We start from the raw sequence: 55,754 nt of genomic DNA on the forward strand, positions 1-55,754 counted from the left end.
AGCTTGCCGCCTTGCTCGCCCGTGCCTTCCCGGCCCCGGGTGCCGTCACCGACCGGACGCTGCCGGCGCTCGGCGAGCCGCCGGCCTTCCTGGTGCGGGTCGGCCGCGCCGTTTCGGAGCTGGCGCGCCTGCGCAGCGGCAAGGTCGAGCTCGACGGCGCCAGCTATCGGATCAGCGGCCAGGGCCCCCAGGATTTCGCCGCCTGTGAAGCCTTGCGGCTCAACGTCGCCCAGGCGGACGGCCCCGATTCGGTCGCGCTGGCGGCGATCGCCTGCCCCCCGCCGCCGCCACCGCCCCCGGCGATGCCGCCCTTGCCGGAGGCTCCGCCACTCAATCTGACGATGGCGCCGCCCCAGGCGCCCACGCCCCCGCCGGCGCCCGCAGCGCCGCCCCAGGTGGCCACGCCCATGCCTGCAACGCCGGTCACGCCGGTCACCCCAGCGGTCGTGATCGTGCCGCCGAGCCTGCCGCAGCCGCTTCCGCCGCCGCGCCCGCTGCAATGGCGCGCCGAGAAGTCCGCCGCCGGCATCGTCCTGTCCGGCTTCGCGCCGGATGCCGCTGCCAGGGAGACGGCGGCGCAGTTGGCCCGAAAGGCGCTTGGCGGCGGCGAACTGACCGACAAGGTCGGCATCGAGGGCAATCTGCGCGGCGTGCCCGATTATGCCGCCGCGACAGAGTTCGCGCTCGGGCTGCTGGCCCGGCTCGAGCGGGGCAGCGTCAGCCTCGCCGGCAGCAATCTCGCGATTGCCGGCAGCGCCGCCGATCTGGCGGGCTGGACGGCACTTGAAGAGGCCCTGAAGGCGCGGCCCCTGCCGGCCGGGCTCGCCTTGGCCGGCATGCCGACGATCACGCTGAGCCGCTATGGCTTCTCGGCCGCGGTCGACAAGACCGGCGGCACGCTTTCGGGCTACCTGCCCGATGCCGGCTCGAAGCAGGCGATCGCCGCGCTGATCGAAGCCTCGCCGCTGCGTGGCAAGATCCGCGACGAGACGACGATCGTGCCGGCCGCTCCGACCGGGTTCGGCGTCGCCGCCCGCAGCGCCATCCAGGACCTGCTGCGGCTCGATCTCGGCTCGGTCGACCTCGTCGACCACAGCGTCAGCGTCCAGGGCCTGACCTGCCGCGAGCTGATCCGCAGCGAGATCGAGACCAATGCCGCGAGCGGGTTGCCGGAAGGCTTCACCGGCAAGGCCGAGGTCGGGATGCGCCAGACCGGCTGCGTCATCGACCCGCCCAGCACCTGCCAGAACGATCTCGATGCGCTGACGCAGCGCTATTATGTCATGTTCGGGCAAGGCACGGCGGTGGTGACGCTCGACCCCGTCACCGAGCGGGCCATGACCGAGGCCGCGGCCATCCTGAAGCATTGCCCGGCCTCGCGCGTCACCGTCGAGGGCCACGCCAATCTCGATGGCGAGCGCGCCGGCTTCAATAATCTCGACCTGTCGCGGCGGCGCGCCTTGCGCGTCCGCGAAGAACTCGTCGGGCGCGGGCTCGACCCCGACCAGCTCGAGATCAAGGGCTATGGCGTCGACCGGCCGCTCGTCGCCCATGGCGACCCGGACGCGAAGGTCAAGAACCGCCGCGTCCAGTTCACCGTCGCGAAATAGGGGCGCAAGCCATGCTGTATCTCGCGTTCCATTTCGTCTGGTTCCTGGTCGCCGCCTTCGCCATCGGCCTGGTTTTCGGCTGGCTGACCTGTCGTGGCGGCCTGCGCGGCCTTCTGTCGGGGCCCTCGCTCGTGGCGCTCCTGCTCTGGGCCGGCGCTGCGGCGCTGGTCTGGTTCCGCCTGCTCAACGACCAGCCCGCCTTGTGGGTCGAGACCGGCCTGCTCCATGTCGCGGCTTACGCCGCCGGCTGCCTGGTCGCCTGCCTGCTGAAGGGCTCCGCCGTGGCGGGGGCGGAGCCGGCGCTCGCCTTGCCGGCGCCGCGTCTGGCGCTGCCCGGCCCGGTTCCGGCCTCCGCGGCTTCCCCGGCGGGAGCGGCCACGGCCCTGGCGGACGACCCAGCGCCCATGCCCAGGCTCGACGGCGAGGATGAGATCCAGGGCAGGCGCCCGGCCGGTTTCGTCGCCGCCCATGGCGGGGTCGCCGACGACCTCAAGCTGGTCAAGGGTATCGGCAAGCAGAACGAGGGCCGGCTGCACGGGCTCGGCATCTGGCATTTTGCCCAGATCGCGGCTTGGACGCCCGAGAACGTCGAATGGGTCGGCGGCTATCTCGCCTTTCCGGGCCGGATCGAGCGCGAGGACTGGGTCGGCCAGGCGAAGTTGCTGGCGAGCGGCGCCGAGACCGAGTTTGCCAGGCGTGCCTGGGCCGGGCTGGTCGAATCCTCGCAGGATGACGGCTCGAAGGGCCAGGGCAACCTTGCCGCCGTCACGGAGGCGGCAGTCGAAGGCACCGCTCCGGTCGAAAGGGCCGGCAAGGCCGGGCGCGTGCCGAAGCCGGCTTGAGGCTGGAGCCCGTTCCCATCAGCCTGCACCGCAAGCTGATGGGTAAATCCGTCTCTAGGCCGCGCGCTTCTCCGCCCGGGCGATCAGCTTGCCGATGCGCCTCGTCATGTCGCGGCTGCCGAGCAGCGGGGCGTGGCCCTGGCCCGGCGCCGTGAAGATTTCGCAATGCGGGTGGCGCTGGCCCATCTCGGTCAGCGTCTGTTCGGCCAGCAGGTCGGAGTTTTCGCCGCGGATCGCCAGCACCGGGACGTTGTTGAGCGCGGCGAAATAGGGCCAGAGCACCGGCAGCGGCGCCTCGAGATCGAGCTCCTCCAGCGTCTTGAGCAGCCTCGGATCGTAATCGGGGGCGAGGGCGCCATTGCGCTGCGTCCAGGTGCGGCGCGCCATGATCTCCCATTCGGCGTCGCCGAAGAGCGGGAATTGCTGGTCCGAAAGCCGCTTCAGGATCTCGGCGCCCTCGGCGAAGCTGCGCGGCGTCGGCAGCTTGCCGACATAGCCGCGGATGCGCAGCAGGCCGCGTGCGTCGATCACCGGGCCGACATCGTTGAACACGACGCCCCGGATGACGCTGGGCCGCGCCACCGCCAGCGCCATGGTCAGGAGCCCGCCGCGCGAGGTCCCGACGAAAGCCGCCTCTTCGATGCCGGTGGCTGCGAGGACCTGCATGACATCGTCGAGCTCGACGCGGATGTCGTAATTGCGCCAGTCGCGGTCGTATTCCGAGCGGCCGCGGCCGCGATAATCGAGCGCCAGTACGCGCCGGGGCTGGGCCGGGTCGCCGGCCAGCGCCATTGCCAGCTCGTGGAAATCGGCGGCGGTGCGGGCGAGGCCGGGCAGGCAGACGACAGGCAAGGCGCGCGCCGCGAGCGGGCCATAGTCGCGCACATGCAGCTTCAGTCCGTCGCGGGCGCTGAGGAAGAGCGGGCGGAATCCGGTGTCGGCGTCCATGCTTGGTCCTGTGGCTTGGTCGACAAGGCTTTTCGCATGCCGTTGCCGCCCGAGCCAAGGCGCTTGCGTCATTGCGAGGAGCGAAGCGACGAAGCAATCCAGAACCGTCGCGCGAGCCCTCCTGGATTGCTTCGCTTCGCTCGCAAAGACGGCGGGAGGCCGCGCGCCGTCACTCCCGCCTGCCGCCGCGCTTCAGGTCGTAGTCGATCAGATAGGCGGTGCGCTGGTTCAGCCGCTGGCGGTAGACCTGCAGGTTCTCCATCACGCGCTGGACGTAGTTGCGCGTCTCGGTGAACGGGATGCGCTCGACCCAGTCGACGGCGTCGATCTCGGGCTGGCGCGGATCGCCATAGGCGGCGATCCATTTCTTCACATTGCCCGAGCCGGCATTATAGGCGGCGAAGGTCAGGACATAGGCGCCGCGCCAGTCGCCGAGCAGGTCGTTGAGATGGGCCGCTCCCATCTGTGCCGAATAGAGCGCGTCCGTGGTCAGCCGCTCGAGCTCGAAGGGCATGTTCGCCCGCTTTGCCGTCTCGCGCGCCGTCGCCGGCATCATCTGCATCAGGCCGCGCGCGCCGGCATGCGAGACGGCGGCCGGGTCGAAGGCGCTTTCCTGCCGGGCGATGGCGTGGACGATGGCGCGCTCCATCGGATCGCCCAGCACCGGGAATTCAGGGACGCCGAAGGTCGGGAAGGCGGCCTCGTCGAGCGGGAAGCCGCGCTGCAGCGCGGTCTTGCCGATGGCGAGCAGGGTCTTCACGTCGCGCCGTTCCCGGGCGATGTCGGCGATCGCCTCGAGCGAGCCGGCATCGTGCATGCGCTGCGCCAGATCGACCAGCATCGTCCCGGCAAGGTCGGACGCGTCGATGGCATAGAGCAGCCGCGCCGCCTTGAAGCCCGGCAGATGCGCGATCGGCGCCGCCATGGTGCGCCTGACCGGCAGCTCGGTCAGGCCGAGCTTCGCCCTGGCGAGCTGGCCGTAATAGGCGACCGAATGCTCGGCGGCACGGGTGTAATGCGCCTTGGCCTCGTCGGCCTTGCCTTGCTCCTCGCTGGCCCGGCCCTGCCAGTAGGCGGCGCGTGCCACCGAGATCGGCGTCTCGGCCAGCTTGGCGGCCTCGGCGAAATGGCGGCCTGCCCGCGCGGCGTCCTTCTCGAAGCGTAGCGCGATCCAGCCGGCATGCCATTCGGCGTCGATGCGCTCGGCCGCGTCCTCGGCGCCATGGCCGGCAACGATCGCATAGGCGCCCTTGGCGTCGCCCTCGTCGAGCAGCTTGCGCGCGATCAGCCGGCGCTCGGTCCACCAGCCATCGCCGTCGCCGAGCAGGGCCGGATCGCGCGGCACCTCGGCCAGGGCCTTCACCGCATCCGCGGTCTTGCCGGAGCGGCGGGCCTGTTGCGCCTGCAGGAAGGCGAAGGAGATGTCCTTCTTCATCGCCGCCGGCACGGCGTCGATCTGCTTTTGGGGAATCGGCCCCTTGGCCTTGGCGCTGGCGAGCCGGACCTTGGCCAGCGCGACATAGTCGGGCGAGACGCGCGCCGCATTGCGCAGCGCCGCCTCGCCATTGCCGGCGAAGAGGTAGCGCTCGGTGCGCAGGCGATGATCGGCGGTGGTGAGCTTCTCGCCGAAGCCGTCGAGCACGATCTTCTCGAGCCCGGCGCCGAGATGGTCCTTGAGCCAGGTCCGGCGGGCGAGCGCCAGCGCCTCTTCCTGGCGGCCCTCCGCGGCGAGCGCCCGGGCCAGCGCGACGCGCCCGGCCGGGCTGACCGGCTCGCGGCCATGGAAGAAGGCGCGCACGGTCTCGGTATTGCGCCGATCCGTGATCAGCGCCGCTTCGGCCCGCCGCCGGAAGGGCAGGGTGCCGGGATAGTTCGGGAAGGCGTCGAGGAAATCGGCGATGCGCTCGAAGCTGACGGCGCCGGCCCGGGTGCGGATCGCCACCCATTCCAGCAGGCCGCGCGCCGCCTGGTCGTCGATGCCGCGGGCGATGGCATCGCCTTCCGCCAACTGGTCCTTGCGGTAGGCCGCGACCGCTTTCCTGAGCGCGTCGAGATCGATGCGCTCCTGCGGCCGGGCGATCTCGGCCGGCGGCACGGGCGGAGCGGCCGGCTCGGCCGGCGGAGCGAGCGAAGCGGTCGTGCCGACATCGACGCTCGCCAGGCGTTCGCCCTGCATCGGGTGCGAGCCGTCAGGGCCGGCCGAGCAGGGCCCGGCAGTCACCAGAATGAGCGTCAGGCCAGCTCCGAAGAACCGTCGGCCCGGCGATAACACCATCAGGGATCCCCCCTAGCGCGCTTTCCGTTCGACCGGGACGGTAAAACGGAACGCGCGCAGCGCTATTTCAGGTGGAGCATGTTCCGATCGCAAAAGCGGTGTCCACTTTTGCCGACCATGCTCCGGCAAGCCGGATCGTAGCAGTGGTCCATGCTCCGAGATGGAGCTTTATGAAGTCCTAACCATGCCGCCACGATTTTTGATGGGTTGCCGGCTTTGCGGACTGCGGCTGAAAGGCTATGTCTGTCGCCCCTTTTCCGCGTAACTATGTCGTTTTCAGGACCGCCATGACCAAGCATGCGCCTTTCACCGGTTCGCTCACCGCGCTGGTGACGCCGTTCAAGGACGGCAAGATCGACGAGACGGGCCTGCGGGCGCTGGTCGAATGGCAGATCGAGAGCGGCAGCCATGGGCTCGTCCCGGTCGGCACCACCGGCGAGAGCCCGACGCTGAGCCATGCCGAGCATGGCCACGTCACCGAGATCGTCATCGCCCAGGCCAAGGGCCGGGTGCCGGTGATCGCCGGCGCCGGCTCGAACAACACCACCGAGGCGATCTCGCTGGCGAAGCACGCCGAGGAGGCCGGCGCCCAGGGCGTGCTGGTGGTGACGCCCTATTACAACAAGCCGACCCAGGAGGGCATGTACCAGCACTTCAAGGCGGTGAATGACGCGGTCGGCATCCCGATCATCATCTACAACATTCCGCCGCGCTCGGTGGTCGACATGTCGGTCGAGACGATGGCCCGGCTCTACGAGCTGAAGAACATCGCCGGCGTCAAGGACGCGACCGCCAACCTCGCCCGGGTCTCGCAGCAGCGCCATACGCTTGGGCCGGACTTCATCCAGCTCTCCGGCGAGGACATGACCGCGCTGGCCTATATGGCCGCTGGCGGCCATGGCTGCATCTCGGTCGTCGCCAATGTCGCGCCCAAGCTCTGTGCCGAGCTGATGGTCTGCGCCCTGAAGGGCGACTATGCCGGAGCGCTGAAGCTCCAGGACCGGCTCGTGCCCCTGCATGACGCGATCTTCAAGGAGCCGGGCCTCGCCGGTGCCAAGCACGGGCTGACGCTGCTCGGCCGCATCGCGGAGGAGGTGCGCCTGCCTTTGCTGCCGGTGACGGCGCCGACCGGGAAGGTCATTCGCGGCGCCATGGTTCACGCCGGCCTGCTGAATGCTTAAGTGAGGCAGTCGGCGCCCGCCACCTCGCGGCCGCCGGATGCCGGAGTTTCCTGAATGAGCAAGCCCGATCCTGAGCGCTACAAGCTTGCGGCCGACAACCGCAAGGCGCGCTACAGCTACGCCATCACCGAGACGCTGGAAGCCGGCATCGCCCTGCAGGGCACCGAGATCAAGTCCCTGCGCGGCGGCAGGGCGACGATCGGCGAGAGCTATGCCGGGCCGATGGGCAACGAGCTCTTCCTGTTCAACGCCCATATCCCGGAATATCTCGAGGCGAACCGCTTCAACCACGATGTCCGCCGGCCGCGGAAGCTGCTGCTGCACCGCCGCCAGATCAACAAGCTGATGGGCGCGATCCAGCGCGAGGGCTACACCGTCATCCCGCTCAAGGTCTATTTCAACGACAAGGGCCGGGCCAAGGTCGAGCTCGGCCTCGGCAAGGGCAAGAAGCTGCACGACAAGCGCGAGACCGAGAAGACCCGCGACTGGAACCGCGACAAGGCGCGGATCCTGAAGACCGGCGGGTGAGGCGTCTCATCTGCATGGAGCCTGCTGGCTTTTCTCGGAACCACGCCGTCATCCCGGGCATGTCCCGGGATCCATCGTAGGCCTCGGCGCTCTACGATGGATCCCGGAGCGGCGCGGCTTCGCCGCTTGTCCGGGATGACGGCGTGGTTCCGAGCAAAATCGGCACGCTCAGCTCTCACGTCTCCGTCGGCTCGTCGCCCTGGCGGATGCCGTAGCGCCGCTCCAGCCCGGGATGGGCGGGGGTGCCGTGGCCGCCGGGGGCTCGGACGCCGCGCTCGGCCGGGTCGCGCCCGACCTTCTGCATCAGGTTGCCGAGCTCGACGAACTCGTCGCATTGCCGGCGCAGATCGTCGGCGACCATCGCCGGGTTGGTGTTGATGGTCGAGACCACCGAGACCTTGACGCCCTTGCGCTGCACGGCCTCGACCAGCGGCCGGAAATCGCCATCGCCGGAGAACAGGTAGATATGGTCGAGATGCGGGGCGAGCTCGAGCATCTCGATCGCCAGCTCGATATCCATATTGCCCTTGACGCGCCGGCGCCCGGTCGCGTCGGTGAATTCCTTCGCCGCCTTGGTGATCACCCGGTAGCCGTTATAGTCGAGCCAGTCGACCAGCGGCCTGATCGAGGTGTACTCCTCGCTTTCGATCAGCGTCGTGAAGTAGAAGGCCCGGATCAGGTTGCCGCGGCCCTGGAATTCCTTGAGCAAACGGCGATAGTCCATGTCGAAGCCGAGCTGCTTTGACGTTGCATAGAGATTGGCGCCGTCGATGAAGAGCGCGATGCGTGGCTCGGCTGCCATGGCAATTAACTCCTGCTGAAATGCCGTTTAATAAAGAGAATCTGAAACAAAGACGGTCTAACAATGTCTATTGCCGGTCGAAAACCCGGCGCCGGCGCGAAAGTCTGTGGCGTCTCGCCGCAGCGCGGCAGGGGCGAAAGGTGCCGGCGTCGCCATGTCCTTGTGAAGACAGACCGTCATTCCGGCCGCAGTCCTCGGGTCCGACCTTCGGTCGGCCCAAGGATAAACTCCGCGAAGGGCCGGAATCCATCCTGGAGCTCCAGCGCCCTTCGATGGATCCCGGATCGGCGCCGCTGACGCGGCTTGTCCGGGATGACGGCGTGGCGCTACCGGAGCCTCAGCCCTTCGGGAAGTCCAGGCCCATCTCGCGATAGCGCTCGGGGTCGTCGCTCCAGTTCTCGCGCACCTTGACGAACAGGAAGAGGTGCACCTTCGCCTCGGCCGCTTCGGCGATCTCGACGCGCGCCTTCTGGCCGATCGCCTTGATCGTCTGGCCGCCTTCGCCGAGCACGATCTTGCGCTGGCTTTCGCGCTCGACATAGATCGTCTGCTCGATCCTGACCGAGCCGTCCGGCCGCTGCTGCCAGCTTTCCGTCTCGACGGTCGAGCGATAGGGCAATTCGTCGTGCAGGCGCTCGAAGATCTTCTCGCGCGTGATCTCGGCGGCGAGGAAGCGCAGCGGCGCATCCGAGATCTGGTCCTCCGGATAGAGCCAGGGACCGGGCTTCAGCCGCGTCTCCAGCCAGCCCAGGATGTCCTTGACGCCGTAGCCGGTCAGCGCCGCGATCATGAAGGTGGTCTCGAACTGTCCAAGTTCGTTGACCTGCGCGGTGATGGCGAGCAGCTTTTCCTTCGGGATCGTGTCGATCTTGTTGAGGATCAGGAATTTCGGCTGCTTCAGCTCGGCGAGCTTCTCGAGCAGGCGCGTATTCTCCTCATGGCCGAAACGCTCGACATCGATCAGCACGCCGATCAGGTCGGCGTCGCTGGCGCCGCCCCAGGCGCTCGTCACCATGGCGCGGTCGAGCCGGCGCTTCGGCGCGAAGATGCCGGGCGTGTCGACGAAGATGATCTGCGTCGGCCCGGAAAGCGCGATGCCGCGCACCTGGGTCCGCGTCGTCTGCACCTTGCGCGAGACGATCGAGACCTTGGCGCCGACGAACTGGTTCAGCAGCGTCGACTTGCCGGCATTGGGGGCGCCGATCAGCGCCACGAAGCCGCAGCGGGTCGGCAGTTGGGGCTCAGCCATGTTCGCCATCCGCATTCTCGTTCCACAGGCCCTGCCGGCGCAGGAGAACTTCGGCCGCCGCCTGCTCGGCGAGGCGCTTGGAGCGCCCTTCGGCCTCCGCTTCGACCAGGTTGCCGATGCGGACGACGATACGGAAGAGCGGCGCATGGTCCGGTCCGGAACGGGCTCGCTCGGCATAGGTCGGGGTCGGGTGGCCCTGGCCCTGCGCCCATTCCTGCAGCGCCGTCTTGGCGTCGCGCAAGGGGGTGACCGGCTTCAGCAGGCGCTGGCCGAAGCCGGCCTCGACCAGCTTGCGGGCCGCATCATAGCCGCCGTCGATGAAGACGGCGCCGATGATCGCCTCGCAGGCATCGGCCAGGATCGCCTTGTTCTTGCGGGCGCCGGCCAGGATCTCGCCCTCGCCGAGCCGCATATGGGCGCCGAGGTCCCAGGCCGCGGCGACCTCGGCGCAGGTCTCCTTGCGCACCAGATCGGCGAGGCGGCGCGACATGTCGCCTTCCTCGGCCAGCGGGAAGGCGGTGAACAGCATGTCGGCGATGGAGAGGCCCAGCACCCGGTCGCCGAGGAATTCGAGGCGCTGATAGCTGGCGAGCCGCCGCGGATCGGCGCTCATATGGGTCAGCGCCGTCTCCAGCAGGGAACGTTCGGCGAAGCGGTGGCCGAGCCTCGCCTCGAGCCGCGAGAGCTCCGGCAGCTTGCGGCCGGTTTCTCCAGGTTTCGTCACTTGCACCTGTCTGTCACTCGCGCCCGTCTGTCACTTGCACACGTCTGTCACTTGATCGTCGTGAACATGCGGTTCCAGCGCACCGTCCAGGGCCATTCCCAGAGGCGCCAGGCGGACGCGCCCTCGTCGATCGAGAAGAAGATGATCTCGGCCCGGCCGACGAAGTTCTCGAAGGGCACGAAGCCGACGCTGCGGTCGCGCGAATCGAGCGAGTTGTCGCGGTTGTCGCCCATCATGAAGAAGTGTCCGGCCGGCACCTGGAAGACGCTGGTGTTGTCGAAGGTGCCGGTGTCGCCCTCGCGCTCGATGATCTGGTGGCTGACGCCGTTGGGCAGCGTCTCGCGGTACTGGATCGCCGGCGTCGTGCGGCCCCAAGGATCGGTGGTGACGAAATCGCCGATGCGCTCGCGCTTCACCGGCTGGTTGTTGATGTGCAGCACGCCGTCGATCATCTGGATGCGGTCGCCGGGCAGGCCGATGACGCGCTTGATGTAGTCGGTCGAACTGTCGCTCGGCAGCTTGAACACGGCGATGTCGCCGCGCTTCGGCTCCGCCGCCCAGACACGGCCGTTGAACAGCGGCGGGCTGAACGGCACCGAGTGCTTGGAATAGCCATAGGTGTATTTCGAGACGAACAGATAGTCGCCGATCAGCAGCGTCGGGATCAGCGAGCCCGACGGGATGTTGAAGGGCTGGAACAGCAGGGTGCGGATCACCAGTGCGATCAGCAGCGCCTGGAGGACGACCTTGACGGTCTCCAGGAACCCACCTTCGTCCTTGGCCTTGTTCTTGATCTCGGCGTCGTTGGCCACACGGGGCTCCTGCTGGCTACCGTTCGAATGCGCGGTCTAGCCGAATGTCGGGCGGGGGACAACGCGCATCGCGTCACGGGCTCGTGCGCGGCGGAACCTCCGGAGGCGCATGGCTGGCCTGCCCAAACACGCAGGGAAAGTAAAGCGATCCGCGTTGACGGAACTGCCGCGCGGGAACAGCATCGGCAGGTGACCGCTTCTTTTGGGGGAATCACCATGAGCACCAAGAAATACGTCGCCGAACTCATCGGCACCTTCTGGCTCACCTTCGCCGGCTGCGGCAGCGCCGTCATCGCCGCCGGCTTCCCTGATGTCGGCATCGGCCTGCTCGGCGTCTCGCTCGCCTTCGGCCTGACGGTCGTGACCATGGCCTATGCCATCGGCCATATTTCGGGTTGCCATCTCAATCCGGCGGTCACGGTCGGCCTCGCCGCCGGGGGGCGCTTCCCGGCGAACCAGGTCGTCCCATATATCGTCGCCCAGGTCGTCGGCGCCGTCATCGCGGCGACGGTGCTGTATTTCATCGCCGTCGGCGCGCCGGGCTTCGATCTCGCCAAGGGTTTCGCCGCGAATGGCTATGGCGAGCATTCTCCCGGCAAGTACGGCCTCGCCTCGGCTTTCCTGGCCGAGGTCGTGATGACCATGATGTTCCTGTTCATCATCATGGGCGCGACCCATGGCAAGGCGCCGCACGGTTTCGCGCCGCTCGCCATCGGGCTCGGGCTCTGCCTGATCCACCTCGTCAGCATCCCGGTGACCAATACCTCGGTCAACCCGGCGCGCTCGACCGGGCCGGCGCTGTTCGTCGGCGGCTGGGCCGTGGCGCAGCTCTGGCTGTTCTGGCTCGCGCCCATCATCGGTGGCGTGCTCGGCGGCGTCGCCTATCGCTGGCTGAGCGAGGAACCGAAGGGCGAGGTCACCGGCGTCACGCCCGCGCCGGCCGAGTGAGGCGCCCCGGTCAGGCCGGCAGCGGCCTGGCCTCGATCACCACGAAGGCCTGGGCCAGCGGCGGATCGTCGGTCAGCGAGACATGCACGACCGCCTCGTGCCCTGGCGGCGTCATCGCCGCCAGCCGGGCCGCCGCGCCGCCGGTGAGCTTCAGCGTCGGCCGTCCGCCCGGCAGGTTGACGACTTCCATGTCGCGCCAGAATACGCCCGAGCCCATGCCGGTGCCGAGCGCCTTGGCGCAGGCCTCCTTCGCCGCGAAGCGGCGGGCATAGGAGGGCGCGCGCCCGGCTCGCCGATCCGACTTCGCCCGCTCGCCCTCGGTGAAGATACGCTGCGTGAAGCGTTCGCCGAAACGCGTCAGCGAATTTTCGATGCGGCGGATGTCGCAGAGGTCGGAGCCGATGCCGAGGATCATGCCGTCCGCTTTATCCGGCGGCGCGGCCCTCGTCCATCGCCCGGCGCATCCGGGCGATCGTAGCCTGGAAGCCGATGAAGATCGCCTCGCCGACCAGGAAATGGCCGATGTTGAATTCGACGAAGCCCGGCACGCCTGCCAGCCGCCGCGCGGTCTCGTAGTCGAGGCCATGGCCGGCATGGACCTCGAGCCCGCGCGCCGCGGCGAAAACCGCGCCCTGTGCCAGGCGGCGGAATTCGGCCTCGGCCTTTTCGGCGTGCCCATCCGCAACCGCATGGCACCAGGTGCCGGTGTGCAGCTCGACCACCGGGGCGCCGAGCTCGGCGGCCATCGCGATCGGCGCCTCGTCCGGTTCGATGAACAGCGAGACGCGGCAGCCGGCGGCCCGCAGCCGCGCGATCGACGGCGCCAGCGCCGCGGCCTGGCCGACGACGTCGAGCCCGCCCTCGGTGGTGCGCTCCTCGCGCTTCTCCGGCACCAGGCATGCGGCATGCGGCCTGAGCTTCTCCGCCAGCGCGAGCATCTCGGCGGTCGCCGCCAGCTCGAAGTTGAGCGGCTTGTCGAGTTCGGCGGCGAGGCGGGCCATGTCGGCGTCGCGGATATGACGGCGGTCCTCGCGCAGATGCGCGGTGATGCCGTCGGCCCCGGCGGCGATGGCGAGATGGGCGGCGCGCACCGGGTCGGGCAGGGCGCCGCCGCGGGCATTGCGCACGGTGGCGACATGATCGACGTTGACACCAAGGCGCAGGCGGTCGTTCGGCATCGTCATGGTCCCCTGGATCCTTCGAGGGCTCTACGCCTTCGCATCGGGCGGCTCAAGGCAACTGAATTGATCGGCCCCGTCAGCGTTCTTGATCGATCCGCCTCGCCGCCTGCCATGTATTCAGGGCCGGTCGCGCCAGCCGCGGCAGGATGGTTGTTAAGGTCTGGAGATTAAGCTCCGGTTGTCCAGAATCCGTAGAGTATCCCCATGCAACTCGCTGTCTCGGATCGCCAGTTCGAAGATGACGCCTCGCCCGATCGGCGCGACGGGAACCAGTCCGCCGATCGTTCGCTGGGCCGGGTGGTGTCCTGCTCGGGCGCACGCGCCAGCATCACCGCGACCGTTTCCGGACCGGCGCTCGCCAGCAACGATATCTGGGCCATCGGCCGCCTGATCTCGATCAACCTTGGTGCGCGCCGCATTGTCGGGCTGGTCTACGAGATGCGGGCGCTGAAACCGGTCTGGGACGAGGCCGGGCCGAACATCATCGCCATCGAGGTCGAGCTGCTGGGCGAGGTCGCCGACCTGCAAGATGGCACGAGCCGCTTCGAGAGCGGCATCTCCACCTATCCGCCGATCGGCGCGCTCGCCCATCGCATCCGCTCGCATGATCTCGCTGCGGTACACGATCTCGGCGAGCGCAACGGCGTCGCCATCGGCACGCTGACGCAGGACGCCGCGGTGCCGGCGACCGTCTGCATCGAGCGTCTGCTCTCGCGCCATTTCGCCGTGCTCGGCACCACCGGCGTCGGCAAGTCGAGCGCCGTCGCGCTGATCCTGCGCAAGGCCGTGGCGGAGAAGCCGAACCTGCGCGTGCTGATCCTCGATCCGCACAACGAATACGCCCACGCCTTTCCAGAGAACTCGGTGCGCATCGACGCCCAGACGCTCGACCTGCCGTTCTGGGCCTTCCGCTTCGACGAGTTCGCCGACATCGTCTTCCGCGGCCGCCCGCCGGTCGAGGACGAGGCCGAGATCCTGCGCGAGGTCATCGCCGTCGCGCGCAGCCGCTACCGCAGCACCGCCGCCCACGACATGGCCCGCGACCTCGGCAGCAGCGTCCTGAAACGCCCGCTCGATCTCGGCACGCGCCGCCCGGCGGAAATGGGCGGCGCCGCCGATCTGGCCGTGCCCTACCGCATCGCCGACGTCTTCGCGGCGATCGACGAGCTGGTCGGCCTGCATGAGCTGCGCTATCCGCGCGCCACGCTGCGTTCGCTGCGTGTGCGGCTGGAATCGCTGCATGCCGATCCGCGCTACGGCTTCCTCTTCGCCCATGCCAACACGATCGAGACGATCGCGCCGGTGATCGGCCAGATCTTCCGCGTGCCGCATCACGGCCGGCCGATCACGGTGTTCCAGCTCGCCGGCCTGCCTTCGGAGGTGGTCAATGCGGTGGCCTCCAGCCTGGCGCGGCTCGCCTTCGCCCTCGCCATGTCGAGCCAGGGCGGCTACGAGATCCTGCTGCTGTGCGAGGAAGCGCATCGCTATGTGCCGCAGGATCAGGCGCTGGGCTTCGCGCCGACGCGCCAAGCCATCGCCCGCATCGCCAAGGAGGGCCGCAAATACGGCGCCTATCTCGGCATCGTCACGCAGCGCCCCGGCGAGCTCGACCCGACCATCCTGTCGCAATGCTCGACGGTGTTCGCCATGCGCCTCGCCAACGAGGCCGACCAGCAGATCATTCGCGCGGCGATCGCCAGTGCTTCCGCCAGCACGATCGCCTTCCTCCCCTCGATCGGCAATCGCGAGGCCATCGCCTTCGGCGAGGCGGTGGCGACGACGATGCGGATGCGCTTCCTCGAGCAGCGGCCGGGCGAGCTGCCGGCGATGGCTGGCCACGAGCCCGGCGCGGCCCGCCGGCGGGAGCCCAGGCTGGAAGAGCTGGTCGCCCGCATGCGCGGGCTGTGACGGCCTGGCTTGGCCACCGTAACAGTCCGCCCGGCGCATGACGGGCACTCCGACGCGTCAGGCTACCGCTAGACTTGGCTTCGCAGCTTCGGCGAAGTCCCGTGCGAGTTTTCCAACCAGGTCATCGACGGCGGCTTCGGCTGCCGAGATCGACGCGCGCAGGCGCTCATCGGCGAATTCGTCGTACTCGATGGCGATCGAATGGGTCTGCGTCAGGCCCAGATAGCCCATCGGCACCGTCAGGCCGCGCTCGACCAGATTGACGGACTCGAGGCGACCGCCGGGGTCGTAACCGTAGTCGCCGCGCGAGGAGAGGATGACGAGGCGCTTGTCCGGCGGCAGCATCGGCCAATAGGGCTCGCCTGGCCTGCTGCGGTCGAAGCCGAAGGTGACGCCGACGCGCACGACATTGTCCACCCAGGCCTTGAGCTGGGCCGGAAGGCCGAAATTGTACATCGGGGCACCAATCACGATGAGGTCGGCGCGCAGAAGCTCGTCCACCAGGACGTCGCTCTCGGCGAGGTGCGCCCGTGCCGCCTCGTCTCGGCGCTCGGGGCGGGTGAAGGCGGCCGCGATCCATTCGCCGCTGACCGGCGAGGGCGGCTGCCGCCCGACATCGCGATAGGTCAGCGTGTCCTGCGGCCGCGCAGCCTGCCAGCGGTCAGCGAAGCGATGGGTCAGCCGGCGCGTATGTGATCCGCGAGTATCGACTCCGGATCGCCCGGGACGGGCGCTGGCATCGATGTGCAGGATGTGAAGGGGCGGCATGACGATCTCCATGAAATCAAATGGCTCATGCGAAGTTCTCGCTATCCGTCAGATAGGCCGCTATCCATTGAAGTGACAAAGGCGAATTCCTCAGCCGATGGATGAGACTGAATCACCTATGATGACTCCTCGAAAGCTTCCGCCGCTGGCTGCGCTGCGTGCGTTCGAGGCCGCAGCGCGGCATTTGAGTTTTCGGAAGGCCGCCGATGAATTGGCTGTCACTCCGACGGCGGTCAGCCATCAGTTGCGGCTGCTGGAGGAGACGCTTGGCCTGCCGCTGTTCCATCGGCATGTGCGACGCGTCTCGTTGACGCCGGCTGGCGCACAGCTCTATCCCGTGCTCAGGGATGGCTTCGACAATTTCGCGCGCGCCATCGCCGAACTCTCTCCTCGGCCCCGGCGCAGTGCGGTGACGATCAGCGCGACGACGCTCTTCACCGCTCGCCGCCTCATTCCGGCGCTGGGGCTCTTCCAGGCGCAGTGGCCGCAATTCGCGTTGCGGCTGCATGCATCGGACGACGCCGTCGATCTAGCGAGCGGCGCTGCCGACCTCGCGGTGCGTTACGGTGCTGGCCCGTTTTCGGGACTGGTATCCGAACCGCTGTGCCAGGAGCGTTTCGGCGTGGTCTGCAGCCCCTCGCTCGGCCTCCGCGATCCCATGGATCTGACTGCAGCGAGGCTGATCCACTCGGAGTGGCGGCGCCGGGATCTGCAGCCGGATTGGCGACGCTGGCAGGCCCTGGCCAGGGTCGCGGGACTGAACGTCGAAGCCGGCCTGCGCTTCACCGACGAAAGCCACGCCATCCAGGCGGCCGTGGCAGGGCAGGGGGTCGTCATCACGAGCCTGTTCCTGGTCGAGGACGAGCTTGCGCGCGGCGTGCTCGTGCACCCGTTCGGCCCGGTCATCGAAGGGCATCGCTATCATCTGGTCGCGACCGAGGAGAACATGGCCAGTGCGGATGTTCAGGCCGTCAGGCAATGGCTGAGGGAGGTGGTGTCGCCATGACAGGCACGTGGCAGCCTGGCGCACGAGCTGAACGTTCAAAACCTTGCATCTGCGCGCGTCAGCCTGTATGAGCGCCGTTCATCGTTCCCATCGCATCGACGACATCTGGAAGGAGCCCGCGGGATGGCTCGCGTTACCGTTGAGGATTGCATCGACAAGGTCGAGAACCGCTTCGAGCTCGTTCTGCTCGCGAGCCATCGCGCCCGCATGATCGCGTCCGGCTCCTCGATCCTGGTGTCGCGCGACAACGACAAGAACCCGGTCGTGGCCCTGCGCGAGATCGCCGACGAGAGGCTCACCCCCGAGGATCTCAAGGAAGACCTGATCCATTCGCTGCAGAAGCATGTCGAGGTCGACGAGCCGGAGTCCGATCCGGTGCCGCTGCTGACCTCGCAGTCGCATGTCGCCACCCCCGATTCCGAGGTCCAGTTCGACCGGATGAGCGAGGACGACCTGCTGCGCGGCCTCGACGGCCTGGTGCCGCCGACCGAGAGTGCCGACGACGAAGACTGAGCGCATGCCGCGGGCCGGCATCTGCGTGAGTGCGGAAAACCGTTGACGATGTTCGCTAAAGCCCGGCAACGCCGGGCTTTTTCATGCCCGCGCCGGATGGATACGCCTTGCCGCCCGGCGAGCCCTTGCCGATATTGGAAGACTTCAATGAAGACGAGCGGCGGAGCAGGGCCCGCATGGGCATGATGCGGCAATACGAGCTTGTCGACAGGGTCAAGCGCTATAATCCGAACACGGACGAGGAGCTGCTCAACCGCGCCTATGTCTATGCCATGCGCGCCCATGGCACGCAGAAGCGCGCCTCGGGCGATCCCTTCTTCGCCCACCCGCTCGAAGTGGCGGCGCTGCTGACCGATCTCAAGCTCGACGACGCCACCATTGTCGCCGCCGTCCTGCACGACACCGTCGAGGACACCGAGGCGACGCTGGAGGAGATCGAGAACCTCTTCGGCCCAGACATCCGCCGCCTCGTCGACGGGCTGACCAAGATCAAGAAGCTCGATCTCGTCTCGAAGAAGGCGGCCCAGGGCGAGAACTTCCGCAAGCTCCTGCTCGCCATCGTCGACGATATCCGGGTGCTGCTGGTCAAGCTCGCCGACCGGCTGCACAACATGCGCACCCTGCACTACATGGCGCCCGAGAAGCGCCTGCGCATCGCCGAGGAGACGGCCGAGATCTACGCGCCGCTCGCCGGCCGCATGGGCATGCAGGAGCTGCGCGAGGAGCTGGAGGAACTCGCCTTCCGGCATATCAAGCCGGAGGCGCACGAGACCATCACCAAGCGCCTGGAGGAGGTGACGCAGCGCGAGGGACGCGTCATCAGCGAGATCGAGAACGACCTCAAGGCCAAGCTCGCCGAGCGCGGCATCGAGGCCCAGGTCTTCGGCCGGCGCAAGCGGCCCTATTCGATCTGGAAGAAGATGGAGCGCAAATCGGTCTCCTTCGAGCAGCTTTCCGATATTTTCGGCTTCCGCGTCATCGTCGATGCGCCGGAGGATTGCTACCGCGTGCTCGGTATCGTCCACATGACCTGGCCGATGGTGCCTGGCCGCTACAAGGACTACATCTCGACGCCCAAGCAGAACGACTACCGCTCGCTCCACACCACCGTGGTCGGCCCCGGCCGCCAGCGCGTCGAACTGCAGATCCGTACCGACAGGATGGACCGCGTCGCCGAATTCGGCATCGCCGCCCATGCCCGCTACAAGGACGGAAGGACCACCGGCGTCATGGCCGGTGCCGACGAGAGCCGCGCCTATCAATGGCTGCGCCGCACCGTCGACCTGCTGGCCGAGGGCGACAATCCCGAGGAGTTCCTCGAGCACACCAAGCTCGAGCTGTTCCACGACCAGGTCTTCTGCTTCACGCCCAAGGGCCGGCTGATCGCGCTGCCGCGCGGCGCGACGCCGATCGATTTCGCCTATGCGGTCCATACCGATGTCGGCAATACCGCCGTAGGCGCCAGGATCAACGGCCGGATCGCGCCGCTGCTGACCGAGCTGCAGAATGGCGACGAGGTCGAGATCACCCGCGCCGAGGGCCAGGCCCCGCCGGCCGCCTGGGAATCGCTGGCGGTCACCGGCAAGGCCCGCGCGGCCATCCGCCGCGCCACTCGCGCCGCCGTGCGCCGGCAATATGCCGGGCTCGGCCGCCAGATCCTCGAACGCGCCTTCCAGCGCGCCGAGCGGCCGTTCTCCGACGAGAAGCTGAAGGCGGCGCTGAAGCGCCTCGCCCGCACTGCCGTCGACGACGTCTTCGCTGCCGTCGGCCGCGGCGAGATGTTCTCCGGCGACGTGGTCAAGGCGGTCTATCCCGATCTCGAGCCGGAGAAGCGCCTCGCTTTGGATGCCAAGGCGAAGGCGTCGGTCGGCAAGGGCTGGTTCGAGCTGCGCCAGGGCGGCGAGAACCTGAAGTTCAAGCTGCCGGGAGAGATGCCCGGCGCCGATGCGATTCCGATCCGCGGCCTCGGCGGCGACCTGCCGGTGCGCTTCGCGCCGGGCGGCGGCGCGGTGCCGGGCGACCGTATCGTCGGCATTCTGACGCCTGGCGAGGCGGTGACGATCTACCCGATCCAGTCGCCCTCGCTCGCCGCCTTCGACAACGAGCCGGAGCGCTGGCTCGACGTGCGCTGGGACCTCGACGAAAGCCGCCCGCAGCGCTTCCCGGCCCGGATCATGCTGAACTCGATCAACGAGCCCGGTTCGCTCGCCCAGATCACCACGACGATCGCCGAGCATGACGGCAATATCGACGCCGTCGCCATGGTCCGCCCGACGCCGGATTTCACCGACATCACCATCGACCTCACCGTCTGGGACCTGAAGCATCTTTCCGCCATCATCAGCGAGCTGCGCGAGAAGCGGGTGATCAGCCGGGTCGAGCGCGTGGTGGCGTGAGATGAGCGCGCAACGAAGCCGTCATGGTCGGCCTTGAGCCGACCATCTCTTTCAGGAGATTCTCGGGTCTGCGCTTCGCTTCGCCCGAGAATGACGCAAGTCGTCACCCAGCGCGAAACGCCGCCGCTAGCTCCCTGACGAAACCGCTGGCGCGGGGCGTCGAGACCTGGCTGCGCAGCACAACCTCGGAGGTGCCGAGCGCCGGCAGGCCCCATTCGGCCCCGACTTCGACCGCCCCCCTTGGCGCGATCCGCACCGCAAGCGGCGAGACGCCGAGCCCGCCTTCGACCGCCGCCAGCACCGCCGCCATGCCGCCGCCGATGAAGGCCTCGCGCCAGGCGACGCCGGCGCGTTCCAGCGCGTCGATGGCGTGGTGGCGCAGCCGGCATTCGGCGACCAGGCTAACCAGGGGCAGCGGCCCTTCCGGCCGCAGCAGGGACGGCGCCGCGAACCAGCCGAAGAGGTCGCGGCGCAGCACCTCGCCGGTGCGTCCCGGCCCGAGCCGGCGGATGATCGCGACATCGAGCTCGCCGCGCTCGAAGGCAGCCTCCAGCGCCGAGGAGGCCTCGATCCGCAGGCCGATGACCAGCGTCGGGTCGTGCCGGGCCAGCCGCGCCAGCAGGGCAGGGGCGTCGGCGCCGACCGCCTGCTCGCTGATGCCGATGGCGATGCGCTCGCAGGGCTGCCGGAAGGCAGCGAGCGCCCGTTCATGAGCCGCCATCAGCTCGCGCGCCGCCGGCAGGAAGCGCTCGCCTTCCGCGGTCAGCCGCACCAGCCGCGGATGCCGCTGCAGCAGGACCTGGCCGAGCCCGTCCTCCAGCCGCTTGATCCGCGTGCTGACCAGCGACTGCGCCGTGCCGAGCGCCTCGGCGGCGCGGGTGAAGCTGTTGAGCTCCGCCGCGCGCAGGAAGGCGGCGACGGCGTCGAGGTCCAGGGTGGCATTCATGATAGATCGTAAATCAGTATCATTGATATCATTATAGATACGGTTTTCAGATTGATTGGGCAAGCCTAGCTTCGACCTGTCCGCGGGGCCTTGAGCCTCGCCTTGTCCTTGGAGCCTCCCATGCCCCTGATCCGCATCTCGATGCGCCGCGGCCGCCCGGCCTCGCATCCCTCGGCAATCGTCGATGGCGTCTATCGCGCCCTGCGCGCGACCTTCGAGGTTCCCGAGAACGACCTCTTCGCCGTCGTCCACCAGCACGAGGCCGAGGAGTTCGTCTTCGATGCCAATTATTTTGGTTTCGAGCGCACGGGCGGACTGGTGATCATCCAGATCACCGTCGCCAACACTCGCGGCGTCACGCAGAAGAAGGCGCTCTATGCCGCGATCGCCGAGAATCTGCAGCGCGAGCCGGGGTTGAAGCCCGACGACATCTTCATCAGCCTGGTCGAGGTCAAGCGCGAGGACTGGTCGTTCGGGGGAGGGGTGGCGCAGTATGTGGCTTGAGGGCGGGCGAAAGGCGCGGGGAACCCTCTCCTGTAAGGAGAGGGCAGGGTGAGGTGTAGGCCGCCGGACCAGTTCCGCGAGCGCTCACCGCGCGGCGGGTTCAAGCTGACGATTCCACTCCGAACACCTCACCCCTGCCCCTCTCCTTACAGGAGAGGGGTTCCCCGCGCCATTGCTTCGGACGCTCTCTCTCGGAATCACTGGAAACTTCCCCGTCATTCGCCCTAACTCCTCCCCATGGAATGGAGCGACGAGGGCACGATCATCGGCGTCAGGCGTCATGGCGAGAGCGCCGTGATCCTGGAGGCGATGACGCGCCATCACGGCCGCCATCTCGGCCTCGTCCGCGGCGGCCGCTCGAGCAAGCTCCAGCCGGTGCTGCAGCCCGGCAATGCCGTTTCCCTGACCTGGCGGGCGCGGCTCGACGAGCATCTCGGCGAATACAAGGTCGAGCTGCTGACCTCGCATGCGGCAAGGCTGATCGCGAGGCCTGTCGCGCTCTATGGGCTGGCCAGCATCGCCGCCCTGCTGCGGCTGCTGCCCGAGCGCGATCCGCATCCGGCGCTGCATGAGGGGCTCGCCGTCCTGATCGAGCATCTCGACGAGATCGGCCTCGCGCCGGCGCTGATCGTGCGCTTCGAGCTCGCCATGCTGGGCGAACTGGGCTTCGGGCTCGATCTCGACAAATGTGCGCTGACCGGAGCGCGCGAGGAGCTGAGCCATGTCTCGCCGAAATCCGGCAAGGCGGTGAGCCGCAAGGCGGCGGAGCCCTATCTGCCGCGCCTGCTGACGCTGCCGCGCTTCCTCAGCGAAGGGCAGGGCGCGCGCCAGCCGCTGCCGGCCGACATCGCCGCGGGCTTTGCCCTGACCGGCCATTTCCTGCGCCGCTACCTCTACGAGCCGCGCGGCCTCGCCGAGCCGCCGGAGCGGGCCCGGCTGTTGGAGCTGGCGACGAGAATCCACTGATTTTCGCCGATATTGCGGCTCTGGCGCTTTGCAGTTGCCAGCGCGCGCCGGCATCTTCATAGCAAGTGATTCGCAGCCTCGGCCTCACCGGCGGAGCGATTGCAGATCGCGTCTCGAAGGATGCTTCAGCGCTGGCTGGAACATCCTTCGAGGCGCCGCTTCGCGGCTCCTCAGGATGAGGGCTGAGGGGCGAAAGAGTTTGGAAGGTCAGATAAGCATATGGGTAAACCCGTCGAGCCGCCGCCGGAGGAGGAATCCGAGCGCGTCGATCTGAAGACCGCGCTCGAGGAGCGCTATCTCGCCTATGCGCTCTCGACGATCATGCACCGCGCCCTGCCGGATGCGCGCGACGGGCTGAAGCCCGTCCATCGCCGCATCCTGCACGCCATGCGGCTGCTCCGGCTCGACCCCGGCCAGGTCCACAAGAAGTGCGCCCGCATCGTCGGCGACGTCATCGGCAAGTTCCATCCGCATGGCGACCAGTCGGTCTACGACGCGCTGGTGCGCCTCGCCCAGGACTTCGCCCAGCGCTACCCACTCGTCGACGGCCAGGGCAATTTCGGCAATATCGACGGCGATAACGCCGCCGCCTATCGCTATACCGAAGCGCGCATGACCGAGGTGGCGCGCCTCCTGCTCGACGGCATCGAGGAGGACGCGGTCGATTTCCGCGAGACCTATAACGGCGAGGACGAGGAGCCGGTCGTGCTGCCGGCCGCCTTCCCGAACCTGCTGGCCAACGGCTCGCAGGGCATCGCGGTCGGCATGGCGACCTCGATCCCGCCGCACAACGCCGCCGAGCTCTGCGACGCGGCGCTCTACCTGATCCAGCATCCGGAGACGACCTCCGAGCAGTTGATGACCTTCGTGCCGGGGCCGGATTTCCCGACCGGCGGCATCATCGTCGAGAGCCGTTCCTCGATGATCGAGACCTATCGCACCGGCCGCGGCGCCTTCCGCACCCGGGCGCGCTGGGTGAAGGAGGAGCTGGAGCGCGGGGCCTGGCAGGTGGTCGTCACCGAGATCCCCTACATGGTCTCGAAGGGCAGGCTGATCGAGAAGATCGCCGAGCTGCTGAACGAGCGGAAGCTGCCTCTGGTCGCAGATCTGCGCGACGAGTCGGCCGAGGACATCCGCGTCGTCATCGAGCCGCGCGCCCGCAATGTCGACGCCAACCTGATGATGGAATCGCTGTTCCGGCTCTCCGAGCTGGAAGCGCGGGTTCCGATGAACATGAACGTGCTGACCGGCGGGCTGGTGCCGCGCGTGCTCGGCCTCAACGAGGCCCTGCGCGCCTGGCTCGACCATCGCCGCGACGTGCTGCTGCGCCGCTCGCGCTTCCGCCTCGGCCAGATCGAGAAGCGCCTCGAGATCCTGCGCGGCCTGCTGATCGTCTATCTCGACCTCGATCGCGTCATCAAGATCATCCGCGAGGAGGACGAGCCCAAGATCGAGCTGATGCGCTTCTTCGATCTCACCGAGATCCAGGCCAACGCCATCCTCGACACCAGGCTGCGGGCGCTGCGCAAGCTCGAGGAAATGCAGCTCAAGACCGAGCTCGACGAACTGACCGAGGAGAAGGGCCAGATCGAGGGCCTGCTCGCCTCGGAAAGCACGCAGTGGAAGACCATCTCCTGGGACATCCGCGAGGTGAAGAAGCTGTTCGGGCCCGAGACCGCGATCGGCAAGCGCCGCACCAGCTTCGCCGACATGCCGGAGACCACCGAGATCGACCTGACCCAAGCCATGGTCGAGCGCGAGCCGGTGACGGTGGTGATCTCGAAGAAGGGCTGGATCCGGGCGCTGAAGGGCCATGTCCAGGACCTCTCGACCCTCTCCTTCAAGGGCGATGACGGCCTGCGCACTGCCTTCTTCACCGAGACCACGGCGAAGATCCTGGTGATGGCGACGAACGGCAAGGTGTTCACGCTGGAAGCCTCGAAGCTGCCCGGCGGGCGCGGCTTCGGCGATCCGATCCGCCTGATGATCGAGCTCGAGGAGAGCGCCGAGATCGTCGCCGCCTTCCCCTATCGCCCCGGGCTCAAGCTGCTGATGGCGACCACGGAGGGGCGCGGCTTCGTGGTCTCGACCGACGACATCGTCGCCAATACCCGCAAGGGCAGGCAGGTGCTGAATGTCGACCTGCCGGTCGAGGCCATGCTCGCTGTGCCGGCGGAGGGCGACCAGGTCGCGATCATCGGCCAGAACCGCAAGCTGCTCTGCTTCCCGCTCTCGGAAGTGGCCGAGATGAGCCGCGGCAAGGGTGTCAGGCTGCAGCGCTACAAGGATGGCGGCCTCTCGGACGCCAAGGTCTTCTCGCTGGCGGACGGCCTGACCTGGCTCGACAGCTCGGCCAGGACCTGGACGGTGCCACAGGCCGAACTGACCGACTGGCTCGGCCACCGCGCCGAATCCGGCCGGCTGCCGCCCAAGGGCTTCCCGAAGAACAACAAGTTCGGGGGGTGATTGAAGGCGCTACCCTGGAGTGGAAGGGCGCGGGGAACCCTCTCCGACTGATCTCGGGCCTGCCCGAGATCAGCACTTCAGGTGTCGAAGTCGGCAACAGCCGACTTCGATGGGGAGAGGGCAGGGTGAGGGGTAGGCCGTTTGACCAGTTCCGCGAGCGCTCACCGCGCGATCAGGTTCCGGCCAACGTTTGCAGTCCGAACACCTCACCCCTGCCCCTCTCCTTCCAGGAGAGGGGTTCTCTGCCGCGGTTCCCTTAGGAACTATGCTCCTTCAACGGCTTGCGCCAATCCGCTGAATCAATCCGTCAGCGGCTTGAATCAGCTTCTCAGCGGATGGCGGCGCCGACCACGCCGACCTCGAGTCCGAGCGTGATGTTGTTGGTCACCGCCCATTCGACGCCGGCGCGCGCTTCCGGCCTGACCGCGATGTCGGAGCGCGAGAAGGGCGTGTTGAAGGGCGAGGCGCCGAACCGCCAGGTCTCGTTGGCGGCGGCCATGCCGAGCTTGGTGTAGAGCAGCACATCCGGCGTCGCGAGCACGCCGGCCTTGATCTGGAAGGCGCCGGCGATGTCGCGGCTATAGCTCGTCTGGCCGAAGCCGGGATTGCTGTAGCCGCCGAAGCCCGGCGCATATTCCAGCGCGCCGACAATGCCGTAGACGAAGTCGCCCTCGCGCCACATCTTGCCGCCCTCCAGCCCGATGGTCGGCCCGGCCGAGCTGCCATAGCGCTTCGAGCTGGTGACCTGGAAGCCGGTCGAGATGCGGGCGTAGGAGCCTTCCCATTTGACGCCGCCCGGCGCCAGCGTCGGCTCCGACCAGGCGAAGGAGGGCAGGCTCGCAAAGCCCATGAAGGGCAAGAAGGCCTGCGCCTGGGCCGGAGGCCCGGCAAAGGCGAGGCCAGCCAGGCCGGCGATGACGGAAAGGCTTCTCACTCGGGCCGTGACGGCAGGCGCGCTCATGCTCATGATCTAGCAAATGCGGGCGCGATTGTCGCGCTTTTGTGGCGCGGCCGGCGGCGGCGTCAGCCGACCCTGGTCTTCAGGCGCAGGAAGCGCATCGTCCGGTCGGCCGTCGCGGCGTCGAGCCTGGCATAGTCGCGCAGATCGTCCTCGATCGCCTGCGCCGCGAAATAGAGCCGCCTTCCGCGCAGGCTGAGCACCGCCCGGAAGGTCTCCTTGTCGAGCTCGAGCGCCCGGGCAAGTACCGCGATGCCGCTGACCTCGCGCTGGAGCAGGACCCGCAGCGCCTGCTCGTTGCTGATCTCGGCGGCCGCGGCGATCACCTGGGCGAGGTGGAAGGCCCGGTCCTCGTCGGCCAGCATCGTCACCACTTCGGCGAGCGTGCGCACCTGGGCGCGCAGGTCGGAAAGCAGCAGCTTGACCTCGAGCCGCTGCTGCCGCGCCTGCTTGGCCAGGCTGGCATCGTCCTTGGCGCGCTCGCCCTGATCGGCGATCTGCTCGACGATGCGCAGCACCCGCTGGGCGCGCTGTGGCGAGAGGTCGCCCCGGCGCGCCAGCGCCTCGCCGACGACGGCGTCGTCGCCGCCGCGCTGCAGCAGCCGGTCGAAGCCGGTATCGGAGAACTGCGCGCCCTCATTGCCGCTGACGGTGCGCAGCACGGCGCTGTCGCCGCGCTCGACCAGGATGTCGGTGACGCTCTCGGACAGGCGGGCGCGCTCGGCGATCGCGGAAAGATGCGCCTGGGTCTGGCTGACGGCGATGGCGGCGAGATCGGTGTCGGTCAGCACCGGCGAGAGCTTCAGGACGAGCTTGGCGACTTCGGAATCGGTGTCGCTGGCGAGCGTGACCGCGACCTCGCGGGGCAGGCTCGGCGTCGCCGCGACATTGTCGGCATAGTGCTTGCGGTCCTCGCCGCCGAGATGCGGCAGGGTGTGCAGCGCGATCTCGCCGTAATGCGATTTGGAGGTGTCGCTCGGTTCGCCGTCGAGCAGGAACAGGTCGGTCACGGCATTGAGAAGCTGGCGCCGCGATTCCGAAGACATGTCCGCCGGCATGCGGGAGAGCGACTGCAACATGGGTGGTTCCCGCAGGATTCAGGCCGGAGAGCCGGGTCGGTAGCCGGCATCCTGTCACACGCCGTTTGATTTAGTCTTAAGGCGACAGCAGAAAATCCGATGTGTCGCCAGTCCAGGCTGCGCTGTTGCGGGGGCGGTCGCCAGGGCGATCGAACCGGGAAGGGCACCCCCGGGGGCGAGCGGAACTTCCGGCGCCCCGCGACGTTTGCTGATCGCCTGCCGCGTTGCCGCGACGGATTTCGCGGCGACGGATTTCACGGCCTGATCGGGACGTTTCGTGACGAGATTGCAGCAAGACGACGAATTTTCCTTTCGAGAAGAAGAGCGGCTCTTCCCCTCAGGCGGCGCCCCCTCACGGCGCTCGGTCCTGGCTGGCCTGGTCGCGGCGACGGCCCTTGCCGGCCCTCGGCAAGCCGAGGCTGCACCCGCGCCGGCCCCGAAGGCTCCGCCGGCGAAAGCCCCGCCGAACGGCGCCAATCAGGGCAATTTTGGCTATGAGGATGTGGTCGGCCAGGCGCGCCAGCTGGCCGAGCGTCCCTTCGACGCGAGCGTGCCTGCTGTTCCCGAGGCGCTGAAGGCGCTGACCTATGACACCTATCGCGAGATCCGGTTCCGCCGCGAAAAGGCCTTCTGGCAGGATGGCGGCTCGGATTTCCGCCTGCATCTGTTCCATCTCGGCTTCCTGCACGACCGGCCGGTGCAGATCCATGTGGTGACGGATGGCAACGCGATCCCGATTCCCTTCACCATGGCGCTGTTCGAGTATGGCAAGGCGCCGGTTCCGCAGACGCTTCCGGTTTCGCTCGGCTTTGCCGGCTTCGCGGTCACGACCACGCTGAACGATCTCAAGCGCCAGGACGAGCTGATCTCCTTTCTCGGCGCCAGCTATTTCCGCTTCCTCGGGCGCGGCCATCGCTATGGACTGTCGGCGCGGGCGCTCGCGCTCGATGTCGGTGGCGAGGCGGATGAGGAATTCCCGTTCTTCCGCTCGCTCTGGCTCGAGCGTCCGAAGCCGGAAAGTCTCGATCTCGTCGTCTATGGGCTGGTCGATTCGCCCTCGGTCAGCGGCGCGTTCCGCTTCGTCGTGACCCCCGGCCAGCAGACCAGCGTCGCCGTCACCGCGACCATCATGCCGCGCAAGCCGATCGCGCGGATCGGCATCGCGCCGCTGACCTCGATGTTCCTCGCCGGGGAAGGGGATCTCCGGCCGCGCACCGATTTCCGCCCGGAGATCCATGATTCCGACGGGCTGATGCTGCAGACCGGCGCCGGAGAATGGATCTGGCGCCCGATCCGCAATCCCAAGGCGCTCACCATCTCGTCCTTCCACGATCGCAACCCGCGCGGCTTCGGCCTGATCCAGCGCGATCGCGAATTCGGCCATTACCAGGACCTGGAGGCCCATTACCACGCCCGGCCGGGCTATTGGGTCGAGCCGGTCGGCGAATGGGGCGAAGGCCACGTCGATCTCATCGAGATCCCGACCCAGGGCGAGGAGTTCGACAACGTCGTCTGCTGCTGGACTCCGAAGACGCCCCTCGAGCCGGGGCGTCCGACGCAGATCGCCTACCGGATCACCACCGTCTCGACGACCGAGACGCTGCATGCGCTCGGCCAGGTCCAGAGCAGCTTTGCCGGAGACGAGGTCGCCGACGGCGAGACCGGACGCGTGAAGCGGCGCTTCATCGTCGATTTCAACGCCGGCGATCTCGAATATCATCTCTCCGACCCCAAGCGCGTTTCGGTCGCCGCTTCGGTATCGGCCGGCTCGGTCGCCGGCACGATCGTCGATGCCAATGTCGCCGCGAAGGGCTTCCGCGCCATCGTCGACGTCGCGCTGCAGCCCGGCGAAAGCACCGATCTGCGGATCTTCCTGCGCACCGCGAAGCGCACGCTGACGGAAACCTGGACGACTTCCTGGGCTGCGCCTGCGCCCGCCGCGCCGCCCCCGGCCGCCGGAGCGACGCCTGCCGCGCCGCGCAGCGACTAAGGCCCGGGCCGGGCCGCTGCCAGCAGGCAGCACCCGAGAGCGCGCCTCACGGTACCGTAAGGAACACCGGCGGCCCGCCGAGCGGAACGCCCCACTCAACCTCCCGCCGCGAACGGCGGGAGGGCTTGCCGTCAGGCCGGCAGGCAGGCCGGGCCGAGCGGCTCGAAGCTCTTATAGGTCAGGATGAATTCCTGGTGGCCGAGCTCCTCCGACTTGGTGCGCGCGCCCTGGGCCAGAGAGACGACGAGGTCGCGGATCTCGGTGCCGACCTCGTCGAGGCCGGCCTTGCCCTCGAGAATCCGGCCGGCATCGACGTCCATGTCGTCGCTCATCCGGCGGTAGGTTTCCGGATTGGCGCAGATCTTCACCACCGGCGAGATCGCCGAGCCGACGACCGAGCCGCGCCCGGTGACGAACAACACGCAATGCGCGCCGCAGGCGATCAGCTCGGCGATCTCGGCATTGTCGTTGATGTTGGGGAAGCCGAAGCGGACCTCGCCGTCCGGCACCACGTCGAGCAGATAGAGCCCGCCCTTCGGCGGCACGTCGCCGGGCTTGATCAGGCCGGAGATCGGTGATGCGCCCGACTTGGCATAGGCGCCCATCGACTTCTCCTCGATGGTCGAGAGCCCGCCCTCGGCATTGCCGGCGGCGAAGGAGCCGTAGCCCAGCGTCGCGTAGTAGCGCGCCGCCTTGGCGACCGATTTCTCCAGCTCCGCCCCGAGTTCGGGCGTGATCGCGCGTGCCGCCATGATGTGCTCGCAGCCGATCAGCTCGCCGGTCTCCTCGAAGATGCAAGATGCGCCCTCGGCGATGAGCTGGTCGAAGGCGCGCCCGGCCGCCGGATTGCCGGTGATGCCGGAGGTGCCGTCCGAGCCGCCGCAGACCGTGCCGATCACCAGCTCGCTCACCGCCATGGCAACGGTTTCCGCCTCGTCGAGCGCGGCACGCTGTTCCTCGACCCAGGCGCGGCCTTCCTTGATCGAGGCGCGGGTGCCGCCGGTGCCCTGGATGACGATGGTCTTCACCGGCCGGCCGGTCGCGCGCACGACCCGCTCCAGCGCGTATTTGTTGAAGCTCTCGCAGCCGAGCGAGACCAGCAGCACCGCCCCGACATTGGGATGGGTGCAGAGCTGCTCCATCATCCGCTCGGCGTAAGGGTTCGGATAGCAGCCCGGGAAGCCGATGGCGTGGACTTCGTTCTCGCGCCAGGGCAGCGCGATCTCGCGGGCGACATGGTGGGCGCACTCGACGAGATAGGCGACGGCGACGACATTGCGGATGCCCTTGCGGCCGTCGCTGCGCAGATAGCCCCTGAGCTCAGTCATTGGGTTGCTCCCGCCTTGCGCTCGTCCTCGAGATGGTAGGTCGGCGTGTAGTCGCTCTTCATGTTCTGGACATGGACGTGCTGGCCGGCGGCGATGGCGATGGTCGCGACGCCGATCGGCGCGCCGTATTTCAGGATCTTTTCGCCGGGCGCGATCGCCCGGCGGGCAACCTTGTGCGCCAGCGGCACGTCGCGGTCGAGGATCGCCGCGCCCGAACCCGTCTCGACCGCCTCGCCGGCCGGCAGGCGGGTGCGCGCGACGAAGACGTTGTCCCGGGGGTCGAGCAGGATCAGGCGCGGGTCATGGGACATCAGAACTTGCCGAACTGCAGATAGGCCTGCTGCGGGTCGGTTCCGGCGAGAATCGCGGTGCGGACCTTGTTCTCCGCCGAGATCGCGGTCTCGGCCTTGGTCACCACTTCCTCGATGATCTCGGCGGGGATGCGCACCACGCCGTCGCGGTCACCGAGGATGTAGTCGCCCGGCCGAATCCAGACATCGCCGATCTTGATCGGCTCGTCGACCGCCTTGGGCAGCCAGAAGCCGACGATGTCGCGCGGCGTATAGGCCTTGAAGAAGGCCTGGAAGCCCATCTCGATCATGAATTCGGTGTCGCGCGAGAGCCCGTCGATGACGCAGCCGCGCACGCCCTTGTTCTTCAGCGTCTCGGCCGAGAGCTCGCCCATCAGCGCGCATTCTTCGGTATTGGGCTGGCTGACCCAGACATAGCCGGGCTTGGCGCGCGAGAGCAGACCGGTCCAGGCGAGCAGCGTCTCATGCGCGTCGAACTCTCCGGTCTTGCCCTCGATCGTGAAGGCCGGGCCGGCGAGCTTGGTGCCGGGCAGGAGCGGACGCAGCTCCGGGGGCAGGGTGAAATCCTTGAGCCCCATTTCCCGCAGCACGTCATGGATGATGCCGGTGTAGCAGCGCTCGAGGCGCTCGGTCAGCTGGTCGGCCATGTTTCCTCCGTGGTGGCCGCCAGGGAGAGCGGCGGCCTTCCCAGCCACCTTGGCCCGCGGCTCCTGCTCTCGACAAGTGCCAGTTCTGCAGGCCAGCCGTGCATATGAAACGATTTAGATTGCGATTTTCGTCATGCTCGGGCTTGGCCCGAGCATCTCAGCCCGGATGAGGCTCAATCGGCGCCTTCTCGTCCGGAGATTCTCGGGTCTGCGCTTCGCTCCGCCCGAGAATGACGTGCGGAGCGTCAGTCGACGCGCTCCCAGCCCTGCGGCATCAGCCGCTCCTGCGGCAGGAAGCGGGCCTTGTAGGCCATCTTCGGCGAGCCATCGACCCAGTAGCCGAGATAGACGTAAGGCAGGCCGAGCTTGCGGGCGCGCTCGACATGGTCGAGCACCATGTAGGTGCCGAGCGAACGTATTTCGAGCGCCGGATCATAGACCGAATAGACCATGGAGAGCCCGTCGCTCAGCCGGTCGGTCAGCGCCAGCGCGTAGAGATCGCCCTGGCCGCGCCCGGTGAAGCCGCTGTCGGGCCCGCGCCGGCGGTATTCGACCAGGCTGGTCTCGACATGGGTGTCCTCGATCATCATGGCGAAGTCGAGCGCCGACATCGTCGCCATGCCGCCCTCGGGATGGCGCTCGTCGAGATAGGCGCGGAACAGCGAATAATGCTCGGAGCGCGGCTGCGGCGGCAGCGCCTCGCCGATCAGGTCGCAGTTGCGCGACATCACCTTGCGGAGGCTGCGCGAGGGCCGGAAATCGTCGACGACGATCCGCACCGAGATGCAGGCCCGGCAGGTTTCGCAGGCCGGGCGGTAGGCGATGCTCTGCGAGCGCCGGAATCCGCCCTGCGAGAGCACGTCGTTGAGGTCACGCGCCCGCCCGCCGACAAGGTGGGTGAACACCTTGCGTTCCTCGCGACCCGGCAGATAGGGGCAGGGCGTTGGCGAGGTCAGATAGAATTGCGGAGCATCCCGCAGGGGCCGCGTCACGTTCGAAGGGCTCCGTCAATCGCTCGCGGCGAGTGTAGCAGCCGCCGCGGCGGCAACAAGCTCCGGCTGGCTCAGGCGCGCACCACCACGAGCCCGGTCAGCAGATCATGGCCGAGCCGCCGGTCCTCGCGCACGATGCCGCAGAGAATGTCGAGGAACCAGAGGCCGACGGTGCCGGCCGCGACATAGAAGAACAGCGCATGCACGGCTGCGGCCAGCGCCTCCGGCCGGCCGCCCGAGGCGGTCTCGACCCGCAGGCCCGCCATGCGCATGCCGAGCGTCGCCTGCTTGCGCCCGCCGATCGTCAGCGCCGCATAGCCCAGCGCGACCGCGATCGTTGCCCCGCCCATCAGCAGCCAGGTCAGGCCGAAGGTGACGATGCCGAGGATGCCGAGCAGGACGAGAACGATCCAGGTCAGGAAGAACAGCACGACGACGTCGCCGATCCAGGCGAAGAGCCGCGAGCCGAGCACGCCGCGCGTGTCCTGCAGCCTGCGCTCCTCCGGCATCGGGGCCGCCGGCTGGCGATAGGAGGAGGGCTGGCTCATGGTGCGGTCGACCTTCGGGTTCGTGCGGACAGAATGCTCGGGCGAAATGGCGCCCGCATCGATAATGTTTGATCAGCCGCCCGGTTCCGCAAGTCCTCTCGGGTAGATGCGGCGCGGCGCGAAGCCCTCCTTGTGCAAGGCCTGCTCGATCGCCGCAGTGTGGTGCTCGTCGCGGGTCTCGACGGTGACGTCGAGCGTCACGCCCTTGGCCGGCACGTCGAGGAAGAGCCGGCCATGGCTGACCTCGAGGATGTTGGCGCCGAGCGCGCCGAGCAGGCTCGCGACCTTGCCGAGCAGGCCCGGCCGGTCGCTCGCGGTCAGGCGGAAGGCGGCGATGCGCTGCTCGCGCTCGAGCTCGCGCACCATGATCGCCGCGAGCAGGCGCGTGTCGATATTGCCGCCGCAGAGCACCAGCCCGACCTTGCGACCGCGATAGCGCTCCGGATCTTTCAGCATCGCCGCGAGCCCGGCCGCGCCGGCGCCTTCGGCCAGCGTATGCTGCAGGCAGGCATAGGCGTTGACGGCGCGCTCGATCAGGTCCTCGCCGACCAGGACGATGTCGGAGACCAGTTCCCTGATGATCGGCAGGGTCTGCACGCCGACAGTCTTGACGGCGATGCCCTCGGCCAGCGTCGCGCCGCCGATCGGCATCTGCGCGCCATGCAGGGCATTGTGGAAGGACGGATAGAGCGCCGCCTCGATGCCGATCAGCTCGATGCCGGGCTTCAACGCCTTGGCGGCTATGGCGTTGCCGGCCATCAGCCCGCCGCCGCCGATCGGGATCAGCAGCATGTCGAGATCGGGCGCCTCGCGCAGCATCTCGAGCGCGACCGTGCCCTGGCCGGCCATCACCGCGGCGTCGTCATAGGGGTGGACGAAGACGAACCCCTTCTCCTGCGCCAGGCTGCGCGCCTGCTGGGCCGCCTCGAAGAGCGTCTCGCCGAACAGCACGACCTCGGCGCCATGGGCGCGGGTGTTCTCGACCTTCACCAGCGGCGTCGGCTCCGGCATCACGATCGTCGCCGGAATGCCGAAGCGCCGGGCGTGGTAGGCGACGGCCTGGGCATGGTTGCCGGCCGACATCGCGATCACGCCGCGGCGCTTCTCGTCGTCGGAGAGGCTGAGCAGCTTGTTGACCGCGCCGCGCTCCTTGAACGAAGCCGTCGCCTGCATGTTCTCGTGCTTGACCAGAATCTCGGCGCCGGTGAGCGCGGAGAGGCGGGGCGCCGGCATCAGCGGCGTCTTCAGCACATGCCCCTCGATCGTGCGGGCGGCCGCCTCGATATCGGCGAAGCTGATAGCGAATTCGGTCTCTGCCAAGATATCCCCCGGAACGCCTTCAGACCTGGCGCGGCGACAGCGCGCCGTCGCCGAAGAAACCGCCGGGGCGCAGGATCAGCGTCACGGCGAGCAAGGTATAGACGGCGATGTCGCGCTGTTCGAGCGGCATGGAGGTTGACCAGAGCATTTCGAAGGTGGCGATGGCGAGCCCGCCGAGGCAGGCGCCCGGCACCGAGCCGATGCCGCCGAGCACCGCCGCGACCAGCGCCTTCAGGCCGATCGTGAACCCGCCGGCGAAGCCCATGCCGCCATAGATCACGGTGACGATCACGCCGGCCGCGCCGCAGGCGGCGCAGGCGATGATCAGGGCCCGATCATGCACGGCGCGGGCGTCGACCCCGAACAGGGCGGCGGTGCCGGCATCGTCCGCCACCGCCCGCCAGGCCCGGCCATAGGCCGAGCGGCGCAGATAGAGGATGAGCCCCAGCGCCGCAGCGAGCCCGCCTGCCGTCATGGCAAGCGCGACCGGCGTGGTGGTGACGGTGAAGCTCTCGGCCCGCGCCAGCGGCAGCGGCTCATTGAAGACCGGCGGCAGCCAGCGCAGTTCGACGCCCTGGGCGAGGCGCAGATATTCGGAGAGCGCGATGGCGAGGCCGATCGTCGCGATCAGCACCTGCTGGCCATTGGCCTTGTCGAGATGGCGCAGCACGAAACGGCCCATGGCGAAGCCGTGCAGGGCGCTGACCGCGATCGCGACCAGGAAGGCGACGGCGAGGCCGGAAACCGGCGTCGAGAGCGCAAGCGAGAAGGTGAGCGCGACGCCGACGACGGCCGCGGCCGCTCCCAGCGCCGAGAATTCGCCGAAGGTCAGGATGATGCGCCCGTTCAGCCCGTAAATCAGGGCATAGGCGCTGGCGAGCAGCGCGTAGATCGCGGCCGAGGGCAGGGCGGCGAGGCCCTGCTGCAGCAGATAGGCCGCGCCGGGCGTCAGTAGCGGCAGATGCGCCACCGAGGCCGCGCCAGGGTCGACCGGTGGCTCCGGCTTGTATTCGAGATAGAAGCGCCTGAGCAGCAGGAAGCTCGCTTCGGTCATCGGCTGCCCGTCCGAAGCGAGGCCGGCGAGCGCTCCGCGCTGCAGCGTCGTGCCCGCGCCGGCGAAGATGCAGTCGACGGTGCGGCGGCGCGGCTGCGCGTCCGGCCGCTCGACCCGGTAGACGATGCGCAGGATGCCGGGGCGCGGCCCCTGGCCGCTGCCCTCGATCACGATCGTGCTGCCCTCCGGGTTCAGCGCCGGGATAGCCAGCCGGCAGGCGCGGCGCTGGTCGGTGTCGAAGCGCTGCCCGCAGGAGGCGAGGGCGAGGCAGAGCAGAATCGACGTGAGCAGGGCGCGCATTGAAGCTGACGCTAGCGCGCTTCACGGCGGCGCGGAACATACCTCATGCAGAGCGTCATGCTCGGGCTCGACCCGAGCACCTCTTTCAGGAGATTCCCGGGTCTGCGCTGCGCTCCGCCCGAGAATGACGGCAGCTTTCAGCGCGCGGCCTTCAGCATCTTCGCGACGCGCGGGGCGAAATAGGTCAGCACCCCGTCAGCCCCGGCGCGCTTGAAGGCGAGCAGGCTCTCCAGCATGGCCTTGTCGCCGTCGAGCCAGCCATTATTGGCCGCCGCCATGATCATCGCGTACTCGCCCGAGACCTGGTAGGCGAAGGTCGGCACCGCAAAGGTGTCCTTCACCCTTGCGACGATGTCGAGATAGGGCAGGCCGGGCTTGATCATCACCATGTCGGCGCCCTCCTCGAGATCGAGCGCCACCTCGGCGATCGCCTCGTCGGAATTGGCCGGGTCCATCTGATAGGTGCGCTTGTCGCCGATCAGCGTGGCGTTGGTGCCGATCGCGTCGCGGAACGGGCCGTAATAGGCCGAGGCGTATTTGGCCGCATAGGCCATGATCTGCACGTCCTCGAAGCCGGCGCCGTCGAGCCCGGCGCGGATCGAAGCGACGCGCCCGTCCATCATGTCGGAGGGGGCGATGACGTCGGCGCCGGCCTCGGCCAGAGCGAGGGCCTGCTGCGTCAGGATCGCGACGCTGGCGTCGTTGAGCACCTTCTCGCCATCCATGACGCCGTCATGGCCGTGCGAGGTGTAGGGGTCGAGCGCGGCGTCGCAGATGATGCCGATCTCGGGCACCGCCGCCTTGATCGCCCGCACCGCCCGGCACATCAGGTTGCGGCTGTTCAGCGCCTCCGAGCCGGTCGGGTCGCGCAGTTCGCGCTCGACGAAGGGGAAGGGGGCGATCGCGGGGATGCCGAGCGCCGCCGCTTCCGCCGCCTGGCGCACCGCCTCGTCGATGTTGAGCCGGTCGACGCCCGGCATCCAGGCGACGGGTGAGCGCGCCTCGCGCGAATCGATCAGGAAGATCGGCCAGATCAGGTCGTCGGTGGTCAAAAGGTTCTCGCGCACCAGGCGGCGCGACCACTCGGCCTTGCGGTTGCGGCGCATGCGGCGGGTGAGGCCGAGCGAGGTCGCGGTGGTGGCCTCGGCCAGCCTTGCCTGCGGGGCGGGGAAGGGCCGCACAACCCGAGATGCCATGAACGCCTCCAACCTGCCGGGTGGCAGTCTCGCGCTGCTTTAGCACATCGGAACCGTTCCAAAACAGGTGCCGGCGTCGCATGCCGGCTCCGCCCTGGCCGGGGAGGCGGCTCGCGTTGACAAGCCCGGCCCCGCCTTCCAGAACCGCAGGCCCATCAGGATGACGGCCGGACATGACGCAGGACCAAGAGATCATCTGCGAGACCCGCGGCGCGGCGGGCTGCGTCAGGCTCAACCGGCCGAAGGCGCTGAACGCGCTCAGCCACGGCATGGTGCGCGAGCTGGCGCGCGCGCTCGACGCCTGGGAGCGCGACCCGGCCGTGACCCGAATCGTGCTGACGGCGGCCGGCGAGAAGGCCTTCTGCGCCGGCGGCGACATCCGCGCCTTGCATGATCTCGGCAAGGCTGGGCGCCAGGACGAGATGCTCGCCTTCTGGCGCGAGGAATACATCCTCAACGCCCGCATCCAGGCATACCCGAAGCCCTATGTCGCGCTGATCGACGGCATCGTCATGGGCGGCGGCGTCGGCATCTCGCTGCATGGCCGCTATCGCGTCGCCGGCGAGCGCTACCTCTTCGCCATGCCGGAAGTCGGCATCGGCTTCTTCCCCGATGTCGGGGCGACCTATGCGCTGCCGCGCCTGCCGGATGCCGCCGGCGTCTACCTCGCCTTGACCGGGGCGCGCGTAGGCCAGGCCGACGCGCTGGCGCTCGGCCTCGCCAGCCATGCCGTCGCTTCCGCCCGCATGGCCGAGCTTGCCGAGGCGCTGACCGGCAATGAGCCGGTCGACGCGACCCTTGCCGCCTTCGCCCAGCCGCCCGGCCCCTGCAGGCTCGCGGCCGACCGCCAGGCCATCGCCGCGGCCTTCGGCGCGCCGACGCTTGCCGGCATCCTGTCGCAGCTCGAGGCCGGCGCCGCCGCCGGCGAGGCCTTCGCCACGAAGGCGTTGGCCACGCTCCGGGCGAAATCACCGACCAGCGTCGCCATCGCCTTCGAGCAGATGGCCCGCGGGGCGCGGCTCGATTTCGCCGAAGCGATGGCCCTGGAGTTCCGCATCGTCTCGCGCGTCGCCCATGGCCATGATTTCTACGAGGGCGTGCGCGCCGTGGTGATCGACAAGGACCAGGCGCCGATCTGGCAGCCGGCGAGCATCGAGGCGCTCGATCCGGCGGCGATCGAAGCCCATTTCGCCCCGCTGGGGGCGACCGAACTCAGATTGGGCCGCTAGCATGGCGCTGACGCGCGAGAGCGAGGCCCTGCGCAGCCAGCCCGGCGGCGCGCCCGGCGAGGGCAAACGCAGCCGTCTCCGCTGGCGGACGATGCTGGTCTGGCTGCTGCGCCTGCTCTCCGTGGCCTGGATCGCCAAGGGCTTGCTGCAATGGGCCGTCATCCTCGGCCTGGGGCCTGATACCGGGCCGCTCTTCGAGACGCGTCCGCTGACCTTCCAGGCGATCACCGTCTATTTCGCGGTGTTCGATCTCGTCGCCGGGGTCGGCCTCTGGCTGACCTCGACCTGGGGCGGCGTGCTCTGGCTGCTGGCGGCGATGAGCCATTTGCTGCTCGGCTTCTTCTTCCCGCGCTGGCTGCCGCTGTCGCCGGTCCTGATCGGCAGCTATGTCATGCTGATGATGGCCTATTTCGTCGCGACCTGGGCGGCCGAGAACCAGGAATCCTGAGGCCCTCTCGGCCGCTCGAATGTGGCGGGCCAAGGTAAGAAACGCTTTAGCTTAAGGGATTTGCGGTTCATTTCGCATTCACCCAAATGGGTAAATCTCCGATTCATCCTGATATTTAAACTCGTTTTCATCCGCCCTCCCTATGGTATCTCTCAGAAGCGGACCGGGAGACAAATCCTGGCCGATATCCAACAGGCGGGATATACCATGAAAAGCAACGTAAAGACTGCGGCGCCGGCCGTGTCTGAGGAAGTTCAACTCAAGGTGAAGCCGCTTTACCTTGAGTCCCTCACCTTGGTCGAGCGGCTGCATCGGCGTCTGCTCGATGTCATCAAGGACGAATTCGAGCGCCGCAGCCGCGACGATGTCAACAGCGTCCAGGCCCTGCTGCTCTACAATATCGGCGACGCCGAGCTCAGCGCCAGCGAGCTGCGCACCCGCGGCTACTATCTCGGCTCGAACGTCTCCTACAACGTCAAGAAGCTGGTCGAGCTCGGTTTCCTGCATCATGCCCGTTCGCGGATCGACCGTCGTTCGGTGCGCATCAGCCTGACCGAGAAGGGCAGGGAAGTGCACAATCTGGTCAAGGGCGTGTACGACAAGCATGTCCGCACGGTCGAGCAGATCGGCGGCATCGCGGCCGACGATTTCGAGCGCATGAACAACGCCCTGTTGCGCCTCGAGCGCTTCTGGACCGACCAGATCCGCTACAAGCTCTGAGGCGCGCCCGCCCCGGCCGCCCGGAGCGATCCAGTCCGCAGAGACCCCGGCCGCGAGGCCGGGGCGCGCTGCCCGCCGCTCGCTGCGCTGCGGCCTGGCGACGCAGGAAACCGATCAAACCCGCGTGAGCGCATTACCCCGCGCCCGGCTTCCGCCCCAAAAATGCCGCTCTCATCATACGGTATTAACTGTGGTAGGGGATCGTCTCCAGCGACCGGCCGCGGCTTTGCCCGCGCCGACGGGGCCGACAGAGTCCCGCTTTGTGTGACGTGCGAAGTCCAAGGGGTACGATCGATGCCGAATATCAGCCTGACGCGTCGCGAGACGGTGCTGGCCCTGTTGTCGGGCGCTGCCGCCAGCGCGAGCCTGCCCGCTTTTGCCCGGCAGGCCGAATGGCGCCAGAGCTATGATGCCGGTGCCCGGAATGTGGTGCTGCGCTCCTCGACACCGATGCTCTCTCCGGCGGCGCTGGCCGCGACCGAGCAGGCGATCGCGAGCTATCGCGATCTCGCCGCGCGCGGCGGCTGGCCAATGCTCCAGGTCGGTGACCGCCTCGCCGTCGGTTCGAAGGGGCAGGGCGTCGTCCAGCTGCGCCAGCGCCTGATCATCACCGGCGATCTCGATGCCTCCGTCGGCACCAGCCCCGTCTTCGATTCCTATGTCGAGGGCGGCGTGCGCCAATTCCAGGCGCGCGTCGGCCTGTCGACCACCGGCAGCCTCAACCGCGCCACCCTCGCCGCCCTCAACGTTCCGATCGACCGGCGCATCCGCCAGCTCGAGACCAATGTGGTCAGGCTGCGCACCTGGTCGGGTAATCTCGGCAACCGCTATGTCGTCGCCAACATCCCGGCGGCTGCGGTCGAGACGGTCGAGAACGGCCATGTCGCGACCCGCCACGCCGCCGGCGTCGGCAAGATCGACCGCCAGTCGCCGCTGCTGCAGACCAAGATCCCCGAGATCAACTTCAACCCGACCTGGACCGTGCCGGCTTCGATCATCCGCAAGGATCTGATCCCGAAGATGCGCAAGGAGCCGAACTATCTGACCGAGAACAAGATCCGGATCATCGGCCCGAACGGCGAGATCGCCCCCGAGCGGGTCAACTGGAACTCCGACGAGGCGACGCGCTACACCTTCCGCCAGGACCCGGGCGGCGAGTTCAACTCGCTCGGCTTCGTGCGCATCAACATCCCCAGCCCGCACGGCGTCTACATGCACGACACGCCGGCCAAGGGCATTTTCGGCGACGATTTCCGCTTCGTCTCCTCCGGCTGCATCCGCGTCCAGAACGTGCGCGACTACATCACCTTTCTGCTCAAGGAGACGCCTGGCTGGGATCGCGCCAGGATCGACGAGGCCATCCAGTCCGGCGAGCGCATCAACGCCCGCATCGCCAACCCGGTGCCGTGCTACTGGGTCTACATCACCGCCTGGGCGACGCCCGATGGCGGCGTCCAGTTCCGCGACGACATCTACAACAAGGACGGGCTCGGCCCGGTGCCGGTCGCCCGGCTCGAGGGCGAGCAGGACATCTGAGGCCGGTTCTTCCGGCGCGATATCGAAAAAGGGCTCCCGGACAGGCCGTCCGGGAGCCCTTTTCCATGTCCGCGGTATCTCCGCGGGCGCGTGCCCGTGGGATCCCGCGAAAGCTGCGTCGCTCGGAAGCCGTCTCAGACGAGATTATCGGCGATGACGAAGCCGAGGATCGCGATGCAACTGATCACGATCGAGATTTCCAGAAGACCAAAACCCATTGCCGCCTCCACCGCTCGGGAGGCAACGCCGGAACTCGGCCATGGTTCCGCCGCAGATGCGCCGGAAATGCGGCGCGCCCGCCTCTATCAGAAGCTGACCCTGAGGGTCGCGGCTCCGGCGTAGGACTGGGCGTTCTGCGAGAGTTCGGCGTCGAAGCGGGCGCCGAGGCTGACGGCGGTCGAGAGCCTGACATCGAGGCCGGTGGCGATCAGCGCGGCGTTGCGGTCGGGTCTTGTGCCCTGGAAGCTGAAGCCCGAGCCGGGCAGGCCGATCAGGCTGGCGCTGAACTGGTTGTCGCGGCGGGCATAATAGCCCCAGCCGAGCTTGCCGAAGGCGGTGGTCGAGAAGCCGAACAGGGTGGTGGCGGCATCGAGGCGCAGGCCGAGCTCGGCGCGGGCGGTGGTGCCGTCGCGGCCCTGGACGGCCAGGCCGTTCGGCCGGCCGGTGACGCCGTCGCGCTCGAGGAAGCCGGGGGTACGCAGGTTCTGGGCGGTGAAGGCGACATAGGGCGAGAAGCCGGCGCCACCGAACGAGGCGAGGCGCCAGGCGGCTTCGGCCCGGCCGCTCCAGATTTCGGCGCGGTACTTGCCGCGGACGGCGAAGGCGCCGATCAGCGGGATGGCACGGGTCGTCTCGGTTTCGGCCGAGGCATAGCCGAGCGCCGCGCCGAGCGAGAGCTGCCCGATCCGGGTCATGCCGTAGAGGCCGGCCTGCAGGACATCGGCTTTGGCGTCGCCGAGATTGCCCGACAGGCTGGAGCGGGCTTGCCCGGCGGCGATGGCGACGCCGAGCACGGTCTCGGGGAGGACGCGGACGTCGACGCCGAGCGCGACATGGCCGCTCGAGCTCTCGCTGGCGCGGGTGCCGAGGGAAAAGTCGCCGCCCGCGCGGCTGGTGCTGCCAAAGGCCTGGCCCCAGACAGTGTAGAGGCGGTCGGGCACGAAGCGCGGCGCGAGCGCAAGTCCCTGACCCGCAAGCCCCTTGCCGGCGGGCAATTCGGCCTGCGAGCCGGAGGAGGCATAAGACCCTGCCGTGGCAAAGGCGCCGAAGGCATTGGGCATGGCACCCGGCTCGCGCCCGGTGGCGAAGGGGTCGAGCATCGCCCGCAGGAAGCCGCCGGCGGCCTCCCAGCCGAGCATGGTGGCGCTGGCATGGACCTCGCCGGTCAGCGTGCCGAGCGCCGCGATCAGGGCCTCGCGGTCGCCGCGGGCATAGATCTGGTAGAGGAAGGAGGGATCGGCGCCATTGGCCACGGCGCGGTCGATCGCGGCGGCCACCGACCAGGCGTTCAGCGACAGGCCGGGCGTCGTGCTGTAGAGCGGGTTGGCGGTTCCGGCCGCGACCAGCGAGCCCGGCTTCAGCGTCACCTCGACGCTGTTGCCGCCATAGCTGACCTCGCTGGTGACGCCGATGCCGAAGCTGCCGGTGGTGGTGACGCTGCCGAAGGTTCCGGTCCGGCCGCCGGTCGCGGTCAGGACGGTATAGGCCGTGTTGAACGTGTAGCTGCCGCCGCCGGCGACGAGCTCGATCGTGCCGCCGAGGTTTGCCGTGCCCGAGACGGTCAGCAGGTCCGAGGTCGCCCCGACGATCTCGACCCGGTAGGTCGAGCCGGCGTTGAAGCTGACATTGCCGTTGACGCTCAGCGTCCCCACCGAGTTGCCGGGCGACAGCGTGCCGCCAGTGCCGATGGTCGTGCTGCCGACCGTGCCGGAACCGCCGAGCGTGCCGCCGGAGAGGACCGAGACCGAGCCGCCAAGCGCGCCGCCGGAGGCATCGCCCACCAGCAGCGTGCCTCCGGAAACCGTCGTCGTGCCGGTGAATTCCGTGCTGTTGCCGGTCAGGAGGGTCGTTCCGGCGAGGTGCTGGATATCGCCCGCACCCTTGATCTCGGCCGCGAACGCATAATCGGTGTTGGTATGGTTGAAGACCAGCTTGCCGGTGCCAGCGCCGAACTCCACGGTGGCTGCGTCGACGTTGCCGGCTGCTTCGGCGGCGCTGCCTGCGGCCGCGCCGATATTGAGCGTGCCCTTGCTGCCGCCCAGGACAGCGATGCGCACCCGGCCGCGCAGCGTGGCGTTGTCGGCGACAGTCAATTCTCCTTCGCCGAGATAGCCGACCGCGGTGTAGGTGCTGCTCGTGATCATGCTGCCGGTACCGCGCAGATCGGCCCGGCCGGTGCCGCTGGCCGTGGTGCCGAGAAGCAGATGCGTGCCCTGGAGCACGCCGCCGGAGTTCACCTCGATCGAGGCGGTCGAGCCCTGACCCGCCCAGATCTGGCCCGCCTCGAACCGGCTGCCGGCTCCCGTGACCGTCAGTGTGCCGGACGAACCGGCATTGGTGGCGAGATTGACGCGGCCTGTGGTCTTGGCCGTGGCGCCGCCGCTCACGGTGAACTGGCCACTGCCGCGGCTGCCGATGACGAGCGTGCCGCTCAGCGCCTCCCAACTCGAGCCGGTCCCGTCCACCGTCACCGTCCCGGAGCCGGTCGCGCCCTGGCCCAGGGTGACCCCTCGCGTCGTGGCCTTGCCGCCACCTGTGACCGCGACCGTGCCGCTGCCGAGATCGCCGATTATCGCGCCGCCGTTGCTGATCCATCGCGAACTGGTGCCCGAAACGGTCAGCGTGCCGTCTCCGGAGTTGCCGGTGACGGCATTGTGGTGCACGCCGAGGCTGACGCTGGTCGAGGTCGTCAGGGTGCTGCCGCCGCTGACGTTCAGCGTGCCGGTGCCATAGGCGCCGATCTGGAGGAAGCTGCTGGTCCAGGTCGAAGCACCCGTCAGCGTCACCGTTCCGGCTTCGACTTCCCGCGCATTGCCGGCATTGTTGCTGCTCTGTTCGCCGATGGTGGCGGAAGTCGCCGTCAGGATGGCTCCGCCGTTGACCTTCAGGCCGGCGCCGCCCGACGCGTTGTCATAGCCGACATAGAGTGTCGAAAGGCTGGTCGTACCGCCAGTGAGGATGGGCATGGTCGCCGCCGGCCCGGAAACCACGGGGCTGCTCCCGGCGATCGGGGCCGAGCCCGTGTTCCAATTGGTCGCGTCAGTCCAGTCTGCGCTCGTGCTGCCGTCCCAGCGCATCTGCGCCTGCGCCAGGCTGGGCAGGGATAGGGCGATCGCCGTCGTGCCGAGCAGGGTCGCCAGGGAGCGACGCCGAGTGGAGTTCCGGTAAACCATCAGGAAATGAGCTCTTGCTGGAAAGAGAGTTGAGGAAAATCCGGAGCGGGCGAAGAAGATACGCCTGAGATATTTTGAATAGACCGGCCATATCCGACGCCGTTCCGCGGTAGGGACTCGCCTCATCGCGGAGCCACACTGCGGGTGCCGGCATATAACTCGACTGAAATGAAGTGACGCAGCGGAAATAAAGTTGCCACGCGGTTCGATTCGTCGGAAGTCCGAAACGGACGGCGTGTGGGGTCGTGTCACAAGAAGTCGTCATTTGTGGCGTGAAAGCCACAGATAATCGTGGCGCGAGAGCTGGTCCCGTCCGCGACCGGCGACCGCCCGCAGGGCGGGACCATGGTTGCGAAATGGTTACACGTTGTGGCGCGAGGGCTACAGCCTTGGCGCTGCGGCGCTCGCGCGGGCGCGCGGCCCTTGTTCCGCGCCATGCCGCGGAAAACCGCATTCCCCTTTTGCCGGCCATGGTCTAAGGACGCCGCAGCGCCGGGCAAGCGTTGCGCCGGCCTCGCGACCAAGCCGAACAGGGCGCGCATCGGATCGGGCCGGCACCGTGCCGGCTGCCGCCGCCGGCGCGTCGATGGAGCACATCATGAGCCGTGACGCCGCCGCCCCCGAGAAGCACCTCTCGAACTCCTTCTTCGCCGCCTCCCTCGCCGATGCCGATCCCGAGATCGCCCGCGCCATCGAGCTCGAGCTCGGCCGCCAGCGCGACGAGATCGAGCTGATCGCCTCCGAGAACATCGTCTCGCGCGCCGTGCTCGAGGCGCAGGGCTCGGTGATGACCAACAAATACGCGGAAGGCTATCCCGGCCGGCGCTATTATGGCGGCTGCCAGTTCGTCGACATCGCCGAGAAGCTGGCGATCGAGCGGGCCTGCCGGCTGTTCGACTGCTCCTTCGCCAATGTCCAGCCGAATTCCGGCAGCCAGGCCAACCAGGCGGTGTTCATGGCGCTGATGCAGCCGGGCGACACCTTCATGGGGCTCGATCTCGCCGCCGGCGGGCACCTCACCCATGGCGCGCCGGTCAACCAGTCCGGCAAGTGGTTCAAGGTCGTGCCCTATGGCGTCTGCGTCGTCGACCAGACCATCGATTACGATGCGCTGGAGCGCCTCGCCGTCGAGAACAAGCCGAAGATGATCGTCGCCGGCGGCTCGGCCTATGCCCGCCACTGGGATTTCGCCCGCTTCCGCGAGATCGCCGACAAGGTCGGCGCCTGGTTCATGGTCGACATCGCCCATTTCGCCGGGCTGGTTGCCGGCGGCGCCCATCCCTCGCCGTTCCCGCACGCCCATGTCGTCACCACCACGACGCACAAGACCCTGCGCGGCCCGCGCGGCGGCATGGTGCTGACCAATGACGAGGCGATCGCCAAGAAGATCAACTCGGCGGTGTTCCCCGGCCTGCAGGGCGGGCCGCTGATGCATGTCATCGCCGCCAAGGCCGTCTCCTTCCAGGAGGCGCTGCAGCCCGAGTTCAAGATCTATGCCCGCGCCGTGGTTGAGAACTGCAAGGCGCTGGCCGAGACCTTGAAGACCAGGGGCTTCGACCTCGTCACCGGCGGCACCGACAACCATCTGCTGCTGGTCGACCTGCGCTCGAAGAAGCTCACCGGCAAGGCGGCCGAGGCCGCGCTCGGGCGCGCCCATATCACCTGCAACAAGAACGGCATCCCCTTCGATCCGGAGAAGCCTATGGTGACGTCGGGCATCCGCCTCGGCACCCCGGCGGCGACCTCGCGCGGCTTCGGCGTCGCCGAGTTCCAGCGCGTCGGCGAGCTGATCGCCGAGACGCTGGACGGCCTCGCCCAGAACGGCGAGGAAGGCAACGCCGCGGTCGAGCAGGCGGTCAAGGCCAAGGCCCACGAGCTGACGGCGCGCTTCCCGATCTATTGAGAAGCCTCTTCGGCGCATCCACATTGTGCTATGATGGCTGCGCCGGGAGGACGGAGATGACGACGATCACCATCGAAGAACTTCGCAAGTTGGCCGCGGCGGGCGCGGTTTCCTTGCCGGCGTCGCATGGCGACTCGCAGGCTGACGCGGCGCGGCGCGAGAGCGAGGCGCTGCGTCCGGATCAGGCCGACCGGATCAGCGAGCTTTTGCGTACCGCGCGCGAGCTGGCCAAGCGGCGATCGCCGGAAGAGACCGCCGAACTGGAGCGGTGGCTGGAAGAGCGCGAATCGTGACGTGCGCCCGCCCTCGCCGGTCCTGATCGTCGATGCGAACATCGTCTTGAGTTGCGCACTCGGCCTGCGCGGCGGCGATGTGCTGGAATTCGTAGGCCGACGCCGCTTGCTCACCATCTCGGAGCGGGCGGTAGCAGCGATCGAAGCGGTAGCGATGCGACTTGTCGACGGAGGAAATCCGTCGGCGCTGTTTGCGCCTCAACTCGCCGAGAGCCTGAGGATCGTTGCTGACAGCGAATATCTGCCTCTGGTGCCGGAAGCCACGAAAACTCTCATGCTGGCGCCCGCGTCACGCAACGGCAGCTCCTCCGATGCCCATGTGCTGGCCTTGGCGTGGCTCGCCGAGGCGGATATCTGGTCCCATGATCGAGACTTCGCTGGAACGGGCTGGCCATCATGGTCGAGCGCCAATCTGAGAGCCGCGCTGGCGCGCGAAACGCTTTGACCGAACTCTGAAAGCCCGCCATGCGCTGTCCCTATTGCGGCTCCCTCGACACCCAGGTGAAGGATTCGCGGCCGACCGACGACCACGCCTCGATCCGCCGCCGCCGCGTCTGCCCCGATTGCGGCGGCCGTTTCACTACCTTCGAGCGAGTCCAGCTGCGCGAGCTCACCGTGGTCAAGCGCTCGGGCCGGCGCACCGCCTTCGACCGCGACAAGCTGCAGACCTCGATCGAGGTGGCGCTGCGCAAGCGCGCGGTCGCGCCCGAGCGAGTCGAGCGCCTGGTCAACGGCATCGTGCGCCAGCTCGAGAGCTCGGGCGAGGCGGAGATCATGAGCTCGGCCATCGGCGAGTTGGTGATGGAGGGGCTGAAATCGCTCGACGATGTCGCCTATGTCCGCTTCGCCTCGGTCTACAAGAATTTCCGCGAAGCTCGCGATTTCGAGGAGATCCTCGGCCAGCTCAGCGGCGACGAGGGCGAGGGCGGGCCTGAGCCGACCGGCGAAGGGACCAGGCCGCGCGACGATGCCTGATCGGGAGGAGATCGACCGCGGCTTCATGCGCCAGGCGCTGGAGCTCGGCGCGCTGGGGCTCGGGCAGACCTGGCCGAACCCCTCCGTTGGGGCGGTGGTGACGCGCGAGGGGCCGGGTGGCCCGGTCGTCGTCGGCGCCGGGCACACCCAGCCCGGTGGCAGGCCCCATGGCGAGGCGATGGCCTTCGAGCAGGCCGGGGCAGCCGCGGCCGGCGGCACGCTCTATGTGACGCTGGAGCCCTGCTCGCACCGCACCCTTCGTGGCGGCACGCCTTGCGTCGAGCGCACCTTGCTCGCCGGCGTCAGCCGCGTCGTCTCGGCCATGGCCGATCCCAATCCCCGCATCGCCGGCCTCGGCCATGCCCTGCTGCGCAGCGCGGGCATCGAGGTGGTCACCGGCGTCCTCGAAGACCAGGCGCAGCGCAGCCATCGCGGCCATGTCCTGCGCGTCACGCAAGGCCGGCCGATGGTGACCTTCAAGGTGGCGCGCACCGCCGACGGCTTCGCCGGCGGGGCAGGGCAGGCGCGCCTCGCGATCTCCTGCCCGGCGGCGGGCGAATGGGTCCATCGCCAGCGCGCCCATCATGACGCGATCATGCTCGGCATCGGTTCCGTCCTGGCCGACGACCCGCTCCTGACCGTGCGTCTGTCGGGGCTGGAGCTTCGCTCCCCCGTCAGGGTCGTGCTGGACACGGCGTTGCGCCTGCCACCCGCCTCGCAGCTCGTCCAGGGCGCCGATGCCGTGCCGGTCTGGGTGATCGCCGCCGAGGATGCGCCGGTGGAGGCCGAGGCGCGCCTCGTCGCCGCCGGCGTCGAGGTGATGCGCGTCGCGCGCGCCGCCGACGGCCATCTCGACCTTGCCGAGGCGCTGCGCCTGCTGGCGACCCGCGGCATCACCCGCGTCTTCTCCGAGGGCGGCCCGACCATCGGCGAGAAACTCGCGCTTGCCGGTTTCGCCGACGAGGTCATCGTCTCGACCTCGCCGGTCGAGCTCGGCGAAGCGGGCGTCGTCGCCGTGCGTCCGGGCCTTGCGGCGCTGCTCGCCGATCCTAAGATTTATGCCGTCGCCGAATCCGGGGTGCTCGGTCACGACCGTTTCCAGCATTTCACGAGGATCGCCTGATGTTCACCGGCATCGTCACCGCCATCGGCACCGTCACGCAGGCGAAGACCATGGGCCCGAGCCTGAAGCGGTTTTCCATCGCCTGCCCCTGGGAGGCTGACGGCATCGAGATCGGCGCCTCGATAGCCTGTGCCGGAATCTGCCTGACGGTGACGGGCCTGAGCCCGCGCGAGGACGGCGAGCCCGGCTGCCTCTTCCAGGTCGAGGCGGCCGCCGAGACCCTGGCGAAGACGCAGGTCGGCGAATGGGATGTCGGGACGCCGATCAATCTCGAACGCTCGCTCAAGATGGGCGACGAGCTCGGCGGCCATCTCGTCACCGGCCATGTCGACGGCGTCGGCTCCATCCTCAGGATCGAGCCGATCGCTGCCGATCCGGACGAGCCCTGGGGCGCGACCGCGCGCTTCCACATCCGTGCTCCGCAAGGGCTCGCCCGTTTCATCGCGGCCAAGGGCTCGATCTGCCTCGACGGCACCTCGCTGACGGTCAACACCGTCGAGGACGACGTCTTCACCGTGCTGCTGATCCCGCACTCCTTCAGCGTCACCACCTGGGGCCAGCGCCGGCAGGGCGACGGCGTCCATGTCGAGGTCGACCTGATGGCGCGGTATGCCGCCCGGCTTGCGGAGGCGCGCGGGCAGGGCTAAGAGCCCGTCTTAACCTCAGCCCTCATCCTGAGGAGCCGCGAAGCGGCGTCTCGAAGGATGGTTCAGCCGGCTCTTGAGCATCCTTCGAGACGCCATTTCCGACGAAATGGCTCCTCAGGATGAGGGCTTGAGCGCTTTCGATCAGGTTCGGGGGCGCCTCGGAAGACACAAGAAGGAATGCCCGCATGGCCGGATCCCGGCAATCATCGGCCGCTTCGGCCGCCTCGCTCGATGGCGCGCGCGTGCTCCTGGTCGAGGCGCGCTTCTATGACGGCCTCGCCGACGAATTGCTGCAGGGTGCGCTCGCCGTGCTTGAGAAGGCCGGTTGCCGCGTCGATCGCGTCACCGTGCCCGGCGCGCTCGAGATCCCGTCCGCCATCGTCATCGGCCTGCGCGCCGCCGACGAGTCGGTCGACCCCTATGAGGCCGTGATCGCGCTCGGCACCGTGATCCGCGGCGAGACCGGCCATTACGACATCGTCGCCGGCGAGAGCTCGCGCGCCCTGATGGACATCTCCGTCGCCTATGCCATGCCGCTCGGCAACGGCATCCTGACCGTCGAGAACGAGGCCCAGGCCCGGGCTCGCGCCAATCGCTCCGAGATGGACAAGGGCGGCGGTGCGGCCGAGGCGGCGCTTGCCGTGCTGCGCTACAAGCGCTCGCTGGCGGAGGCCGCGTCGTGAGCCGGGCGGAGATGCGCCGCGGCGCGCGGCTTTCGGCCGTGCAGGCGCTCTACCAGATGGAGGTCGGCGGGCGCGGCGTGATCGAGGCCATGGCCGAGTTCGAGGCGTTCTGGATCGGCAAGGAGGTCGAGGAGGTCGAGCTTCCGAAAGCCGAGCTCGCCTTCTTCCGCGACCTGCTCGGCGGCGTCGTGCGCGAGCAGCGCCTGGTCGATCGCGCGGTCGACGAGGTGCTCGCCGCCGGCTGGCCGCTGAAGCGGATCGAGGCGGTGGTGCGCGCCGTCCTGCGCGCCGGGGCCTATGAGCTCGCCTTCCGCAAGGACGTGCCGGCGCGTGCCGTGATCTCCGAATATGTCGCGGTCACGCGCACCTTCTACGAGGGCGAGGAGATCGGCATGGTCAACGCCGTGCTCGACAAGCTGGCCCGCGACTTCCGCGCCGAGGAATTCGACGTCCCGGCGGCGTGAGCATTATCGTAGGGTCTCGGGAAACAACGCCGTCATTCCGGACGAGCGAAGCGAAGATCCGGAATCCATCGTCGAGCGCGACGCCCTTCGATGGATCCCGGAGCAGCGCCGCTTCGCGGCTTGTCCGGGATGACGCGAGGAACGGGCGGCAGGCTGATCGATGACGTCCGAACCAGAACGCCCCGGCGAATTCGAGCTGATCGCGCGGCATTTCGCGCCGATCGCCGGCCGTGATGGCCTCGGCCTGCTCGACGATGCCGCCCTGCTGCGCCCGGCGCGCGGCTACGAGCTCGTCGTCACCGCCGATGCGCTGGTCGCCGGCGTGCATTTCTTCCCGGACGACCCCGCCGGCTCGATCGCGCGCAAGGCGCTGGCGGTCAACCTCTCCGACCTTGCCGCCAAGGGCGCCCGGCCCGACGGCTTCGTGCTGACCATGGCGCTGCCGAAAGGCTGGACCGAGGACTGGCTCGCAGACTTTGCCGCCGGGCTGGCGGGACTGGCAAGCGAGACCGGCTGCCCGCTGATCGGCGGCGACACGGTCTCGACAACGGGGCCGCTGACGCTCTCGATCACCGCCTTCGGCAGCGTCCCGGCCGGGCGCATGGTGCTGCGCTCGGGGGCGAAGCCCGGCGATCTCGTGCTGGTCTCGGGGACGATCGGCGATGGCGCGCTGGGCTTGCGTGCGCATGGCCCGGGCCGCCCGGAATGGGTCGGCCGACTCAGCGAGGCCGACCGCGCCTTCCTCGCCGACCGCTATCTGCATCCGCGCCCGCGCCTGGCGCTGGCGCCGGCGCTGCAGGCCCACGCCACGGCGGCGATGGACATCTCCGACGGACTCGTCGGCGATCTCGGAAAGCTGCTCGCCGCCTCGCGGGCAGGCGCCGAAATCGCGCTCGAGGCGGTGCCGCTGTCGCCCGCGGCCCGCAATGCCGTCATGGCCGATCCCGCATTGGCGGAACTGGCCTGGACGGGCGGAGACGATTACGAAATTCTCTGCACGGCCACTGAGAGGGAATTTTCTTCCCTTACGGCGGCGGCAGAGGCGGCGGGCCTCGGTTTCGCCTGCATCGGCCGCGTCACCGCGGAGGCGGGAACCGTGCGCTACAGCGAAGCGGGCCGGCCGCGCAGCTTTGCGCGAGGCTCCTTCGTCCATTTCTGAGGGCGGCCCCGGCCGCGGAGAGCGGGCGGCTTGCGATGAACCAGCATGTTCCGGTCAGCGACGGCGACGCCCTGGCGAAACGCAACGCGCTCGTCCTGGCCTGCGCCCAGTCGCTCGGTGGCGCGAGCCCAGCGATCGTCGTCTCGCTCGGCGGCATTGTCGGCTCGCAACTCGTTGCCGACCAGACCTTCGCAACCGTGCCGGTCAGCCTGATGCAACTCGGCATCGCCTGCGGCGTCATCCCGGCGGCGATGCTGATGCGTCGGCTCGGCCGGCGCAGCGGCTATCTGATCGGTGCGCTGATCGGCATCGTCGGGGCCAGCGTCGCCGCCACCGGCACCGGCGGGCGGATGTTCTGGCTGTTCTGCCTCGGCACCTTCCTCTGCGGCGTCTACGGCGCCTTCGTGCAGAGCTACCGCTTCGCCGCTGCCGACACCGCGAGCGAGAGCTTCAGGCCGCGCGCCATCTCCTGGGTGATGTTCGGCGGGCTGGCGGCGGGCGTGATCGGGCCGCAATCGGTCTACTGGACCCGTGATCTGACGCCGGGGGCTCCCTTCGCCGCGAGCTTCCTGGCGCAGGGCGTGCTCGCCATGCTCGCCATCGGCGTCATCCTGATGCTGCGCGCCCCGCCGGTGGCGCAGGTGCGGTCCGGCGGCGGCCGGCCGCTTTCCGAGATCATGCGCCAGCCCAAGTTCATCGCCTCGGTGACGGCGGCGCTGGTCGCCTACGGGCTGATGAGCTTCGTCATGACGGCGGCCCCGCTCGCCATGGTCGCCTGCGGCCATTCGATCGGCGATGCGGCGCTCGGCATCCAGTGGCACATCCTCGGCATGTTCGGGCCGAGCTTCTTCACCGGCCGGCTGATCGCCCGCTTCGGCAAGGAGAAGATCACCGCGCTCGGTCTGCTGCTGACGGCGCTTGCGGCGGTCGTCGGCCTCGCCGGCCTCAGCATCGCGCATTTCTGGGTCGCGCTGGTGCTGCTCGGAATCGGCTGGAATCTCGGCTTCATCGGCGCGACCGCGCTGGTCACCGACTGCTACCGGCCGGAGGAGCGCGTCAAGGTCCAGGCGGCCAATGATTTCCTGGTCTTCGGCTCGGTCGCCATCGCCTCGTTCTCGGCCGGCGGCCTGCTCAGCACCGGCGGCTGGGAGAGCGTCAACTGGCTGGTTTTCCCGCCGGTGGTGGTCGCGCTCGCCCTCGTCGCCTGGCAAGCGTTGCGCCGGCGTCCCGCCGCAGCCTGACATCTTCGACGAATTGTCAGCCGCCGGGTTTGCGATTTTGTCGGAAACTTGGCAACAATCCGACCGACACTGGCGATCGGCTCTACGGGCGCGATTCTTCGGGCCCGTAAGAGCAGTCCCTGGCGTTCAACAGACCGGCAAATAAGCCGGCTCCGTCGGGGCGTCCTGCCCCAGATGCCAATCTCAGGGACAGGAAACTCGATGTCGGCCTTGCTCATCATCATACTTCTGAGTGCGCTTTCGATCGTCTACGGGCTATGGGCCTATGGCGACGTGATGAAACGCGACGCCGGCAACCAGCGCATGCAGGAGATTTCCGGCGCGGTCGCGGAAGGCGCGCAGGCCTATCTCAAGCGCCAGTACATCACCATCGCCATGGTCGGCGCCGTGCTCTTCGTCGTGCTCGCCTGGCTGCTCGGAGCCTATGTCGGCATCGGCTTCCTGATCGGCGCGGTGCTTTCCGGCGTCGCCGGCTTCATCGGCATGAACGTCTCGGTGCGCGCCAATGTCCGCACCGCCCAGGCCGCGATGAAGTCGCTGGGCGAGGGCCTCGACGTCGCCTTCAAGGCCGGCGCGGTCACCGGCATGCTGGTCGCGGGCCTGGCCCTGCTCGGCGTCGCCGTCTACTACGCCATCTTGACCGCGAGCCTGGGCTTTTCGCCCTCCAGCCGAACCGTCATCGACTCGCTGGTCGCGCTCGGCTTCGGTGCTTCGCTGATCTCGATCTTCGCCCGCCTCGGCGGCGGCATCTTCACCAAGGGCGCCGATGTCGGCGCCGATCTCGTCGGCAAGGTCGAGGCCGGCATCCCGGAGGACGATCCGCGCAACCCGGCGACGATCGCCGACAATGTCGGCGATAATGTCGGCGACTGCGCCGGCATGGCCGCCGACCTGTTCGAGACCTATGCCGTGACGCTGGTCGCGACCATGGTGCTCGCCGCGATCTTCTTCAGCGGCCAGGAAGCGCTGAAGGTGATGATGCTCTATCCGATGGCGATCGGCGCGGCCTGCGTCGTGACCTCGATCGCCGGTACCTTCTTCGTCAAGCTCGGCGCCAACCAGTCGATCATGGGCGCGCTCTACAAGGGCTTCATCGCCGCCGGCGTGCTCTCGATCGCCGCGATCGCCGCGGTGACGCATGTGATGTTCGGCGGCTTCTCGACCACGTTCACCACGGGGCAGGGCGTCAGCTTCACCTCCGGGGCCCTGTTCGCCTGCGGCATCGTCGGCCTCGCGGTGACGCTACTGATCGTCGTCATCACCGAATACTACACCGGCACCGGCAAGCGCCCGGTGGTCTCGATCGCCCAGGCCTCGGTCACCGGCCACGGCACCAACGTCATCCAGGGTCTCGCGGTCTCGCTGGAATCGACCGCGATGCCGACCATCGTGATCATCGCCGGCATCATCGTCTCCTATGGCCTTGCCGGCCTGTTCGGCATCGCCATCGCCACCACGGCGATGCTGGCGCTGGCCGGCGTCGTCGTGGCGCTCGACGCCTTCGGCCCGGTCACCGACAATGCCGGCGGCATCGCCGAGATGGCCGGCCTGCCCAAGGAGGTCCGCCAGTCGACCGACGCGCTCGACGCGGTCGGCAACACCACCAAGGCGATCACCAAGGGCTACGCCATCGGCTCGGCCGGCCTCGGCGCGCTGGTGCTGTTCGCTGCCTACACCTCGGACCTCAACTTCTTCGTGGCCGAGGCCAACAAGGCGGGCTCGACGACCTTCCAGTACTTCAAGGGCGTCGTCGTCGATTTCTCGCTGTCGAATCCCTATGTCGTCGTCGGGCTGCTGCTCGGCGGCCTGATCCCCTTCCTCTTCGCCGGCATGGGCATGACCGCGGTCGGCCGGGCCGCCGGCTCGGTGGTCGAGGAGGTGCGCCGCCAGTTCAAGGAGAAGCCGGGCATCATGGAAGGCACCGAGCGGCCGGACTATGCCCGCGCCGTCGACCTGCTGACCAAGGCCGCGATCAAGGAGATGATCGTGCCCTCGCTGCTGCCGGTGCTGGCGCCGATCGTCACCTTCTTCGTCATCAACGCCATCGCCGGCAAGAACCAGGCCTTCGCCGCGGTTGGCGCCATGCTGCTGGGCGTGATCGTCACCGGCATCTTCGTCGCCATCTCGATGACCTCGGGCGGCGGCGCCTGGGACAACGCCAAGAAGAGCTTCGAGGACGGCTTCGTCGACAAGGACGGCGTGCGCCACATGAAGGGCTCGGAGGCGCACAAGGCCTCGGTCACCGGCGACACCGTCGGCGACCCCTACAAGGACACGGCGGGCCCTGCCGTGAACCCTGTGATCAAGATCACCAACATCATCGCCCTCCTGCTGCTCGCCATCCTGGCCCATTCCTGAGCCGCACGAGCCTCGCGAGAAAGACCTGCCCCGCGGAGAGATCCGCGGGGCTTTTCGTTGGGCGGTCAAACGGTTGGAGCGGTTCGCGGAATCAGTTCCGGAGCCGCTTGAATCAAGTCGCGAGGCTTCGTCCGGGACCGTAGCGTTCCGGCACGACGCAGCTTCGCCCGCCTGCCATGGTCCCTCCAGCCCAGGAGGACGCCATGACGACCCACGCACCGCCCGCCCAGTCCATTGACAAGCCCGGCCACGCCCGGGAGATGGCGCTCCTGCTCGTCCTCGCCACGCTCTGGGGCGCCTCCTACAGCTTCATCAAGCTCGGCGTCGAGACGATCCCGCCGGTGACGCTGATCGCGGCGCGCACGCTGATCGCCGGCGCGATCCTGCTCGTCGTCCTCCGCTGGCGCGGGCTGAGGCTGCCGCGCGACCTTCCCACATGGCGGCGCTTCGCCATCCAGGCCTGCCTCAACAGCGCCGTGCCCTTCACGCTGATCGCCTGGGCCGAGACCAGCGTCGATGCCGGCCTCGCCGCCATCCTGAACGCAGGCTCGCCGATCTTCGCCTTTCTGCTGGCCGTGCTGCTGTCGCGCGGCGAGGCTGCCACCGGCCGAAAACTCTTCGGCGTCGCGGCCGGCATGCTCGGCGTCTGCCTCATCATCGGCGTCGAGGCGCTGTCGGGCTTCGGCCGCGAGCTGGCGGCGCAACTCGCCTTGGTCGCGGCGGCCGCCTGCTATGGCGGCGCTGCCCTGTTCGGACGCAATTTCAAGGGGCTCGACCCGATCATGCCGGCTGCGGGCTCGCTGGTCTGCGGCGCCGCCATCCTGTTGCCCCTGAGCCTGCTGTTGGACCGGCCCTGGACGCTCTCGCCGTCGCCTGAGTCGATCCAGGCGCTGCTGGCGCTTGCCCTGTTCTCGACCGCGCTCGCCTTCGTCATCTACTTCCGGCTGATCGCCCGGCTCGGCACGGTGGCTACGACGTCCGTGGCCTATCTGCGCGTGCCGACCGGCGTCGCCATCGGCGTCGTCTTCCTCGGCGAGAGGCTGGGTCCGACGGCCTGGGCCGGGCTGGCACTGGTGGTCGTCGGCGTCGTGGCGATGACGCTGCCGGGGCGGCAGAAGCCGGCCTGAGCAGTAGCCGGCCGCAAACGAAAAGCCCCGCGGAACGATCCGCGGGGCTTTTGTCATTGGAGACGGGGCGCTGCGGCCTCAGGAGCCGAGCGGGTTGAACTTGGTGACGCCGCGGAAGAGGTTGCGCAGGAAGCTCTGCTCCTCGCCGCCGGTCGGCGTG

Annotated in this window: 51 protein-coding genes (2 of these 51 only partly in view); 29 read left to right on the plus strand and 22 right to left on the minus strand. The window is 68.4% G+C overall.

Annotated features, from left to right (window positions below; translation table 11 throughout):
• Together V6M56_RS15870 and V6M56_RS15875 are read left to right on the plus strand one after the other, a co-directional pair.
• On the plus strand, positions 1–1,610 hold the 3' portion of the coding sequence (locus V6M56_RS15870; protein ID WP_332685117.1) for an OmpA family protein. It extends 748 nt beyond the left edge of the window; the window shows 1,610 of its 2,358 coding nt (coding positions 749–2,358); its start codon lies beyond the left edge, outside the window; it ends in the stop codon at positions 1,608–1,610.
• Between the two features lie 11 nt (positions 1,611–1,621).
• Entirely contained in the window at positions 1,622–2,452 is an 831-nt protein-coding gene (locus V6M56_RS15875) for a hypothetical protein (RefSeq protein WP_332685118.1), read from the plus strand.
• 54 nt (positions 2,453–2,506) lie between these two features.
• Here the strand turns inward: V6M56_RS15875 and V6M56_RS15880 are convergent, their stop codons facing one another.
• The gene (locus V6M56_RS15880) at positions 2,507–3,400 is read right to left on the minus strand and encodes an alpha/beta fold hydrolase (RefSeq protein ID WP_332685119.1); all 894 of its coding nucleotides are present in this window, start codon (positions 3,398–3,400) and stop codon (positions 2,507–2,509) included.
• 169 nt (positions 3,401–3,569) lie between these two features.
• Positions 3,570–5,576, minus strand: coding sequence for a lytic transglycosylase domain-containing protein (locus V6M56_RS15885; RefSeq protein WP_332685120.1), 2,007 nt, complete (start codon positions 5,574–5,576; stop codon positions 3,570–3,572).
• Between the two features lie 386 nt (positions 5,577–5,962).
• Here V6M56_RS15885 and dapA point away from each other — a divergent pair, with 386 nt between their 5' ends.
• Together dapA and smpB are read left to right on the plus strand one after the other, a co-directional pair.
• Positions 5,963–6,856, plus strand: a complete 894-nt coding sequence (gene dapA, locus V6M56_RS15890; protein ID WP_332685121.1) for a 4-hydroxy-tetrahydrodipicolinate synthase — start codon at positions 5,963–5,965, stop codon at positions 6,854–6,856.
• 54 nt (positions 6,857–6,910) lie between these two features.
• Complete coding sequence (gene smpB / locus V6M56_RS15895) at positions 6,911–7,384, plus strand: SsrA-binding protein SmpB (protein ID WP_332685122.1); 474 nt, start codon at positions 6,911–6,913, stop codon at positions 7,382–7,384.
• A 175-nt stretch (positions 7,385–7,559) separates the two neighbouring features.
• Here the strand turns inward: smpB and V6M56_RS15900 are convergent, their stop codons facing one another.
• The 4 genes from V6M56_RS15900 to lepB form a co-directional block, all read right to left on the minus strand.
• The gene (locus tag V6M56_RS15900; protein WP_332685123.1) at positions 7,560–8,186 is read right to left on the minus strand and encodes a LabA-like NYN domain-containing protein; all 627 of its coding nucleotides are present in this window, start codon (positions 8,184–8,186) and stop codon (positions 7,560–7,562) included.
• Positions 8,187–8,523: 337 nt separating this feature from the next.
• The gene (gene era / locus V6M56_RS15905; RefSeq protein ID WP_442881173.1) at positions 8,524–9,444 is read right to left on the minus strand and encodes a GTPase Era; all 921 of its coding nucleotides are present in this window, start codon (positions 9,442–9,444) and stop codon (positions 8,524–8,526) included.
• On the minus strand, positions 9,428–10,165 hold the full coding sequence (gene rnc, locus V6M56_RS15910) for a ribonuclease III (protein WP_442881174.1): 738 nt from the start codon (positions 10,163–10,165) through the stop codon (positions 9,428–9,430). Before rnc ends, era begins: the two co-directional genes overlap by 17 nt.
• A 41-nt stretch (positions 10,166–10,206) precedes the next feature.
• On the minus strand, positions 10,207–10,971 hold the full coding sequence (gene lepB / locus V6M56_RS15915; protein ID WP_332685126.1) for a signal peptidase I: 765 nt from the start codon (positions 10,969–10,971) through the stop codon (positions 10,207–10,209).
• 216 nt (positions 10,972–11,187) lie between these two features.
• On the opposite strand from lepB, the gene aqpZ reads away from it, so the two are divergent.
• Entirely contained in the window at positions 11,188–11,919 is a 732-nt protein-coding gene (gene aqpZ, locus V6M56_RS15920) for an aquaporin Z (protein WP_332685127.1), read from the plus strand.
• A 10-nt stretch (positions 11,920–11,929) separates the two neighbouring features.
• Here the strand turns inward: aqpZ and acpS are convergent, their stop codons facing one another.
• Together acpS and V6M56_RS15930 are read right to left on the minus strand one after the other, a co-directional pair.
• Entirely contained in the window at positions 11,930–12,334 is a 405-nt protein-coding gene (gene acpS / locus V6M56_RS15925; RefSeq protein WP_332685128.1) for a holo-ACP synthase, read from the minus strand.
• A 10-nt stretch (positions 12,335–12,344) separates the two neighbouring features.
• Positions 12,345–13,097, minus strand: a complete 753-nt coding sequence (locus V6M56_RS15930; protein WP_332685194.1) for a pyridoxine 5'-phosphate synthase — start codon at positions 13,095–13,097, stop codon at positions 12,345–12,347.
• A gap of 207 nt (positions 13,098–13,304) precedes the next feature.
• Here V6M56_RS15930 and V6M56_RS15935 point away from each other — a divergent pair, with 207 nt between their 5' ends.
• A complete protein-coding gene (locus V6M56_RS15935; RefSeq protein ID WP_332685129.1) occupies positions 13,305–15,008 on the plus strand; it encodes an ATP-binding protein in 1,704 nt (567 codons plus the stop codon).
• Positions 15,009–15,065: 57 nt separating this feature from the next.
• On the opposite strand, the gene V6M56_RS15940 is transcribed toward V6M56_RS15935, so the two are convergent.
• On the minus strand, positions 15,066–15,776 hold the full coding sequence (locus V6M56_RS15940; RefSeq protein WP_332685130.1) for an FMN-dependent NADH-azoreductase: 711 nt from the start codon (positions 15,774–15,776) through the stop codon (positions 15,066–15,068).
• Positions 15,777–15,873: 97 nt separating this feature from the next.
• On the opposite strand from V6M56_RS15940, the gene V6M56_RS15945 reads away from it, so the two are divergent.
• The 3 genes from V6M56_RS15945 (at position 15,874) to V6M56_RS15955 (ending at position 19,691) form a co-directional block, all read left to right on the plus strand.
• Positions 15,874–16,782 (plus strand): LysR substrate-binding domain-containing protein, encoded by a 909-nt coding sequence (locus V6M56_RS15945; protein ID WP_332685131.1) that lies wholly within the window; start codon positions 15,874–15,876, stop codon positions 16,780–16,782.
• 123 nt (positions 16,783–16,905) lie between these two features.
• Complete coding sequence (gene rpoZ / locus V6M56_RS15950; protein ID WP_332685132.1) at positions 16,906–17,295, plus strand: DNA-directed RNA polymerase subunit omega; 390 nt, start codon at positions 16,906–16,908, stop codon at positions 17,293–17,295.
• A 182-nt stretch (positions 17,296–17,477) separates the two neighbouring features.
• Positions 17,478–19,691 (plus strand): RelA/SpoT family protein, encoded by a 2,214-nt coding sequence (locus V6M56_RS15955; protein WP_332685195.1) that lies wholly within the window; start codon positions 17,478–17,480, stop codon positions 19,689–19,691.
• Between the two features lie 103 nt (positions 19,692–19,794).
• On the opposite strand, the gene V6M56_RS15960 is transcribed toward V6M56_RS15955, so the two are convergent.
• Positions 19,795–20,637 carry a LysR family transcriptional regulator gene (locus tag V6M56_RS15960; protein ID WP_332685133.1) on the minus strand — a complete coding sequence of 281 codons (843 nt, stop codon included), beginning with the start codon at positions 20,635–20,637 and terminating at the stop codon, positions 19,795–19,797.
• Between the two features lie 120 nt (positions 20,638–20,757).
• Here V6M56_RS15960 and V6M56_RS15965 point away from each other — a divergent pair, with 120 nt between their 5' ends.
• From V6M56_RS15965 to parC, 3 genes are all read left to right on the plus strand, one after another.
• Entirely contained in the window at positions 20,758–21,141 is a 384-nt protein-coding gene (locus V6M56_RS15965; RefSeq protein WP_332685134.1) for a tautomerase family protein, read from the plus strand.
• Positions 21,142–21,378: 237 nt separating this feature from the next.
• A complete protein-coding gene (gene recO, locus V6M56_RS15970) occupies positions 21,379–22,107 on the plus strand; it encodes a DNA repair protein RecO (protein ID WP_332685135.1) in 729 nt (242 codons plus the stop codon).
• A 219-nt stretch (positions 22,108–22,326) separates the two neighbouring features.
• Complete coding sequence (gene parC, locus V6M56_RS15975; RefSeq protein WP_332685136.1) at positions 22,327–24,573, plus strand: DNA topoisomerase IV subunit A; 2,247 nt, start codon at positions 22,327–22,329, stop codon at positions 24,571–24,573.
• A 328-nt stretch (positions 24,574–24,901) separates the two neighbouring features.
• Here the strand turns inward: parC and V6M56_RS15980 are convergent, their stop codons facing one another.
• Together V6M56_RS15980 and V6M56_RS15985 are read right to left on the minus strand one after the other, a co-directional pair.
• Entirely contained in the window at positions 24,902–25,534 is a 633-nt protein-coding gene (locus tag V6M56_RS15980) for an outer membrane protein (protein WP_332685137.1), read from the minus strand.
• 62 nt (positions 25,535–25,596) lie between these two features.
• A complete protein-coding gene (locus V6M56_RS15985; protein WP_332685138.1) occupies positions 25,597–26,610 on the minus strand; it encodes a DUF2336 domain-containing protein in 1,014 nt (337 codons plus the stop codon).
• A 286-nt stretch (positions 26,611–26,896) separates the two neighbouring features.
• Here V6M56_RS15985 and V6M56_RS15990 point away from each other — a divergent pair, with 286 nt between their 5' ends.
• Entirely contained in the window at positions 26,897–28,600 is a 1,704-nt protein-coding gene (locus V6M56_RS15990; protein ID WP_332685196.1) for an OpgD/OpgG family glucan biosynthesis protein, read from the plus strand.
• Positions 28,601–28,731: 131 nt separating this feature from the next.
• Here the strand turns inward: V6M56_RS15990 and V6M56_RS15995 are convergent, their stop codons facing one another.
• From V6M56_RS15995 to hemB, 8 genes are all read right to left on the minus strand, one after another.
• Positions 28,732–29,928, minus strand: coding sequence for a UxaA family hydrolase (locus V6M56_RS15995; protein WP_332685139.1), 1,197 nt, complete (start codon positions 29,926–29,928; stop codon positions 28,732–28,734).
• Positions 29,925–30,239 (minus strand): UxaA family hydrolase, encoded by a 315-nt coding sequence (locus tag V6M56_RS16000; protein ID WP_332685140.1) that lies wholly within the window; start codon positions 30,237–30,239, stop codon positions 29,925–29,927. Before V6M56_RS16000 ends, V6M56_RS15995 begins: the two co-directional genes overlap by 4 nt.
• Entirely contained in the window at positions 30,239–30,886 is a 648-nt protein-coding gene (locus V6M56_RS16005) for an RraA family protein (protein ID WP_332685141.1), read from the minus strand. Before V6M56_RS16005 ends, V6M56_RS16000 begins: the two co-directional genes overlap by 1 nt.
• A gap of 245 nt (positions 30,887–31,131) precedes the next feature.
• Entirely contained in the window at positions 31,132–31,878 is a 747-nt protein-coding gene (locus V6M56_RS16010) for an arginyltransferase (RefSeq protein WP_332685142.1), read from the minus strand.
• 71 nt (positions 31,879–31,949) lie between these two features.
• The gene (locus V6M56_RS16015; RefSeq protein ID WP_332685143.1) at positions 31,950–32,426 is read right to left on the minus strand and encodes an RDD family protein; all 477 of its coding nucleotides are present in this window, start codon (positions 32,424–32,426) and stop codon (positions 31,950–31,952) included.
• Between the two features lie 72 nt (positions 32,427–32,498).
• Positions 32,499–33,746: a threonine ammonia-lyase gene (locus V6M56_RS16020; RefSeq protein ID WP_332685144.1), complete on the minus strand. Its 1,248-nt coding sequence runs from the start codon at positions 33,744–33,746 to the stop codon at positions 32,499–32,501.
• Between the two features lie 19 nt (positions 33,747–33,765).
• Entirely contained in the window at positions 33,766–35,100 is a 1,335-nt protein-coding gene (locus V6M56_RS16025) for a branched-chain amino acid ABC transporter permease (protein WP_332685145.1), read from the minus strand.
• 137 nt (positions 35,101–35,237) lie between these two features.
• A complete protein-coding gene (hemB, locus tag V6M56_RS16030) occupies positions 35,238–36,296 on the minus strand; it encodes a porphobilinogen synthase (protein WP_332685146.1) in 1,059 nt (352 codons plus the stop codon).
• Between the two features lie 173 nt (positions 36,297–36,469).
• Between hemB and V6M56_RS16035 the strand changes: the two genes are divergently transcribed.
• From V6M56_RS16035 to V6M56_RS16050, 4 genes are all read left to right on the plus strand, one after another.
• Positions 36,470–37,525 (plus strand): enoyl-CoA hydratase/isomerase family protein, encoded by a 1,056-nt coding sequence (locus V6M56_RS16035; protein ID WP_332685147.1) that lies wholly within the window; start codon positions 36,470–36,472, stop codon positions 37,523–37,525.
• Position 37,526: 1 nt separating this feature from the next.
• On the plus strand, positions 37,527–37,973 hold the full coding sequence (locus V6M56_RS16040; RefSeq protein ID WP_332685148.1) for a DUF6163 family protein: 447 nt from the start codon (positions 37,527–37,529) through the stop codon (positions 37,971–37,973).
• Between the two features lie 207 nt (positions 37,974–38,180).
• On the plus strand, positions 38,181–38,693 hold the full coding sequence (gene ldtR / locus V6M56_RS16045) for a transcriptional regulator LdtR (protein WP_332685149.1): 513 nt from the start codon (positions 38,181–38,183) through the stop codon (positions 38,691–38,693).
• Positions 38,694–38,987: 294 nt separating this feature from the next.
• Complete coding sequence (locus tag V6M56_RS16050; RefSeq protein WP_332685150.1) at positions 38,988–40,229, plus strand: L,D-transpeptidase family protein; 1,242 nt, start codon at positions 38,988–38,990, stop codon at positions 40,227–40,229.
• Positions 40,230–40,534: 305 nt separating this feature from the next.
• Here V6M56_RS16050 and V6M56_RS16055 read toward each other — a convergent pair whose 3' ends face one another.
• The gene (locus tag V6M56_RS16055) at positions 40,535–43,621 is read right to left on the minus strand and encodes an autotransporter outer membrane beta-barrel domain-containing protein (protein ID WP_332685151.1); all 3,087 of its coding nucleotides are present in this window, start codon (positions 43,619–43,621) and stop codon (positions 40,535–40,537) included.
• Positions 43,622–44,219: 598 nt separating this feature from the next.
• Between V6M56_RS16055 and glyA the strand changes: the two genes are divergently transcribed.
• The 12 genes from glyA (at position 44,220) to V6M56_RS16115 (ending at position 55,594) form a co-directional block, all read left to right on the plus strand.
• Positions 44,220–45,524, plus strand: coding sequence for a serine hydroxymethyltransferase (gene glyA / locus V6M56_RS16060; RefSeq protein ID WP_332685152.1), 1,305 nt, complete (start codon positions 44,220–44,222; stop codon positions 45,522–45,524).
• Between the two features lie 56 nt (positions 45,525–45,580).
• Positions 45,581–45,817, plus strand: coding sequence for a hypothetical protein (locus tag V6M56_RS16065; protein ID WP_332685153.1), 237 nt, complete (start codon positions 45,581–45,583; stop codon positions 45,815–45,817).
• A 1-nt stretch (position 45,818) separates the two neighbouring features.
• The gene (locus tag V6M56_RS16070; RefSeq protein ID WP_332685154.1) at positions 45,819–46,262 is read left to right on the plus strand and encodes a PIN domain-containing protein; all 444 of its coding nucleotides are present in this window, start codon (positions 45,819–45,821) and stop codon (positions 46,260–46,262) included.
• A gap of 20 nt (positions 46,263–46,282) precedes the next feature.
• Positions 46,283–46,792, plus strand: coding sequence for a transcriptional regulator NrdR (nrdR, locus tag V6M56_RS16075; RefSeq protein ID WP_332685155.1), 510 nt, complete (start codon positions 46,283–46,285; stop codon positions 46,790–46,792).
• Entirely contained in the window at positions 46,785–47,915 is a 1,131-nt protein-coding gene (gene ribD, locus V6M56_RS16080) for a bifunctional diaminohydroxyphosphoribosylaminopyrimidine deaminase/5-amino-6-(5-phosphoribosylamino)uracil reductase RibD (RefSeq protein ID WP_332685156.1), read from the plus strand. Before nrdR ends, ribD begins: the two co-directional genes overlap by 8 nt.
• Positions 47,915–48,562 (plus strand): riboflavin synthase, encoded by a 648-nt coding sequence (locus tag V6M56_RS16085; RefSeq protein ID WP_332685157.1) that lies wholly within the window; start codon positions 47,915–47,917, stop codon positions 48,560–48,562. The genes ribD and V6M56_RS16085 overlap by 1 nt, the downstream gene beginning before the upstream one ends.
• A 185-nt stretch (positions 48,563–48,747) precedes the next feature.
• Positions 48,748–49,245, plus strand: coding sequence for a 6,7-dimethyl-8-ribityllumazine synthase (gene ribH, locus V6M56_RS16090; protein WP_332685158.1), 498 nt, complete (start codon positions 48,748–48,750; stop codon positions 49,243–49,245).
• A gap of 11 nt (positions 49,246–49,256) precedes the next feature.
• A complete protein-coding gene (nusB, locus tag V6M56_RS16095) occupies positions 49,257–49,709 on the plus strand; it encodes a transcription antitermination factor NusB (RefSeq protein ID WP_332685197.1) in 453 nt (150 codons plus the stop codon).
• A gap of 160 nt (positions 49,710–49,869) precedes the next feature.
• Positions 49,870–50,868: a thiamine-phosphate kinase gene (gene thiL / locus V6M56_RS16100; RefSeq protein WP_332685159.1), complete on the plus strand. Its 999-nt coding sequence runs from the start codon at positions 49,870–49,872 to the stop codon at positions 50,866–50,868.
• A 35-nt stretch (positions 50,869–50,903) separates the two neighbouring features.
• Complete coding sequence (locus tag V6M56_RS16105; protein ID WP_332685160.1) at positions 50,904–52,109, plus strand: MFS transporter; 1,206 nt, start codon at positions 50,904–50,906, stop codon at positions 52,107–52,109.
• A gap of 201 nt (positions 52,110–52,310) precedes the next feature.
• Complete coding sequence (locus V6M56_RS16110; protein WP_332685161.1) at positions 52,311–54,467, plus strand: sodium-translocating pyrophosphatase; 2,157 nt, start codon at positions 52,311–52,313, stop codon at positions 54,465–54,467.
• Between the two features lie 203 nt (positions 54,468–54,670).
• Positions 54,671–55,594: a DMT family transporter gene (locus tag V6M56_RS16115; protein WP_332685162.1), complete on the plus strand. Its 924-nt coding sequence runs from the start codon at positions 54,671–54,673 to the stop codon at positions 55,592–55,594.
• Between the two features lie 78 nt (positions 55,595–55,672).
• Here V6M56_RS16115 and V6M56_RS16120 read toward each other — a convergent pair whose 3' ends face one another.
• On the minus strand, positions 55,673–55,754 hold the end of the coding sequence (locus V6M56_RS16120; protein WP_332685163.1) for an outer membrane protein assembly factor BamE. The gene runs 410 nt beyond the window's last position; 82 of the gene's 492 nt are visible here — the last part of the coding sequence; the start codon falls outside the window, past its right edge — the gene reads right to left on this strand; the stop codon is at positions 55,673–55,675.

It is taken from the genome of Allobosea sp., assembly GCF_036675845.1.
In the GTDB taxonomy this organism is placed as follows: Bacteria; Pseudomonadota; Alphaproteobacteria; order Rhizobiales; family Beijerinckiaceae; genus Allobosea.

Bases quoted from the DNA above. Each gene is read 5' to 3' on its own strand.
- V6M56_RS15875 (WP_332685118.1), top strand. From the start codon at position 1,622: ATGCTGTATCTCGCGTTCCATTTCGTCTGGTTCCTGGTCGCCGCCTTC.
- V6M56_RS15880 (WP_332685119.1), bottom strand. From the start codon at position 3,400: ATGGACGCCGACACCGGATTCCGCCCGCTCTTCCTCAGCGCCCGCGAC.
- V6M56_RS15885 (WP_332685120.1), bottom strand. From the start codon at position 5,576: ATGCAGGGCGAACGCCTGGCGAGCGTCGATGTCGGCACGACCGCTTCG.
- dapA (WP_332685121.1), top strand. From the start codon at position 5,963: ATGACCAAGCATGCGCCTTTCACCGGTTCGCTCACCGCGCTGGTGACG.
- smpB (WP_332685122.1), top strand. From the start codon at position 6,911: ATGAGCAAGCCCGATCCTGAGCGCTACAAGCTTGCGGCCGACAACCGC.
- V6M56_RS15900 (WP_332685123.1), bottom strand. From the start codon at position 8,186: ATGGCAGCCGAGCCACGCATCGCGCTCTTCATCGACGGCGCCAATCTC.
- era (WP_442881173.1), bottom strand. From the start codon at position 9,444: ATGGCGAACATGGCTGAGCCCCAACTGCCGACCCGCTGCGGCTTCGTG.
- aqpZ (WP_332685127.1), top strand. From the start codon at position 11,188: ATGAGCACCAAGAAATACGTCGCCGAACTCATCGGCACCTTCTGGCTC.
- acpS (WP_332685128.1), bottom strand. From the start codon at position 12,334: ATGATCCTCGGCATCGGCTCCGACCTCTGCGACATCCGCCGCATCGAA.
- V6M56_RS15930 (WP_332685194.1), bottom strand. From the start codon at position 13,097: ATGCCGAACGACCGCCTGCGCCTTGGTGTCAACGTCGATCATGTCGCC.
- V6M56_RS15935 (WP_332685129.1), top strand. From the start codon at position 13,305: ATGCAACTCGCTGTCTCGGATCGCCAGTTCGAAGATGACGCCTCGCCC.
- V6M56_RS15940 (WP_332685130.1), bottom strand. From the start codon at position 15,776: ATGCCGCCCCTTCACATCCTGCACATCGATGCCAGCGCCCGTCCCGGG.
- V6M56_RS15945 (WP_332685131.1), top strand. From the start codon at position 15,874: ATGGATGAGACTGAATCACCTATGATGACTCCTCGAAAGCTTCCGCCG.
- rpoZ (WP_332685132.1), top strand. From the start codon at position 16,906: ATGGCTCGCGTTACCGTTGAGGATTGCATCGACAAGGTCGAGAACCGC.
- V6M56_RS15955 (WP_332685195.1), top strand. From the start codon at position 17,478: ATGATGCGGCAATACGAGCTTGTCGACAGGGTCAAGCGCTATAATCCG.
- V6M56_RS15960 (WP_332685133.1), bottom strand. From the start codon at position 20,637: ATGAATGCCACCCTGGACCTCGACGCCGTCGCCGCCTTCCTGCGCGCG.
- V6M56_RS15965 (WP_332685134.1), top strand. From the start codon at position 20,758: ATGCCCCTGATCCGCATCTCGATGCGCCGCGGCCGCCCGGCCTCGCAT.
- recO (WP_332685135.1), top strand. From the start codon at position 21,379: ATGGAATGGAGCGACGAGGGCACGATCATCGGCGTCAGGCGTCATGGC.
- parC (WP_332685136.1), top strand. From the start codon at position 22,327: ATGGGTAAACCCGTCGAGCCGCCGCCGGAGGAGGAATCCGAGCGCGTC.
- V6M56_RS15980 (WP_332685137.1), bottom strand. From the start codon at position 25,534: ATGAGCGCGCCTGCCGTCACGGCCCGAGTGAGAAGCCTTTCCGTCATC.
- V6M56_RS15985 (WP_332685138.1), bottom strand. From the start codon at position 26,610: ATGTTGCAGTCGCTCTCCCGCATGCCGGCGGACATGTCTTCGGAATCG.
- V6M56_RS15995 (WP_332685139.1), bottom strand. From the start codon at position 29,928: ATGACTGAGCTCAGGGGCTATCTGCGCAGCGACGGCCGCAAGGGCATC.
- V6M56_RS16000 (WP_332685140.1), bottom strand. From the start codon at position 30,239: ATGTCCCATGACCCGCGCCTGATCCTGCTCGACCCCCGGGACAACGTC.
- V6M56_RS16005 (WP_332685141.1), bottom strand. From the start codon at position 30,886: ATGGCCGACCAGCTGACCGAGCGCCTCGAGCGCTGCTACACCGGCATC.
- V6M56_RS16015 (WP_332685143.1), bottom strand. From the start codon at position 32,426: ATGAGCCAGCCCTCCTCCTATCGCCAGCCGGCGGCCCCGATGCCGGAG.
- V6M56_RS16025 (WP_332685145.1), bottom strand. From the start codon at position 35,100: ATGCGCGCCCTGCTCACGTCGATTCTGCTCTGCCTCGCCCTCGCCTCC.
- hemB (WP_332685146.1), bottom strand. From the start codon at position 36,296: ATGGCATCTCGGGTTGTGCGGCCCTTCCCCGCCCCGCAGGCAAGGCTG.
- V6M56_RS16035 (WP_332685147.1), top strand. From the start codon at position 36,470: ATGACGCAGGACCAAGAGATCATCTGCGAGACCCGCGGCGCGGCGGGC.
- V6M56_RS16040 (WP_332685148.1), top strand. From the start codon at position 37,527: ATGGCGCTGACGCGCGAGAGCGAGGCCCTGCGCAGCCAGCCCGGCGGC.
- ldtR (WP_332685149.1), top strand. From the start codon at position 38,181: ATGAAAAGCAACGTAAAGACTGCGGCGCCGGCCGTGTCTGAGGAAGTT.
- V6M56_RS16050 (WP_332685150.1), top strand. From the start codon at position 38,988: ATGCCGAATATCAGCCTGACGCGTCGCGAGACGGTGCTGGCCCTGTTG.
- V6M56_RS16055 (WP_332685151.1), bottom strand. From the start codon at position 43,621: ATGGTTTACCGGAACTCCACTCGGCGTCGCTCCCTGGCGACCCTGCTC.
- glyA (WP_332685152.1), top strand. From the start codon at position 44,220: ATGAGCCGTGACGCCGCCGCCCCCGAGAAGCACCTCTCGAACTCCTTC.
- V6M56_RS16065 (WP_332685153.1), top strand. From the start codon at position 45,581: ATGACGACGATCACCATCGAAGAACTTCGCAAGTTGGCCGCGGCGGGC.
- nrdR (WP_332685155.1), top strand. From the start codon at position 46,283: ATGCGCTGTCCCTATTGCGGCTCCCTCGACACCCAGGTGAAGGATTCG.
- ribD (WP_332685156.1), top strand. From the start codon at position 46,785: ATGCCTGATCGGGAGGAGATCGACCGCGGCTTCATGCGCCAGGCGCTG.
- V6M56_RS16085 (WP_332685157.1), top strand. From the start codon at position 47,915: ATGTTCACCGGCATCGTCACCGCCATCGGCACCGTCACGCAGGCGAAG.
- ribH (WP_332685158.1), top strand. From the start codon at position 48,748: ATGGCCGGATCCCGGCAATCATCGGCCGCTTCGGCCGCCTCGCTCGAT.
- nusB (WP_332685197.1), top strand. From the start codon at position 49,257: ATGCGCCGCGGCGCGCGGCTTTCGGCCGTGCAGGCGCTCTACCAGATG.
- thiL (WP_332685159.1), top strand. From the start codon at position 49,870: ATGACGTCCGAACCAGAACGCCCCGGCGAATTCGAGCTGATCGCGCGG.
- V6M56_RS16105 (WP_332685160.1), top strand. From the start codon at position 50,904: ATGAACCAGCATGTTCCGGTCAGCGACGGCGACGCCCTGGCGAAACGC.
- V6M56_RS16110 (WP_332685161.1), top strand. From the start codon at position 52,311: ATGTCGGCCTTGCTCATCATCATACTTCTGAGTGCGCTTTCGATCGTC.
- V6M56_RS16115 (WP_332685162.1), top strand. From the start codon at position 54,671: ATGACGACCCACGCACCGCCCGCCCAGTCCATTGACAAGCCCGGCCAC.